At 72.4% G+C, this 56196-nt stretch carries 60 protein-coding genes and 1 pseudogene (1 of these 61 only partly in view); 17 read left to right on the forward strand and 44 right to left on the reverse strand.

From position 1 onward, the window contains the following. Positions 1-250: 250 nt before the first annotated feature. The 3 genes from WD794_03950 to WD794_03960 all read right to left on the reverse strand — a co-directional run bounded on the left by WD794_03950 (position 251) and on the right by WD794_03960 (position 3214). A complete protein-coding gene (locus WD794_03950; protein ID MEX2289465.1) occupies positions 251-1168 on the reverse strand; it encodes a hypothetical protein in 918 nt (305 codons plus the stop codon). Positions 1169-1389: 221 nt separating this feature from the next. Then, positions 1390-2754 carry a glycine--tRNA ligase gene (locus tag WD794_03955; protein MEX2289466.1) on the reverse strand — a complete coding sequence of 455 codons (1365 nt, stop codon included), beginning with the start codon at positions 2752-2754 and terminating at the stop codon, positions 1390-1392. A gap of 79 nt (positions 2755-2833) precedes the next feature. Then, positions 2834-3214 (reverse strand): antibiotic biosynthesis monooxygenase, encoded by a 381-nt coding sequence (locus WD794_03960; GenBank protein MEX2289467.1) that lies wholly within the window; start codon positions 3212-3214, stop codon positions 2834-2836. A gap of 50 nt (positions 3215-3264) precedes the next feature. Between WD794_03960 and WD794_03965 the strand changes: the two genes are divergently transcribed. Next, positions 3265-3630 (forward strand): DUF6703 family protein, encoded by a 366-nt coding sequence (locus tag WD794_03965; protein MEX2289468.1) that lies wholly within the window; start codon positions 3265-3267, stop codon positions 3628-3630. Here WD794_03965 and WD794_03970 read toward each other — a convergent pair. Continuing rightward, positions 3620-4342 carry a lytic transglycosylase domain-containing protein gene (locus WD794_03970; GenBank protein ID MEX2289469.1) on the reverse strand — a complete coding sequence of 241 codons (723 nt, stop codon included), beginning with the start codon at positions 4340-4342 and terminating at the stop codon, positions 3620-3622. The two genes, WD794_03965 and WD794_03970, sit on opposite strands and share 11 nt — an antisense overlap. 31 nt (positions 4343-4373) lie before the next feature. Between WD794_03970 and WD794_03975 the strand changes: the two genes are divergently transcribed. Further along, positions 4374-4586, forward strand: coding sequence for a hypothetical protein (locus WD794_03975; protein MEX2289470.1), 213 nt, complete (start codon positions 4374-4376; stop codon positions 4584-4586). Here WD794_03975 and WD794_03980 read toward each other — a convergent pair. Next, the gene (locus tag WD794_03980; protein MEX2289471.1) at positions 4579-5379 is read right to left on the reverse strand and encodes an isoprenyl transferase; all 801 of its coding nucleotides are present in this window, start codon (positions 5377-5379) and stop codon (positions 4579-4581) included. The two genes, WD794_03975 and WD794_03980, sit on opposite strands and share 8 nt — an antisense overlap. After that, positions 5379-6101, reverse strand: a complete 723-nt coding sequence (gene recO / locus WD794_03985) for a DNA repair protein RecO (protein MEX2289472.1) — start codon at positions 6099-6101, stop codon at positions 5379-5381. Before recO ends, WD794_03980 begins: the two co-directional genes overlap by 1 nt. Positions 6102-6169: 68 nt before the next feature. Between recO and WD794_03990 the strand changes: the two genes are divergently transcribed. Then, positions 6170-7771, forward strand: a complete 1602-nt coding sequence (locus WD794_03990; protein MEX2289473.1) for an EAL domain-containing protein — start codon at positions 6170-6172, stop codon at positions 7769-7771. 14 nt (positions 7772-7785) lie between these two features. Here the strand turns inward: WD794_03990 and era are convergent, their stop codons facing one another. The 3 genes from era to WD794_04005 are packed head-to-tail and all read right to left on the reverse strand — an operon-like array spanning position 7786 to position 10355. Then, entirely contained in the window at positions 7786-8697 is a 912-nt protein-coding gene (era, locus tag WD794_03995; GenBank protein ID MEX2289474.1) for a GTPase Era, read from the reverse strand. Positions 8698-8719: 22 nt separating this feature from the next. Further along, entirely contained in the window at positions 8720-9076 is a 357-nt protein-coding gene (locus WD794_04000) for a cytidine deaminase (protein ID MEX2289475.1), read from the reverse strand. Beyond that, a complete protein-coding gene (locus tag WD794_04005) occupies positions 9069-10355 on the reverse strand; it encodes a hemolysin family protein (GenBank protein MEX2289476.1) in 1287 nt (428 codons plus the stop codon). Before WD794_04005 ends, WD794_04000 begins: the two co-directional genes overlap by 8 nt. A gap of 138 nt (positions 10356-10493) precedes the next feature. On the opposite strand from WD794_04005, the gene WD794_04010 reads away from it, so the two are divergent. From WD794_04010 to WD794_04025, 4 genes are read left to right on the forward strand one after another with little or no spacing between them, the layout of a single operon-like run. Then, positions 10494-11456 carry a metal ABC transporter substrate-binding protein gene (locus WD794_04010; protein MEX2289477.1) on the forward strand — a complete coding sequence of 321 codons (963 nt, stop codon included), beginning with the start codon at positions 10494-10496 and terminating at the stop codon, positions 11454-11456. 13 nt (positions 11457-11469) lie between these two features. Then, complete coding sequence (locus tag WD794_04015; protein MEX2289478.1) at positions 11470-12237, forward strand: ATP-binding cassette domain-containing protein; 768 nt, start codon at positions 11470-11472, stop codon at positions 12235-12237. Continuing rightward, positions 12234-13103 (forward strand): metal ABC transporter permease, encoded by an 870-nt coding sequence (locus tag WD794_04020; GenBank protein MEX2289479.1) that lies wholly within the window; start codon positions 12234-12236, stop codon positions 13101-13103. Before WD794_04015 ends, WD794_04020 begins: the two co-directional genes overlap by 4 nt. After that, positions 13100-13510 (forward strand): Fur family transcriptional regulator, encoded by a 411-nt coding sequence (locus tag WD794_04025; GenBank protein MEX2289480.1) that lies wholly within the window; start codon positions 13100-13102, stop codon positions 13508-13510. The genes WD794_04020 and WD794_04025 overlap by 4 nt, the downstream gene beginning before the upstream one ends. 66 nt (positions 13511-13576) lie before the next feature. On the opposite strand, the gene ybeY is transcribed toward WD794_04025, so the two are convergent. The 7 genes from ybeY to hrcA all read right to left on the reverse strand — a co-directional run bounded on the left by ybeY (position 13577) and on the right by hrcA (position 18946). After that, entirely contained in the window at positions 13577-14077 is a 501-nt protein-coding gene (gene ybeY / locus WD794_04030; GenBank protein MEX2289481.1) for an rRNA maturation RNase YbeY, read from the reverse strand. Next, positions 14074-15135: a PhoH family protein gene (locus tag WD794_04035; protein ID MEX2289482.1), complete on the reverse strand. Its 1062-nt coding sequence runs from the start codon at positions 15133-15135 to the stop codon at positions 14074-14076. Before WD794_04035 ends, ybeY begins: the two co-directional genes overlap by 4 nt. Before the next feature lie 71 nt (positions 15136-15206). Next, entirely contained in the window at positions 15207-15545 is a 339-nt protein-coding gene (locus WD794_04040; protein MEX2289483.1) for a histidine triad nucleotide-binding protein, read from the reverse strand. Further along, positions 15542-16096 carry a hypothetical protein gene (locus WD794_04045; GenBank protein MEX2289484.1) on the reverse strand — a complete coding sequence of 185 codons (555 nt, stop codon included), beginning with the start codon at positions 16094-16096 and terminating at the stop codon, positions 15542-15544. The genes WD794_04040 and WD794_04045 overlap by 4 nt, the downstream gene beginning before the upstream one ends. Continuing rightward, positions 16087-16812, reverse strand: coding sequence for a 16S rRNA (uracil(1498)-N(3))-methyltransferase (locus WD794_04050; GenBank protein MEX2289485.1), 726 nt, complete (start codon positions 16810-16812; stop codon positions 16087-16089). The genes WD794_04045 and WD794_04050 overlap by 10 nt, the downstream gene beginning before the upstream one ends. Then, the gene (gene dnaJ, locus WD794_04055; protein MEX2289486.1) at positions 16809-17918 is read right to left on the reverse strand and encodes a molecular chaperone DnaJ; all 1110 of its coding nucleotides are present in this window, start codon (positions 17916-17918) and stop codon (positions 16809-16811) included. Before dnaJ ends, WD794_04050 begins: the two co-directional genes overlap by 4 nt. Continuing rightward, a complete protein-coding gene (gene hrcA, locus WD794_04060; GenBank protein MEX2289487.1) occupies positions 17918-18946 on the reverse strand; it encodes a heat-inducible transcriptional repressor HrcA in 1029 nt (342 codons plus the stop codon). Before hrcA ends, dnaJ begins: the two co-directional genes overlap by 1 nt. Before the next feature lie 673 nt (positions 18947-19619). Here hrcA and WD794_04065 point away from each other — a divergent pair. Continuing rightward, positions 19620-20432: a hypothetical protein gene (locus WD794_04065; protein MEX2289488.1), complete on the forward strand. Its 813-nt coding sequence runs from the start codon at positions 19620-19622 to the stop codon at positions 20430-20432. 106 nt (positions 20433-20538) lie between these two features. Here the strand turns inward: WD794_04065 and WD794_04070 are convergent, their stop codons facing one another. The 8 genes from WD794_04070 to WD794_04105 form a co-directional block, all read right to left on the reverse strand. Beyond that, entirely contained in the window at positions 20539-20676 is a 138-nt protein-coding gene (locus WD794_04070) for a hypothetical protein (protein MEX2289489.1), read from the reverse strand. 12 nt (positions 20677-20688) lie between these two features. Next, the gene (locus WD794_04075; protein ID MEX2289490.1) at positions 20689-22032 is read right to left on the reverse strand and encodes a DUF2399 domain-containing protein; all 1344 of its coding nucleotides are present in this window, start codon (positions 22030-22032) and stop codon (positions 20689-20691) included. Further along, a complete protein-coding gene (locus WD794_04080; protein ID MEX2289491.1) occupies positions 22029-26201 on the reverse strand; it encodes an SbcC/MukB-like Walker B domain-containing protein in 4173 nt (1390 codons plus the stop codon). Before WD794_04080 ends, WD794_04075 begins: the two co-directional genes overlap by 4 nt. Then, entirely contained in the window at positions 26198-27469 is a 1272-nt protein-coding gene (locus tag WD794_04085) for a DUF2398 family protein (protein MEX2289492.1), read from the reverse strand. The genes WD794_04080 and WD794_04085 overlap by 4 nt, the downstream gene beginning before the upstream one ends. Beyond that, positions 27466-29001 carry a DUF2397 domain-containing protein gene (locus tag WD794_04090; protein MEX2289493.1) on the reverse strand — a complete coding sequence of 512 codons (1536 nt, stop codon included), beginning with the start codon at positions 28999-29001 and terminating at the stop codon, positions 27466-27468. The genes WD794_04085 and WD794_04090 overlap by 4 nt, the downstream gene beginning before the upstream one ends. Before the next feature lie 175 nt (positions 29002-29176). Next, positions 29177-29395: a hypothetical protein gene (locus WD794_04095; protein ID MEX2289494.1), complete on the reverse strand. Its 219-nt coding sequence runs from the start codon at positions 29393-29395 to the stop codon at positions 29177-29179. A gap of 97 nt (positions 29396-29492) precedes the next feature. Continuing rightward, entirely contained in the window at positions 29493-29678 is a 186-nt protein-coding gene (locus WD794_04100; GenBank protein MEX2289495.1) for a hypothetical protein, read from the reverse strand. Next, positions 29654-29929, reverse strand: a complete 276-nt coding sequence (locus WD794_04105) for a hypothetical protein (GenBank protein MEX2289496.1) — start codon at positions 29927-29929, stop codon at positions 29654-29656. Before WD794_04105 ends, WD794_04100 begins: the two co-directional genes overlap by 25 nt. A 548-nt stretch (positions 29930-30477) precedes the next feature. Between WD794_04105 and WD794_04110 the strand changes: the two genes are divergently transcribed. Continuing rightward, positions 30478-30786: a hypothetical protein gene (locus WD794_04110; GenBank protein ID MEX2289497.1), complete on the forward strand. Its 309-nt coding sequence runs from the start codon at positions 30478-30480 to the stop codon at positions 30784-30786. 157 nt (positions 30787-30943) lie between these two features. Here the strand turns inward: WD794_04110 and WD794_04115 are convergent, their stop codons facing one another. The 6 genes and pseudogenes from WD794_04115 to WD794_04140 all read right to left on the reverse strand — a co-directional run bounded on the left by WD794_04115 (position 30944) and on the right by WD794_04140 (position 35205). After that, positions 30944-31522 (reverse strand): hypothetical protein, encoded by a 579-nt coding sequence (locus WD794_04115; protein ID MEX2289498.1) that lies wholly within the window; start codon positions 31520-31522, stop codon positions 30944-30946. After that, positions 31519-32334: an ImmA/IrrE family metallo-endopeptidase gene (locus WD794_04120; protein MEX2289499.1), complete on the reverse strand. Its 816-nt coding sequence runs from the start codon at positions 32332-32334 to the stop codon at positions 31519-31521. The genes WD794_04115 and WD794_04120 overlap by 4 nt, the downstream gene beginning before the upstream one ends. After that, a complete protein-coding gene (locus WD794_04125) occupies positions 32331-32675 on the reverse strand; it encodes a helix-turn-helix transcriptional regulator (protein MEX2289500.1) in 345 nt (114 codons plus the stop codon). Before WD794_04125 ends, WD794_04120 begins: the two co-directional genes overlap by 4 nt. Positions 32676-32751: 76 nt before the next feature. Further along, positions 32752-33258, reverse strand: a pseudogene (locus WD794_04130) (aminotransferase class I/II-fold pyridoxal phosphate-dependent enzyme). 511 nt (positions 33259-33769) lie between these two features. Beyond that, positions 33770-34615, reverse strand: coding sequence for an oxidoreductase (locus tag WD794_04135; GenBank protein MEX2289501.1), 846 nt, complete (start codon positions 34613-34615; stop codon positions 33770-33772). Between the two features lie 68 nt (positions 34616-34683). Continuing rightward, positions 34684-35205 carry a VOC family protein gene (locus WD794_04140; GenBank protein ID MEX2289502.1) on the reverse strand — a complete coding sequence of 174 codons (522 nt, stop codon included), beginning with the start codon at positions 35203-35205 and terminating at the stop codon, positions 34684-34686. Between the two features lie 137 nt (positions 35206-35342). On the opposite strand from WD794_04140, the gene WD794_04145 reads away from it, so the two are divergent. Next, positions 35343-36575, forward strand: coding sequence for an MFS transporter (locus WD794_04145; GenBank protein ID MEX2289503.1), 1233 nt, complete (start codon positions 35343-35345; stop codon positions 36573-36575). A 12-nt stretch (positions 36576-36587) separates the two neighbouring features. On the opposite strand, the gene WD794_04150 is transcribed toward WD794_04145, so the two are convergent. The 5 genes from WD794_04150 to hemW all read right to left on the reverse strand — a co-directional run bounded on the left by WD794_04150 (position 36588) and on the right by hemW (position 40516). Beyond that, entirely contained in the window at positions 36588-36866 is a 279-nt protein-coding gene (locus WD794_04150; GenBank protein MEX2289504.1) for a DUF5985 family protein, read from the reverse strand. Continuing rightward, positions 36863-37126, reverse strand: coding sequence for a DUF5985 family protein (locus tag WD794_04155; protein ID MEX2289505.1), 264 nt, complete (start codon positions 37124-37126; stop codon positions 36863-36865). The genes WD794_04150 and WD794_04155 overlap by 4 nt, the downstream gene beginning before the upstream one ends. After that, positions 37123-37560: a hypothetical protein gene (locus tag WD794_04160; protein MEX2289506.1), complete on the reverse strand. Its 438-nt coding sequence runs from the start codon at positions 37558-37560 to the stop codon at positions 37123-37125. The genes WD794_04155 and WD794_04160 overlap by 4 nt, the downstream gene beginning before the upstream one ends. A gap of 101 nt (positions 37561-37661) precedes the next feature. Continuing rightward, positions 37662-39119, reverse strand: a complete 1458-nt coding sequence (locus WD794_04165) for a DEAD/DEAH box helicase (protein ID MEX2289507.1) — start codon at positions 39117-39119, stop codon at positions 37662-37664. A gap of 227 nt (positions 39120-39346) precedes the next feature. Beyond that, on the reverse strand, positions 39347-40516 hold the full coding sequence (gene hemW / locus WD794_04170; protein MEX2289508.1) for a radical SAM family heme chaperone HemW: 1170 nt from the start codon (positions 40514-40516) through the stop codon (positions 39347-39349). An 84-nt stretch (positions 40517-40600) separates the two neighbouring features. On the opposite strand from hemW, the gene WD794_04175 reads away from it, so the two are divergent. Both WD794_04175 and WD794_04180 read left to right on the forward strand, forming a co-directional pair. After that, positions 40601-41209, forward strand: coding sequence for a histidine phosphatase family protein (locus WD794_04175; protein MEX2289509.1), 609 nt, complete (start codon positions 40601-40603; stop codon positions 41207-41209). A gap of 10 nt (positions 41210-41219) precedes the next feature. After that, positions 41220-41921: a PIG-L deacetylase family protein gene (locus tag WD794_04180; protein ID MEX2289510.1), complete on the forward strand. Its 702-nt coding sequence runs from the start codon at positions 41220-41222 to the stop codon at positions 41919-41921. Here WD794_04180 and WD794_04185 read toward each other — a convergent pair. The 4 genes from WD794_04185 to lepA form a co-directional block, all read right to left on the reverse strand. Beyond that, positions 41918-42544 carry a DJ-1/PfpI family protein gene (locus WD794_04185; GenBank protein MEX2289511.1) on the reverse strand — a complete coding sequence of 209 codons (627 nt, stop codon included), beginning with the start codon at positions 42542-42544 and terminating at the stop codon, positions 41918-41920. The genes WD794_04180 and WD794_04185 overlap by 4 nt on opposite strands. After that, the gene (locus tag WD794_04190) at positions 42541-44565 is read right to left on the reverse strand and encodes a prolyl oligopeptidase family serine peptidase (GenBank protein ID MEX2289512.1); all 2025 of its coding nucleotides are present in this window, start codon (positions 44563-44565) and stop codon (positions 42541-42543) included. Before WD794_04190 ends, WD794_04185 begins: the two co-directional genes overlap by 4 nt. A 61-nt stretch (positions 44566-44626) precedes the next feature. Next, the gene (locus WD794_04195) at positions 44627-45034 is read right to left on the reverse strand and encodes a hypothetical protein (protein MEX2289513.1); all 408 of its coding nucleotides are present in this window, start codon (positions 45032-45034) and stop codon (positions 44627-44629) included. Beyond that, complete coding sequence (gene lepA / locus WD794_04200) at positions 45031-46851, reverse strand: translation elongation factor 4 (protein MEX2289514.1); 1821 nt, start codon at positions 46849-46851, stop codon at positions 45031-45033. The genes WD794_04195 and lepA overlap by 4 nt, the downstream gene beginning before the upstream one ends. A gap of 150 nt (positions 46852-47001) precedes the next feature. On the opposite strand from lepA, the gene rpsT reads away from it, so the two are divergent. Then, complete coding sequence (gene rpsT, locus WD794_04205) at positions 47002-47277, forward strand: 30S ribosomal protein S20 (protein MEX2289515.1); 276 nt, start codon at positions 47002-47004, stop codon at positions 47275-47277. Here rpsT and WD794_04210 read toward each other — a convergent pair. The 5 genes from WD794_04210 to WD794_04230 form a co-directional block, all read right to left on the reverse strand. Continuing rightward, positions 47274-47867 carry a hypothetical protein gene (locus WD794_04210; protein ID MEX2289516.1) on the reverse strand — a complete coding sequence of 198 codons (594 nt, stop codon included), beginning with the start codon at positions 47865-47867 and terminating at the stop codon, positions 47274-47276. The genes rpsT and WD794_04210 overlap by 4 nt on opposite strands. Before the next feature lie 20 nt (positions 47868-47887). Continuing rightward, on the reverse strand, positions 47888-48856 hold the full coding sequence (gene holA / locus WD794_04215; GenBank protein ID MEX2289517.1) for a DNA polymerase III subunit delta: 969 nt from the start codon (positions 48854-48856) through the stop codon (positions 47888-47890). Between the two features lie 376 nt (positions 48857-49232). After that, positions 49233-49508 (reverse strand): hypothetical protein, encoded by a 276-nt coding sequence (locus WD794_04220; protein MEX2289518.1) that lies wholly within the window; start codon positions 49506-49508, stop codon positions 49233-49235. A gap of 13 nt (positions 49509-49521) precedes the next feature. After that, positions 49522-49680, reverse strand: coding sequence for a hypothetical protein (locus WD794_04225; GenBank protein ID MEX2289519.1), 159 nt, complete (start codon positions 49678-49680; stop codon positions 49522-49524). Positions 49681-49950: 270 nt separating this feature from the next. Then, positions 49951-52323, reverse strand: coding sequence for a ComEC/Rec2 family competence protein (locus WD794_04230; protein MEX2289520.1), 2373 nt, complete (start codon positions 52321-52323; stop codon positions 49951-49953). Between the two features lie 208 nt (positions 52324-52531). Here WD794_04230 and WD794_04235 point away from each other — a divergent pair, with 208 nt between their 5' ends. From WD794_04235 to WD794_04250, 4 genes are all read left to right on the forward strand, one after another. Then, the gene (locus tag WD794_04235) at positions 52532-52948 is read left to right on the forward strand and encodes a heme-binding protein (GenBank protein ID MEX2289521.1); all 417 of its coding nucleotides are present in this window, start codon (positions 52532-52534) and stop codon (positions 52946-52948) included. A gap of 34 nt (positions 52949-52982) precedes the next feature. Beyond that, positions 52983-54374, forward strand: a complete 1392-nt coding sequence (locus tag WD794_04240; protein ID MEX2289522.1) for an NAD-dependent malic enzyme — start codon at positions 52983-52985, stop codon at positions 54372-54374. 134 nt (positions 54375-54508) lie between these two features. After that, complete coding sequence (gene aceB / locus WD794_04245) at positions 54509-56116, forward strand: malate synthase A (GenBank protein MEX2289523.1); 1608 nt, start codon at positions 54509-54511, stop codon at positions 56114-56116. Between the two features lie 4 nt (positions 56117-56120). Beyond that, positions 56121-56196 carry the 5' end (the start) of an FAD-linked oxidase C-terminal domain-containing protein gene (locus WD794_04250; GenBank protein ID MEX2289524.1) on the forward strand. The gene runs 1409 nt beyond the window's last position, so only the first 76 of its 1485 coding nucleotides appear in the window; it begins with the start codon at positions 56121-56123; its stop codon lies beyond the right edge, outside the window.

Here is a 56196-nt window from a genome sequence, read left to right on the forward strand (position 1 = left end):
CCTACCCAGGCGGGACTCACACCCGCTGGCCTGATCCAGCTTGCAGGACGCAACACGGGATCCACCGTATTCGCCGCGATCCCCGTGGTGGTGCACTTCCCCTGCGCCAGAGCAGCCCGCGGAACGATCCGGGTGACGTCCCGCAGGGAAAGTGCGTGGGGAGCAGGCCACTTCCCCTGCGACAGAGCACGCGTAGGCGTCGGGAGGATGGCGTACGGCAGGGGAAGTGCGTGAGGCGGGCCACTGCAGGTCAGGCCGCGCGGCGGGCGTACCGCACGAATGCCTGGCGGATCCGCACCGCGACGAGCTCCGGGTGGCGCAGGGCCTCGTCCCACGTGTAGCGCACGACCTCGAAGCCGGCCTCGCGCAGCCGGTCCTCGCGCCGCTTCTCGGCGAACAGGTCCGCTGCGGTGACGTACTTCAGTGCACCGTCGGCCTCGGCGATCGTGCGGTGCGCCTCCCAGTAGTGGTCGACGCGGGCGATCGGCCCGTCCGTGTCGCCCAGCACGACCTGCAGGTCGCACGGCGGCAGCCCCTGCTCGTCGAACCGGACGCGGCCGAGCGACTCGAGCGCCGACTCCGCGCGGCCGTCCGCGAACCCGACCGCTCGGCGAGCTCGGTCGATGCCCGGCCAGCGTGCGCACGCCTCCAGCGCCTCGAGCAGCTCCTCAGGCGACGCGCCGCGTCGCAGCGCAGCGTCGGCAGCGGCGACGCCGGCCAGATGTCCACGCGCACGAGCCAGGTCGACGGCCGTACGGCTGAGCGACGTCGCCGGCACCGCGCGCACCTCGACGACCGCCTCCGGAGGGAGCGCGCGGCTGTTCCCGTGGTGCTTCGGCCGGTCGTGCTTGCGCTCGCCGAGCTGGAGCCGCGGCGGCGGCGGCCCGATCAAGGGCACCTCGTGCAGCTGCGCGGCCGTCGCGCGCACCGCGACCAGGTCGACCCCGCAGACCAGGCGCTCCGCGGCGACCTGAATGACCAGCCGGGCGACCGGATCCCCCTCGTCGTACCTGCTGGTCAAGGCGTACGCGTTCGGTCGGACCCGCGTGAGCAGGCGGTCGGACCCGGGCTTCCCGAGCTGCGTCAGGGGCACCCCGTGTGCCCGCGCCTGCGCGCGGGTCACGACGCCGGCCTGGCCGCGTACCTGCTCCTGCAGCTCCTCGTACATGCGGCGCAGTCTGCGCGCCGGATCGTCGTACTGCTGGCGCCGTCCACAGGCACTTCCCCTGCAGAACGGCACGCGCGCAGGCTCCTCGAATGCCGCGACGCAGGGAAAGTCGCCCCGCGCCGGGCACTTCCCCTGCGACAGTGCACTGCGCGCGGCATTCCGGGTGACGTCCCGCAGGGGAAGTGGCCCGGACCTGAGGCGCAGAAGGGCTGTACGCCGGGCTACAGCGGGCCGAGCTTGTCGTGGAGGTAGCGGAGCACCGCGTCCAGCGCCACCCGCTCCTGGGTCATCGCGTCGCGCTCCCGCACCGTCACGGCCTGGTCCTGCAGCGTGTCGAAGTCGACCGTGACGCAGTACGGCGTGCCGACCTCGTCCTGCCGGCGGTAGCGGCGGCCGATGGCCCCGGCATCGTCGAAGTCGACGTTCCAGTGCCTGCGCAAGTCAGCGGCCAGCGAGCGCGCCGCCGGCGAGAGGTCGGCGTTGCGCGACAGCGGGAGCACCGCGGCCTTGACCGGCGCGAGGCGCGGGTCGAGCCGCAGCACGACGCGCTTGTCGACGCCACCCTTGGCATTCGGGGCCTCGTCCTCCGTGTAGGCGTCGAGCAGGAAGGTCAGCGCGCAGCGGTCCACGCCGGCTGCCGGTTCGATGACGTACGGCGTCCAGCGCTCGCCGGACTCCTGGTCGAAGTAGTCGAGCGAGACGCCGGTGGCCTTGCTGTGCACCGTGAGGTCGTAGTCGGTGCGGTTGGCGATGCCCTCGAGCTCACCCCACTGCGAGCCCTGGAAGCCGAACTCGTACTCGATGTCGACGGTGCGCTTGGAGTAGTGCGACAGCTTCTCCGCCGGGTGCTCGAACTGCCGCAGTTTGGCCGGGTCGATACCGAGGTCGACGTACCAGGCGAAGCGCTCGTCGATCCATCGCTGGTGCCACTCCTCGTCCTCGCCGGGCTGGACGAAGAACTCCATCTCCATCTGCTCGAATTCGCGGGTGCGGAAGATGAAGTTTCCTGGCGTGATCTCGTTGCGGAACGACTTGCCGATCTGGCCGATGCCGAACGGCGGCTTCTTGCGGGAACTCTGCTGGACGTTGGCATAGTTGATGAAGATGCCCTGCGCCGTCTCGGGCCGCAGGTAGGCCAGGCCGCTGTCGTCCTCGACCACACCGAGGTGGGTCCTCAGCAGGCCGTTGAACATCTTCGGCTCGGTCCACACGTCGCGGTTGCCGCAGTTGGGGCAGGCGATCTCGGCGAGCGGCTTGCCGGAGCCCTCCTCGAGATGGTCGGCGCGGTAGCGCTTGTGGCACGACGTGCACTCGACCAGCGGATCGACGAACGCCTGCACGTGGCCGGAGGTCTCCCAGACCTCGCGGGCCAGGATCACGCAGCTGTCGAGGCCGACGACGTCGTCCCGGCCCTGCACGACGGCCTTCCACCACTGCCGCTTGACGTTGTTCTTCAGCTCCACCCCGAGCGGCCCGTAGTCCCAGGACGCACGTAGTCCGCCGTAGATCTCGGAGGAGGGGAAGACCAGGCCGCGCCGCTTGCAGAGGCTGACGATCGTGTCCATGCGGTCGTTCTTGTTCGCCATGTGCGCTCCTGGTCCGGCTGGCTGTCGGGCAAGCACGTCACGCTACCGGTGAGGGAATACTCAGGAGTTGAGCACGCCCTCACAGGTCGCTCGCGGCCGGTCCGGACGCCTCGCCGACGCCCACCCGGCCGGCATCGACCGCCCGCCGGCTCACGCCGGTCGTGAGGCCGTCCCCGTCGGAGGCGTGCAGCACCTCGAACGCGCTCGGCTCGTCGCGCCCGAGCGAGAGCAGCGGGGCGGCGTCGACCTTCACGTCGTACGACGACAGGCTGCGCCGGTAGGCGCCGACACCGGCCCACTCGGTCGTGAGCACCCACTGGGTGGGGTCGTCGGCGGCCCGCCCGATCCGCCCGCGCAGGTAGCCCGGCCGGGCGGCGAAGGCCGCGAGCGCCGCCTCGGCCCGCGGCAGGAACGACGCGGACTCCGCCCCGGGCACGTCGAACCTCGTCACGACCAGCACGGGTGACAGGCTAGGCGGGTCCCGCCGCTCCGCTCCTGGAGGATCCGTCCGTGCCGAAGTCGCGCTCCCGCCGCAAGCCGCCCCCGCGCCCCCGCGCGGCGCGGCCGCCGAAGGAGCCGCTGGTCAAGCAGCCCGCGCCCGGCGCGCGCGGCGAAGTGGAGCGGATCAGCGCGCCGATGCTGCTCTGGCTGTCCGCGCGGCCGAGGTTCTTCGTCCCGGTGCTGTCGGCGGTCCTGCTGATCGGCGGCCTGGCCGCTCCTCCCGGCTTCGGCGTGCCGCTGCTCCTGCTGCTGGTCGCGCTGGTGAGCTGGCTGTCCTACCTGTCATGGCCGGTCGTGGAGGGCGTCCAAAGGCTGCTGCGCCTCGGCACGATCGGGCTCGTCCTCGCCGCCATCGCGGGCAAGCTCAGCGGCTGAGCCGGCCGTCGTACCCGACCGGGAGCACCCGGTCCCCGTCGGTGGTCCGGTAGTAGACCTGCCAGTGGTAGTAGCCGCGGTAGGTACGCGGGTCCGCCCGCATCTGCGCGGCGTGCATCTCGATGCCGGCGACGTAGGCGTTGCTGCGGTTGTAGGCGAACAGCGCGCGCTCCATGCGCTGCGGCGCCCCGCTGGCCGCGAGGTAGCGCGCCGCTGCCCGGATCGCGTCCTGCGGGTCGTCGATGTCGCCCTCGCCGTAGATCTCCCAGGTGCCCGGCATGAACTGCATAGGCCCCTGGGCGCCGGCCGAGCTGGTGCCGCGGATCCGGCCCATCCGGGTCTCGACGAGGTGGATCGCCGCGAGGTACTCCCAGCCGACGCCGAACTCCTGCTCGGCCGCGCGGTAGTAGCCGAGCAGGACCTCGGGCGGCGGCGGCGCGACGATGCGCCAGGACGGCAGCCGCGGCTGCGCCCGGGTGAGCCGCCGCAGCGCCGCCTGCGCGTCGGTGTGGGCCACCACCACCGGGTCGAGGTCGTCCGGGACCGCGGCCAGCACGGCCGGCCGCAGCTCGCCGCGGGCGGCGAGGTGCCGGTACGCCGCCTGCTGCACCCGCCCGGCTTCCGCGACGGCCTCCTCACCGGCGTCGCGGCTGCGGATCGTCTGCTCGGCGTGGGTGATCTGCGCGGCGAGTGCGCCGGCGTCCTCGGCCATGGGCGGCGGTGGTCGGGCAGGGACCGGGCCGGTGGGCGAGGGGGACGGCGGCGACAGCGAAGGGGATGGCGACGGCGGGGGCGAGGGCGCCGGCGAGAGCAACGGCGGTGCCTGCGCGACCGGCGGCGGTGCGGGCTCGGAGCTGCACCCCGCCGCAGCGAAGGCCAGCACCAGCGCCAGCAGGGGCGACCTCATCGCGAGCTGCGGGCGAGCCACCGCCGCGACGGTGAACAGCCTCATGTGACCACGTCGTTCGGCAGCGCCCCGCCGTAGCGCCGGTCCCGGGCGGCGTAGAGCTCGACCGCCTGCCACAGGTGACGCCGGTCGACATCCGGCCACAGCGTGTCGAGGAAGACCAGCTCGGCGTAGGCGGACTGCCAGAGCAGGAAGTTCGAGGTGCGCTGCTCGCCCGAGGTGCGCAGGAACAGGTCGACGTCGGGCATGTCCGGCTCGTCGAGGTAGCGCGCCAGCACCTTCGCGTCCACCCGCGCGGGATCGAGCCGGCCCGCGGCGACGTCGAGCGCGAGCAGCCGCGCAGCGTCGGCGATCTCGGCCCGGCCGCCGTAGTTGACGCACATGGTCAGAGTGCAGACGTCGTTGTCGCGCGTCAGCTCCTCGGCCTGCTCGAGCTCCTTCACGACCGAGCGCCACAGCTTCGGGCGCCGGCCGGCCCAGCGGACCCGCACGCCGAGCTCGTGCATCTCGTCGCGGCGTCGGCGGATGACGTCGCGGTTGAAGCCCATGAGGAAGCGGACCTCGTCGGGCGAGCGCTTCCAGTTCTCGGTCGAGAAGGCGTAGGCGGACACCCACCGCACGCCGAGTTCGATGGCGCCCTCCACGACGTCGAACAGCGAGGACTCGCCGGCCTCGTGGCCGGCGTTCCGGGGCAGGCCGCGGTCCTTGGCCCAGCGCCCGTTGCCGTCCATGACGATCGCGACGTGCCGCGGCACCAGCTCGGCCGGCAGGTCAGGCGGGCGGGCCCCGGACGGGTGCGGGGTCGGCGCGCGGACGGTCCGGCGGGCAGCGGAACGACTCATCAGCGCTCCACCAGCGGCAGGCTGCGCAGTCCCCGCTCCAGGTGCCACTGCAGGTGGGCCGCCACCAGCCCGCTGGCCTCGCGCCGGGTCCGCGGCTCGGTCACCTCCGCGGCATCCCAGTCGCCCGTCAGCAGGTCGACCATCAGCGTCAGCGCATCGGGGGGGGGTGAGGCCGCCCCCGACGGTCGGCAGGCCGGGCAGACGCTGCCACCCGCAGGGACGGAGTAGGCGCGGTGCGGTCCGGGGGCCGCGCAGCGGGCGCACTCCGACAGCGCCGGCGCGTAGCCGGCGACCGACATGGCCCGGAGCAGGAAGGCGTCCAGCACCATCGAGGGATCCCGTTCGGACAGGGCCCGCAGCGCGCCGACCACCAGCAGGAAAAGCCGCAGCGAGGGCTCGCGTTCCTCCGCGGTCAGCCGCTCGGCCGTCTCCAGCACCGCGGTGCCTGCGGTGTACCGGCCGTAGTTCCCGACGAGCTTGTCGCCGTACGGCGTGAGGCTCTCGGCCTGCACGACGATGTCGAGGTTGCGCCCGGCGTAGAGCTGAAGGTCCACGTGGCTGAACGGCTCCACCGTCGCCCCGAACTTCGACCGGGTGCGCCGCACACCCTTGGCCACCGCGCGCACCCGGCCGTGCCGACGGGTCAGGAGGGTGATGATCCGGTCGGCCTCACCGAGCTTCTGGACGCGCAGGACCACGCCCTCGTCGCGGTAGAGGCTCACCTGCGTCACGCTAGTCCGGCGATTCGTTCCGGGGTGGCGCGCCGGGCCGTGACAGGCTGCCAGGCGTCGTGGACACTGCCTGGGCTGAGCAGCGGACCAGCTGGGCGCTTCCCCCGCAGCCCCCCGAGAAGTGGGTCGGCCGCCGCTGGGAGGGCGCCCTGTTCGGCGCGCTCGCCCTCGCGCTGGGCGTGCCTGTGCTCCGGCTGGTGACCGAGGCCAGCGGCGCGACCGGGGCACTGGTCGCCCTGCATGCCGCGGCCGGGTGCGCCGCCCTGGTCACGGCGTACGTGCTGCTGGTACAGGCCTCGGTCACCGGCGATCCGCGGCTGCGCTGGATGGCAGCCGGCTACGCCGCGGTGTGGCCGCTGGCCATGCTGCGGTCCGCCGAGGTGGAGGGCGCCGGCAGGCTGACCGTCGAGGTCGAGCGGGGGGCGCTGCTGGGAGTGCTCTGGGCAGTGACGGTTCCTGTCATGGCGCTGACCGCGCCGTACGCGGGGCGCGGCACCGGGACCACGCTCGCTGCGCTCCAGCTGCTCGCGGCAGCGGTCGGCGCCGTCCTCCTGCTGCCCTCGCTCCCCGTGCTCGTCACAGCCGGTCAGGAACGCACGCCCGCACTGCGGGCAGCCGCGCTCGCCCTCGCACTGCTGGCTGCTGCCGCCGCTGTCCGTTGGCTGCGCAGCACCCCCCGCGGCGCCGGCGGCACCTGGACCTGGGTCGGTGCCGGCCTCGGGCTGACCGCGGTGGCCGGCCTCGTCCTGGGGATCGCGGGGCGGCGGTACGACGAGCTCTGGTGGGCGGGCCAGATCCTGCAGGCGGCCGCCCTGGTCGTGCCCGCCGCGGGGCTGTCGCTGGTGAGCGCCGCGGGCTACCGCCGGCAGAGCCGCCGCTGGCGGCAGCTGGTCAGCGAGGTCGCCGGCCTGCGGGCGGCCTCGCCGCTGCTGCCGGGGCTGTCGGTGAGTCCTGAGGACGACGACGGACTGCCCTCCGAGCCGGAGGTCCGCGAGCTCATCTCGATCGACCGGGTGAAGATCGCCCTGCAGGCGGTGGTGCAGCTCGACACCGGCGCCGTGGTCGGGTTCGAGGCGCTGGCCCGCTTCGGCGGCCGGGTGCCGACCGACCGGTGGTTCCGGGCCGCCAGTTACTACGGCCTGGGTGGTGAGTTCGAGCGGCTCACGCTGCAGGCGGCCCTGTCGCTGCTGCCCAGCCTGCCGCCCGGGGCGTTTCTCGCCGTCAACGTCTCCCCGGCAGCACTCGAGGACCCGACCGTGCTCACGCTGCTGCACGACAGCGACCTGTCGCGGGTCCTGCTGGAGGTCACCGAGCACGAGGCCGTCGCCGACTACACCCTCACGCGCACGTTGCTCGACGAGCTACGACGCCGCGGTGCCCGGATCGCCGTCGACGACACCGGCGCCGGTTTCGCCAGCCTGCGCCACGTACTGATGCTCCAGCCGGCGGTGGTGAAGCTCGACACCAGCCTGTCCCGCCACGTCCACGAGAGCGAACGCCAGCGCAAGCTGGTCACCGCGCTGCTCACCTTCGCCGACGAGGTCGGGAGCCTGGTGCTGGCCGAGGGTATCGAGACCGAGGAGCAGCTCGTCGCGCTGCGGAAGCTCGGGGTGCCCTTGGGGCAGGGCTGGCACCTGGGGGTGCCCACCGTCGTCTCCTGAGGAGGCCGCCGGCCTCAGAAGCCGAGCTTTTTCAGCTGCTTGGGATCGCGCTGCCAGTCCTTGGTGACGGTGACGTGCAGGTTGAGGAACACCCGCATCCCGAGCAGCGCCTCGATCTGGTGGCGCGCGGTGGTGCCGACCCCCTTGAGTCGCGAGCCGCCGCTGCCCAGCACGATCGCCTTCTGACTGTCGCGCTCGACGTGGACGGTGGCGAAGATGTCCACCAGCGGGCGGTCGTCGGGTCGGTCCTCACGCAGGTTCATCTCCTGCACGGTCACGGCCAGCGAGTGCGGCAGTTCGTCACGCACCCCCTCGAGCGCGGCCTCGCGGATCAGTTCGGCGACGAGCACCTGCTCGGGCTCGTCGGTGAGCTCGCCGTCGGGATAGAGCGCAGGGCCCGCGGGCAGCCGGGTCACCAACAGGTCGACGAGCAGCCCCACCTGGAAGTCCGACACCGCGCTGGTGGGGACGATCTCGGCCCAGTCGGCCAGCTGCGAGACCGCGAGCAGCTGCTCGCCCACCTGCTGTCGGGAGACCTTGTCGGTCTTGGTGACCACAGCGACCACCGGCGTCGTGACCTGAGCCAGCTCGGCGGCGACAAAGCGGTCACCGGGGCCGATCTTGTCGTCCGCGGTGACGCAGAAGCAGATGATGTCCACGCTGGCGTAGGTCTCCCGCACGATGTCGTTGAGTCGCTGGCCGAGCAGCGTGCGGGGCTTGTGCAGGCCGGGGGTGTCGACGAGCACGAGCTGGGCGTCGGGGCGGTGCACGATCCCACGCACGGCGTGCCGCGTCGTCTGCGGCCGGCTGCTCGTGATGGCGACCTTCTGGCCGATGATCGCGTTGGTCAGCGTCGACTTGCCGGCGTTGGGCCGCCCGACGAAGCAGGCGAAGCCGGACCGGAAAGCCGGCGCACCGGTCGTCACGGACGGCTCTCGTCCCGGACGCTCACGTGGACAGCCGATGGTGCACAGCGCCGTCGTCGGCGGCCAACAGCAGGGGCACGCCGACGCCGAACTCACGCAGCACCTCGATGTCGGCCTGCGAGACGAGCGAGCCGCCGACGACGACCGCCGCCTCGAAACTGCGGGCACCGCTGGAGGCCGCCGCGGCGATGGCCGTGCGCAGCGCGGACGTGGTCAGGGCCGGGTCGGCGTTCTCGACGGTCGCGCCCGCATAGGTGCGGCCGTCGCTGTCACGTACCGCCGCTCCCTCGGCCACCCCGGTGTGCGGCACGTGGGCACGCTGCCGGGCGCTCCGGGCCAGGGTGATGAGCTTGCTGTCCTCGGCGTCGGGATCAGGCACGGAAAGGGTCCTCCTGGGTGGGGTGGTCGGCCGGTCGTACGAGCACAGTGCCGATACGGTTACGGCGCCCCTTGGCGCTCTCGGCGACGAGGACCAGGCCACCGATCTCCGCGGTTGCTCCGGGAATGGGGACGCGCCCGAGTGCGACGGCCAGCAGGCCCCCCACCGTCTCGACGTCGTCGTGCGGCAACTCGACACCGTACAGCTCCTCGAGATCCTCGACCGGCAGCCGTGCGGTGACCCGGCGGGTGCCGTCCTCGAGATCCTCGACCGGCGGTGCCTCCCGGTCGTACTCGTCGGTGATCTCGCCCACGATCTCCTCGAGCACGTCCTCGATGGTGACCAGTCCGGCCGTGCCGCCGTACTCGTCGACGACGACCGCGATGTGGCCCAGCTGTGCCTGCATCTCGCGCAGCAACTGATCGATCGGCTTGCTCTCCGGCACGAAGACCGGCTCGCGCATCGCGTCCTCGACCTTCAGCGACCCCCCGCCCTCGGCCCGCTCCTTGCGGACGAGGTCCTTGAGGTAGGCGACACCGAGCACGTCGTCGGCGTTGTCCCCCACGACCGGGATGCGACTGAAGCCGCTGCGCAGGGCGAGGTTCAGCGCCTGCCGCACCGTCTTGCCACGCTCGATGGTCACGATGTCGGTGCGCGGCACCATCACCTCGCGCACGATCGTGTCGCCCAGCTCGAACACCGAGTTGATCATGTCTCGCTCGGAGCGCTCGACGACTCCGCGCTCCTGTGCGAGCTCGACCAGGTCGCGCAGCTCCGCCTCGGAGGAGAACGGTCCCTCGCGAAAGCCCTTGCCGGGGGTGAAGGCGTTACCGATGGCGATCAGCAGCCGGGGGAGCGGCCCGAAGACACGGGTCAGCGCCAGCGCGACACCGGCGCCGAGCAGCGCGACCCGCTCGGCCTGCTGGCGGCCGATCGTCCGGGGGGCGACCCCGATGAAGACGTAGCTGACAACGGTCATGGCCAGCACCGCGAGGACCACCGCCTTCGAGCCGGCGACCCGGTCGACGAAGTACGACACGACGATCCCGACGGCGGCGAGCTCGAACAGCAGGCGCAGCAGAAGCAGCAGGTTCAGCGAGCGGGGCGGATCGGTCAGCACCCTCGCCAGCCGGCCGGCGCCGTGCCGCTCCTCCCGCACCAACTCCTCGACGCGGACCCGCGACACCCGCGCGAGCGCGGCCTCGAGAGAGGCGAGCAGGCCCGCCAGCACGACGAAGCCGACCGCACTGACGAGCGGGACCACCTCGGTGCTGGTCATGCGGACGGGTCCATGGGCGGTGGCTCGAAGCCGGAGCACCTGCTATCGAATCGGGACGAGGACGCGGACGATAGTACGTCGGCCAACCCACATCCCCCTTGTTGGCAATGGTTGCCATGAACTGTTAGCCTGCCGTCCATGCGCAGACCTGCTCCCTCCGTGTCCCCGATCCTGGCTGCATCGGCCCTGGCAATGTTGCTGCTCAGCGCCTGCGGCCCGAGCTCTGGGAGCGAGCCGACATCCAGCAGCAGTGCCGGAAAGGCGATCAGCGTCACCGCCGGCTTCTACCCCTACGAGTTCGTGGCCGCGCGCGTGGGTGGCGAGGACGTCCAGGTCACCAACCTCACCTCACCGGGCGGCGAGCCGCACGACCTCGAGCTCACGCCCCAGCAGGTCGCGGCCCTGAGCCGTACCGACCTGGTCGTCTACTCCCGCGGCTTCCAGCCTGCCGTCGACGAGGCCGTCGACCAGCAGGCCGCAGACCGTGCGCTGGACGTGCTGACGACGGTCGAGCTGCTCGAGGGCGACCACGACGCGCACGAGGGCGAGAGCAAGGGTGCGGACGAACCGGCGCACGAGGACGAGGGCGCCGGAGATCCGCACGTGTGGCTCGACCCGGTCCGCCTGGCCACCATCGCCGAGGCGGTCGCCGAGCAGCTTGCCGAGCGGGCGCCGGAGCGGGCCGACGGCTTCCGGCAGCGGGCCGCGGAGCTCGGCGCCGAGCTGAAGACGCTCGACGAGGAGCTGCGCAGCGGTCTGGCCGACTGCCCCCGGAAGGAGATCGTCACCAGCCACGACGCCTTCGGCTATCTGGCGGCGTCGTACGGCCTCGAGCAGGTCTCGATCGCCGGGCTGTCCCCCGAGGACGAGGCCTCCCCGAAGCGGCTGGCCGAGGTGGCGACCTTTGCGAAGCAGAACAACGTGACCACCATCTTCTTCGAGGAGCTTGCCAGCCCGAAGGTCGCGCAGTCCCTGGCCCGGGAGGTGGGCGCCGAGGCCCAGGTCCTGAGCCCGCTGGAGGGACCGCCGGACACCGGCGACTACCTGTCGGCGATGCGGACCAACCTCGACAGCCTGCGCGCGGCGCTCGGCTGCGCGTGATCCTGAGCCGGCGATGAGCCCGGTCGTCGTCGATCTCGAAGGTGGCCTGGTCAGCTACGACGGCCGGCCCGCACTGGACGCGGTCGATCTGCGCGTCCACGCCGGTGAGGTCCTGGCCATCCTCGGCGCGAACGGCTCCGGCAAGAGCACGCTGGTGCGCGCCCTGCTCGGGCTCGCCCCGCTGGCCGCCGGCCGACTCGAGCTGTTCGGCACTTCCTTGGAGCGGTTCTCCGCGTGGCCCCGGATCGGCTACGTCCCGCAGCGCGGTGGCGCGGCCACCGGTGTCCCGGCCACCGTCGCCGTGGTCGGGGCCTGGGGGGGGGGGGGGGCCCGGGGGCCCCGCCGCCGGGGGGCCGAGGACCGCGAGGCGGTCCGCCGGGCCATCCAGGCGGTCGGTCTGACCGACCGCAGGAACGACAGCGTCGGCACCCTGTCCGGTGGCCAGCAGCAGCGGGTGCTCATCGCGCGGGCGCTGACCTGCGACCCCGAGCTGTTCATCCTGGACGAGCCGACAGCAGGCGTGGACGCCGCCTCCCAGCAGGCGCTGACCCGCACGTTGCAGGTGCTGATCGACGGGGGGACCACCGTGCTCGTGGTGACGCACGAGGTCGCCTCGCTGCAGGGGCTGTTCACCCGGGCGCTGACCCTGGAGAACGGCCGGGTCCTGCACGACGGCGATCCGCCGGAGGCCGACCACCTGCACCTGCACGATCCCGAGCACGCCCACCCGGTGCACGAGGAGCTGCCCTACCCCCACCGGGCCGGGTTCGGGCTGCGATGAACCCGCTGACCTTCGACTTCATGCAGCGGGCGCTGGTCGCAGCCTTTCTCGTCGGGTTGGCCGCGCCGGCCGTCGGCGTCTTCCTGGTCCAGCGGCGGCTCGCGCTGATGGGCGACGGGATCGGCCACGTCGCGCTGACGGGGGTGGCGCTGGGCTTCCTGCTCGGAACGGCCCCGGTGCTCACCGCGATCGTCGTCGCCACGATCGGCGCCGTCGTCATCGAGCTGGTCCGCCAGCAGGGGCGCACCGGCGGCGACGTGGCGCTGGCGCTGCTCTTCTACGGCGGCATCGCCGGCGGCGTCCTGCTCATCGGCCTGTCCCCGGGGGGCAGCAACGCGAACCTGTTGTCGTACCTGTTCGGGTCGCTGACCTCCGTGGGGCCCTTCGACGTGGTCGTCATCGCCGTCCTGTCCGGCGTCCTGCTGCTCACCCTGGCGACCGTCGGCCCCCAGCTGTTCGCGGTCTGCCACGACGAGGAGTACGCGGCCGTGGCCGGTCTCCGGGTGCGCTTCCTCAACCTGCTGCTGGCCGTGATGGCAGCGGTCACCGTGACCGTGGCGATGCGCGTGGTCGGCCTGCTGCTCGTCAGCGCCCTGATGGTCGTGCCCGTGGCCACGGCACAGCAGCTGGTCCGGGGTTTTCGCGCGACGGTCGCGGTCTCCCTGCTCGTCGGCGTCCTCGCCTCGACCTCCGGCGTGCTCGGCTCCTTCTATGTCGACACGGCCCCGGGCGCTCTCATCGTGGTCCTGGCGCTGACCGGCTTCGCGCTGGCTACGCTGGCCGGGACAGTGGTGCGGCGGAGCCGTCGCACCTCCGGCGCGACCCCTGCGGGGGTGGCACTGCTCCCGCAGGAGGAACCCAGGTGACCGACGAGGTCGCGCCCCTGCCCGGTCTGCGTACCACCCGCCAGCGGACCGCTGTGGCCGATGTCCTGTCCCGGGTCGACGGCTTCCGCAGCGCCCAGGACCTGCACGACCTGCTGCGCCACGAGGGCGCCTCGATCGGGCTGACCACCGTCTACCGTCACCTGCAGGCGCTGTCCGAGGCCGGCCAGGTCGACGTGCTGCACACCGGTGACGGCGAGGCCGTCTACCGGCGCTGCCCGACGGAGTCCCACCACCACCACCTGGTCTGCCGCAGCTGCGGGCGCAGCATCGAGGTGGAGGGCCCCGAGGTGGAGGCGTGGGCCACGTCGATCGCCGCCGAGCACGGTTTCACCAAGGTCAGCCACACGGTCGAGGTCTTCGGCACCTGCGCCGCCTGTGCCCCCTGACGCCGACGTCCACGACGACAGAACGCTGCCTGCACCCCTGGCGCGAGGTCTCGTTGAGGAGCTGGATCAGGTCTGAGCGGCCTTCCAGGAGGCGAGCAGCTCGTCCTGCAGCCCGAACATCTCCGCATGCTCCCCGGGCTCGCCGTGGTCGTAGCCCAGCAGGTGCAGCACGCCATGGGTGCACAGCAGCTGCAACTCCGATTCGGTGCCGTGGCCGGCTTCGCGGCCCTGCCGCTCGGCGACCTCCGGACACAGGACCACATCGCCCAGCACCGTGGGGCTGCTCCCCTCGTCGTCCTCCACCGGGCCGCCGTGACCGGAGCCGTGGGCGACGCCGCGTGAGCCGCGCAGGTCCAGCTCGTCCATCGGGAAGGCGAGCACGTCCGTCGGTCCCGGCTCCCCCATCCAGCGGACATGCAGCTTGGCCATCTGCTCGACGTCGACGAGCAGCAGCGACAGCTCCGCGAGCGGGGAGACACCGAGCCGGTCGAGGACGTGTCGGGCGAGCCGCACGAGCGTCTGCTCGTCGACGGCGACACCGCTCTCGTTCGCCAGCTCGATGCTCACCGGCTCTTCCGTACATCGTCCCGGCGACCCGGCGCCCGTTGTCCCTGCGTACGCTGCGGCCCGCGGGCCCGGTCGTTCTCGGCGTCGAACTGCGCGTAGGCATCGACGATCCGGCCGACCAGTTTGTGCCGGACGACGTCGGCGGACGACAGCGTCGCGAAGTGCACGTCCTCGATACCGTCGAGGATGTCCCGCACGACGCGTAGCCCGCTCGTGGCGCCGCCCGGCAGGTCAACCTGGGTCACGTCGCCGGTGACCACGATCTTGCTCCCGAAACCGAGCCGGGTGAGGAACATCTTCATCTGCTCGGCGGTGCTGTTCTGCGCCTCGTCCAGGATGATGAACGCGTCGTTCAGGGTTCTTCCCCGCATATAGGCCAACGGCGCGACCTCGATGGTGCCCGCGGCCATCAGCTTGGGGATCGAATCGGGGTCGAGCATGTCGTGCAGCGCGTCGTACAGCGGGCGCAGATAGGGATCGATCTTCTCGAAGAGCGTGCCCGGCAGGAAGCCCAGCCGCTCCCCCGCCTCGACCGCCGGGCGGGTCAGGATGATCCGGTTGACCTGCTTGGCCTGCAGCGCCTGCACGGCCTTGGCCATCGCGAGGTAGGTCTTGCCGGTGCCGGCGGGCCCGATGCCGAAGACGATGGTGTGCGCGTCGATCGCCTCGACATAGCGCTTCTGGTTGACCGTCTTGGGCCGGATCGTGCGGCCGCGGTTGGAAAGGATGTTGAGGGTGAGGACCTCGGCCGGCTTGTCCTCGGCCTGCTTCAGCATGCCCAGGCTGCGCTCCACCGCGTCGCTGGTCAGGGTCTGGCCCTTGCCGAGCAGTGCCAGCAGCTGCTCGAACAGCAGCACCCCCAGGGCGTTGTCCTTGGCGGACCCGGTGAGGGTGATCTCGTTGCCGCGGACGTGCACGTCGCTGGTGAGGACGCGCTCGACTGTCCGGAGCACCTCGTCGCGGCTGCCCAGCAACGCCACCATGTCCTGCTCGCCAGGAACGACGATCTTGCTGACGACACGCTCGACCCCGGGGGTCGACGGGGAAGGATCGGCCATGGGGTCGGCGGCTGCCGTTCGCCTGCTCTCGGGTGGGGGTCGTGGGACCTCCCAAGGCTACCCGCGCAGGCTCAGCCCAGCGCCCCGAGCGGACGACCACCCAGCACGTGGACATGCAGGTGGTGCACCGTCTGGCCCGCATCGTCGCCGGTGTTGGTGAGCAGCCGGTAGCCGCCGTCCAGGCCCTCGCTCTGCGCGACGGCGACCGCCGCCGCCATCACCTCGCCGAGCAGCACCGGATCAGCCTGCGCGCACGCCGCCACGTCGCTGTGGTGGTCCCGGGGCACGACGAGGACGTGCGTCGGCGCCTGCGGCGCGACGTCACGGAACGCCAGCGTCCGCCCGGTGTCCCCGACCACCTCGGCAGGGATCTCCCCCGCGACGATCCGGCAGAACAGGCAGTCGCTCACGTGCTCTCCCTCGTCCAGTACAGGCCGGCGCCTCCGGCCAGTCCGAGCAGTACCGCGAGCCCGAGCATCCACCGTACGAGGCGTTCGGGCGTGTCGGCCGGCGGGTCCGGCGGAACGCCGGCGACGGGCTCCTCGTCGGCGCCGTCGTCCGCCGGCACCGTCGGGAGAACGTCCGGCTCACGGCTGGGCGTTGCCGACGGCGACCGGCGGGCAGGTGTCGGCGAAGTGGTGGGAGGCCCGGGCCGGCTGGTGGCCGGACGAGGGGATCGGTTGCGCGCGACCGTGGGCGCGGCCGTGGCCGAGGGCGGCGGCTCGGGAGACGGCGACACCGCCTCCGGCGTCGGCTGCTGCGACGGGGCGGGCAACGGAATCAGCGGCTGGCCGGTGGCCTGCGGCGACGCCGTGGGCTGCGCCTGCGCCAGCGCCGATCCGGCAGGCACGGTGGGCACGGCGAGCAGCGCAGTGAGCGCCGCGGCCAGCCCGACGGCACCGGCCCGGCGGGTCCCACGCCGCCCCCGCGGCGGGCGGCTGCGGGAGGCGGTCAGGCCCACCTGGACGTCCGCGCGCTGATGACCGCGACCGCCGCGGCGCCGGCCGTGGAGGTACGCAGGACACTGCTGCCGAGCCGGACGGCCCCGGCCCCGGCCCCGGTCAGTGCGGCCACCTCGCGAACGGTCAGGCCTCCCTCCGGGCCGACGACGAGCAGGAGGTCACCGCTCGCGGGCAGGGCGACGGAGGCGAGCGGGGTCGACGTGCTCTCGTGCAGGAGCAGCGTCGGTGTGGTCGCGACCCGCGCGAGCAGCTCCTCGGTCGAGGCCCAGTGGGTGACGACGGGGTGCCGGGCCCGCCGCGACTGCTTGCCGGCCTCACGCGCGGTGGAGCGCCACCGGTTCAGCGCCCGCTCACCGCGCGGGCCGTCCCATCGAACGATGCAGCGCTCGGCCGACCACGGCACCACCTCGTCCACGCCGACCTCGGTCGCCAGCTCGACCGCGAGCTCACCCCGGTCACCTTTGGCCAAGGCCTGCACGAGCACCAGCCGCAGGGCGGGCACCGGCTCGACGGCGCGCGCGTCCACGTGCAGGCGGACCACGTCGTGCCCGAGACCGGTGACGGTGCAGTGCGCGCGGGTCCCGCGACCGTCGGCCACGTCGACGGCCTCGCCGATCCTGACCCGCCGGACGGTGGCGGCGTGCCGTCCCTCCGACCCGACCAGCTCGAGGTCGTCGCCGGACAGGTCGTCGCAGAGGAACAGCGGGGCCGTCACCTCCGGCGGCGGCCGAACAGTCCGTTCCCCTTGCCGGACACCGCCGGATGCTCCTCGCCCCGCAACCGGGCCAGATCACGCAGCAGATCCTCCTGCTTGCCGTCGAGCCGGGTCGGCACCTCGATCCGCAGGTGGACGTGCAGGTCACCGCGACCGGTCGCCCGCAGGTGCGGCACACCGCGGGCCCGCAGGGTGAGCACCTCGTCGGGCTGGGTGCCGGGGACGATGTCGAGCGACTCGTCACCGTCCAGTGTCGTCAGCGGCACGGTGGTGCCCAGGGCGGCGGCGGTCATCGGCAGCGTGACCGTGCAGTGCAGATCGTCCCCCTCACGGGTGAAGACCGAATGCGGTCGCTCGATCACCTCGACGTAGAGGTCGCCCGCCGGACCGCCGCCCGGGCCGACCTCACCCTCACCGGACAGCCGGATGCGCATGCCGGTCTCGATCCCGGCCGGCACCTTGACGGTGAGAGTGCGCCGGGCCCGCACCCGGCCGTCGCCGCCGCACTCCCCGCACGGGTGCTCGATGACCGAGCCGAGCCCGCCGCACCGGGGACAGGCGCGGGTCGTCAGGACCTGGCCGAGGAAGGACCGCTGGACCTGCTGCACCTCGCCGCGCCCCTGGCAGGTGTCGCAGACGCTGGGATGGGTGCCGGAGGCGGTGCCCTGCCCGGTGCAGGTGGAGCAGACGACGGCTGTCTCGACCGTGAGCTCCCGCTCGGTCCCGAACACCGTCTCGGCCAGGTCGCACTCGATCCGCAGCAGCGCGTCCGAACCCTGCCGCACCCGGCTGCGCGGTCCGCGGGCGCCGGCACCACCGAAGAAGGCATCCATGATGTCGCCGAGCCCGCCGAAGCCCTGGGAGAACGGGTCGCCGGCGCTGCCGGGCCCGCTGGACAGCGGGTCCCCGCCCAGGTCGACGACCTGGCGCTTCTGCGGGTCGGAGAGCACCTCGTACGCCGCGGTGACCGCCTTGAAGCGCTCCTGCGCCGCGGGGTCGGGGTTGACGTCGGGATGCAGCTGGCGGGCGAGCTTGCGGTAGGCCCGCTTGATGTCGTCGTCCGTGGCGTCCGGGGCGACGCCGAGTGCGCCGTAGTAGTCAGCCACTACGCACCCGCCAGCAGCTCGCCGACGTAGCGCGCGACCGCGCGCACCTGGCCCATGTTGCCGGCGTAGTCCATCCGGGTCGGGCCGACAACCCCCAGTCCGCCGTACGCGCCGGCGTCGGGGCCGTAGCCCACGGTCACCACAGAGGTGGACCGCAGTCCCTCCACGTTGTTCTCCTCGCCGATCCTGACGTGCACGGTCGTGGGGTCGTTGACCTCGCCCAGCAGCTTGAGCAGGACGACCTGCTCCTCCAGGGCCTCGAGGACCGGCCGGAGCGTGCGGGGGAAGTCGAGGGTGTGCCGGGTGAGGTTCGCGGTGCCGGCCAGCGCGATGCGCTCCTCCGGCTGATCGACCAGCGTCTCGAGCACCACGGACATGATGCTGGTCAGCACCGGCCGGATGGCCTCGGGCGCGGCATCCGGGAGGTCGGACAGCGCAGCCGGCACGTCGACCAGCCGGGCGCCGTGCAACCGGCTGCCGAACACCGAGCGCAGCAGCGACACGTCCTGCTCGGACAGCGACCCCGGCAGTTCGACGACCCGCTGTTCGACCCGGCCGGTGTCGGTGATGAGCACCAGCAGCAGGCGGTTCGGTGCGAGGTGGACGATCTCTAGGTGCCGTACCGCGCTGCGCGACAGCGAGGGGTACTGCACGACCGCGACCTGCCGGGTCAGCTGGGCCAGCAGGCGCACGGAACGGCGTACGACGTCGTCCAGGTCGACCGCGCCCTGCAGGAAGGTCTCGATGGCGCGCCGCTCCGGGGCCGACAGCGGCTTGACCGCGGACAGCTGGTCCACGAACAGCCGGTAGCCCTTGTCGGTCGGGATACGACCCGCGCTGGTGTGCGGGTGGGTGATGTAGCCCTCGTCCTCGAGCGCCGCCATGTCGTTGCGCACGGTGGCGGGGCTGACGCCGAGGCCGTGCCGCTCGGCCAGGGACTTCGAGCCCACCGGCTCGGTGGTCGAGACGAAGTCCTCGACGATGGCACGCAGGACCTCGAGCTTGCGGTCGTCCAGCACGCTGCGCACCTCCTCTGGCACTCCTGCAACGGGAGTGCCAAGTGTACGGGGGTGTCCGGGGCGAGGCGGATGTCAGATCCGATGTAGGTATCGCCAGGCCATCCAGCAGTCGTGACAGACCCTCCGGTCCACGACAAGCCCATCTGGCCGGCGTCAAGCCGTCCAGCGGCCGACAAACTCCTGGTTCGGCCGTCGGCGCTCCGCCGGTGAGCCTCGCGCGGCCCCCGGTCCGCGGCTCCATGTGCTCAACGGCAGACCTGACACAACCCTGAATGGTCAAGGGGTGTGCAGACTCAGGTAAGCAGGCGGACCACATCGGCCCTGTGAGCAGTTGGTGCCGGCCCGGCACTCGTGCGCACCCTCGCCAGCGGCGACCTTGATGATTGCGGTCGATCGGGCGGCCGGCGGCCTGGTCTCGTTCCCAGAGCGCGACAGCGACGGTGGCCCACTCGCTGCGGCGGGCTGCATCGGCGGGTCGGGCCAGTCGGCCCAGCAGGCGGGCGCTGCTGCGTCGAGGACCGTGTCTCGGAGTTGGCTGAGCACGTCGTGCCTGGTGGCCCAGGTGGTGCCGCCGCTGCGTGCTTCGCGGTGTGCCGCCTCCGGGTAGCGCTGCCAGCTGGGGAGCTCGAAGGTGGTACCCAGGACGAGCGTGTCGGCGGTTCGGTGAACGGTGTAGCGATGCTTGCTCCTGGGCGCCGACGCCGGCTTCGCAGTGCTTGAGGAACTCGGTTCTAAAGTCGTCGATGAGCTTGCTGTCGGGCTTGGCCGTTCCGGGCCCGATGTTGAGCAGCTTGAGGTACTCGGCGGCGACGGCCTGAGCCGGTTCTCCGGCGCTGACTCGGTCGTACAGCGCCGCCGTCTGCCAGCACTGCTCGGCGTACTCGACGTGCTGCTGGACGCGCCAGGTGAGCAGTTGATCGTCGAGCAGGTCCCAGACCAGGGTCTCGTTGGGGTGCAGCGTCATGATGACGTCTCGGTGGGCCGCACGGATCCTGTCGAACGCAGTCGGCTCGCGCTCCTCGCTGGGGTCAGCGCCCGCCTTCCGCTGCAGGTCGGAGTCGTGCCACGCGCGCATGATCAGCTGTCCTTGCCGCCGGATGATGTGCAGCAGCAGTGCCTCTGCGCGCTTCGAAGCTCGGCGGGCTGTCTCGATCTGCTCGGCGGGCGCCTCCGACCAGCGGGGCGGCTGGGGCAGCTGGGCGAGCAGCCCGATCAGGCACTCGAGTGTGACTGGGACCTGCAGCAGGGTCTTCTCGGGCAGCGCCGGGGTGTCGAGGCGGGCGACGGTCCACTGCGCCTCGCGCCCGGTGCGTCGCTCGATCTCGGCGAGGACGAGGGTGGCGGCGTCGTGGTCGGCGACGACGCAGAGCCGGGTGAGCTCTGCGTCTTCAACGCCGCCGAGGAGGTCCAGCTTGTCGTTGTCGCTGAGGCCCGGCCCGCTGAGCAGCGGTGGCTCGTTCGGCGGGTCCGGTTGCGACGTGCCACTGCCGCTTGAGCAGGCGCTGCCGATCGGCCGGCTGCAGCTTCTCGCGGCGCAGCAGAGCCTGGACGGCGTGGACGTCTCCGCGCTCGCTGACCGCGTCGATCAGCTCGGCGGTGAGCTAAATGCCGGGCTCATCGGCGAGGATGGCGAGCGTGGTGCTGGGGACGCGGTCGAGGGTGGCCTGCAGCGCCTGGATGATCGCGGGGCGGGCTGCGCTGCCGTCGCGGAGCAGCTGGTTGAGCAGCCGTTCGGACACCGGCCAGGGAAGTCATGGCGTCAATGGTGCTGCCGGGTCAGGGCTGAGCAGTCGTCGCCCGTCGGCGCTGCCCGTTTCGTAGGGGGCTTGGCCGTTGTGGCCGAGGTCGGCCAGGAGGTCGGTGAGCATCGACTCTTCGAACACGGCGACGCCATGCTGGTGCATGACGTCTTGAAGTCGGGCGTCCCAGGGCGTCGCGGCTACCTGCCCCAGCAGGCTGATGGTGGCTCGGCCCTCTCGCGCGTGCCGCGCGTACTCGGCCGCGCTCATGCGCCACGGCTCGGCGCCGGGGATGCCGACGAGCAGCGCGCGGACGTGGTCGACGCCGGCGACGTCGAAGTCCGCCCGGACTTTCACCGCCCAGCCTGCGCCGCCTAGGCGGCTGAGTGCGTCGATCTCGCTGGCGGCGGGGGTGCCTGATGTGCAGACGACGAACACCGGCTCGGTGTGGACGTGGTCGGCGGCGGCCGCGATGACCGATGGGTTCTCGGTGATGAACACGGTGCCGCCCGATGGCGGAGCAGCCGCCCACTGGACGTCGCGGAGCGCTCTGGGTGGCAGGGTGATGATCGCGTCGTGCGGCAGCACCCACCCTGCCGGCCGGAGACCGAGCGTGAGCAGCCCGCCGGTGAGATCGTCGAGGTCCACCGCGACTGCTGCCCAGGCGGGTCGCGTACGACTGCCTGCCGGGATGACGCCGGCGCTTATGAGCGTGGCGAGGACCAGGCCGGCGAGGCCTGTTGCCTCGTCGAGCGCGTGTGGGTTGCCGGTGGCTGTCTCCGCGAGCCGGCGCCGGTCGACCCGGCCACCGTCGGTGGGCAGTGCGGCCAATACCCGATCTGCCGTCTCGACGAGTGCGCTGGCGTCGGGGTGCGCGTGGAGGCGGGCGAGCCAGCCGGTGCGGCGCAGCCCCTCCCAGAGCTGATCGGGCGTCACCTGCTCGTTCAGCACCGCGTGCCGGGTGAGCGCGTGGATGAGCGGGCGCAGCGTTGACTCTCGCTGCTGCTTCTCAGCGAGCGCCTTGCTGCGCTGTGCCAGCGGGCCGCCGCGGGCGTGGGCGGCGACCGCGCCGGGCGTCAGCGCCGGTCCGCGGTGGCGCAGCTGCGCGGTGAGGGCCTTGAGGTCGACGCGCTTGCGCCGACTTGTCAGGGGACGGTCTGCGATGAGCCCGAGGGCCGCTGCTCGGGCGGCCGCATCCCCTGGCGGGGTGACGTCGAGGGTGCCGGTGCTCATGTGCGGGTCGCCCCGGCGGTCTGCGGCGTCGGCGATCTGCGCCCACAGCCAGCTGATGTCGGCCTGCAGCAGCGGGCGCAGGTCGGCATCGGCACACGCGTCGTCGCAGAGCGTGCAGCTCACGCATGCCCCGTGCTGTCGGGAGCGCCCGGGTCGCCAGGCAGGAGCTCGTCGCCGCGGATGAGCATAGGAAACGCGACGACGGTGCCGTCGGGCGCGGCTTCGAGGTCGTGGGCGTCGATGCCGTCCCAGGCGCCGGGTGCGCCGTCCCAGAGGTAGCTGGTGCAGATGAGGTCGAGGTCGAGGGCGGCGAGGTAGCGGGCGAGGCTCTCGCGTCCCTGCTCATCGACCTCGGCGGGGACCTCGTCGAGCGCTGCGAGCCGTGCGGACGTCGCCGGGCTGCGGTCGTACGCGGCGGCGACGGCGGCGAGCATGGGTGCGAGGACGACGAGCCGTCGCTCTCCGCCGGAGAGGCCGGTGCGCTGGCCCCAGCGTTCGACCTTCTCGGAGCCGGGGCGAGTGATCTCGTAGTGCACGTCGACCCACTCGCGGACATCAACACCGGCGGCGATCCGCTCGGTCATCGTCTCGCCGTCGGCGGCGTCGATGAGCGACTGCAGGGCGCGGCCGAGTTCGGCGTTCTCCTCGTCGGTGCGCAGCGCGAGGCTGGTCTTGCACGCGAGCTCGTACACGCGCCGGGCGCTGGGTGACATGTGGTCGCTGGGGTGAACGCGGACCTGGACGCCGACTCCGGAGCTCGCGGTGGCGGATCGCATCTTCTTGTTGACCTCCTTGACCCAGTCGTGAAGTTGGGTCCAGGCGGTGCTGATGGCGTTGGGGAGCCGGCCGATGATGAACTCGCTCAGCGCCTCCTCCTCGGCTGCTGCGAGGGCTTGTTCGGCCTGCTCGGCGAGGTGCTCCGCTCGCTGCGCTGCCTGCGGTGCGGTGTACACAGTGTCGCGGCGGGTGAGCGTGTAGCTGAGCAGGTCGCCGAGCGGTTCGGCGTTGTCCAGCGCCCAGGTGCCGGCGAGTTTGGCGCGGGCGTCGTCGTACCCGATGAGCAGGGTGCGGCGCACGGTGGTCTTGCGCCCGATGATCGCGGTGCGGATCTGCTCGAGGAGGTCGTCCTCGACCAGAGGGTGCGTGCCGAGGACGACCTCGCCGACGCCCGGTGCTGCGAGATGCCGTCGCAGTGCGTGCAGCGCCGCTTCGGCGGCGGGCTGCGCCTCACGCAGGCTCGCCTCGACCGCGGCGACGTTGGTCTCGTGCTTGGCATGATCGGCGATCGCGGCCTGCAGGAGCCCGTTGATCTCGCTGAGCCGCCTGCCGATCTCGCCGTGCCGGCTGTTGGCCGTGTGCAGTTCCTCCAGCGTCTCGGTGACGCTGCTGCCGCTCTCGGCCTCCAGCGTCGCAAGCTTGCTGGCCGTCCTGGTCGCCAGCGCGTGGACGTCACGGACGTGAGCGTGCTGCCCAGGCAGCTGTGCCCGGCGTTCGTCGACGCTGGAGACACCGGCGAGCAGACGCTCAAGGGTGGCCACATGCCGGCCTGCGACGGCCGCTGCCGCGTCACGCAGCTGCTTGGCGCTGTGCTGGCCGCTCTCGGCGAGACGGGCGAGCGTGTCGAGCTCGGGTGTGAGTCCGAGGGCGACGACGTTGTCGACCCACTGGCTGCGCAGTCGCTGATGTTCGGCGTGCTCAGCGAGCGCCTTGCCAGCGAGCTCGTCGGCTGCTGACCGGTCATCTCGGGCTGTGCGTGCGGCCGCTGCCCTGCTGCCCTCGGCGGTCCGCAGTGCCTGCCGGCCCGGGAAAGTGCTGCCGGCGCTGAGCACGACGGTGCGGGTGGACAGCGTCGCCTGTGCCTGCTCGTCGAGGACGTTCGCCTGGCGGTCGAGCTCGCCGGCCTGCCGCTCCAGCTCGTCGGCCTGGGCGAGCGCGGCGGCGCGACGCTGAGCCGCCCCGATGTACTGCGCCTTCGGAGCGACCTCGCCGGCAGCGGCCCCGTCAGGGGTGCCGATGGCGGCGCCGGTCCGGAACGTGCCGTCGCGTCCGATGACCAGCTCAGAGTCGCCGCTGAGGGCGGTGGCGGTGTCGACGAGCGCGATGCGGCGCAGTACGAGCTCTGCGACTGCAGCGTGAGGGTGCCGGTAGTCGATGCGCAGAACAGCCGCGAGGCTGTCCTGCTGCTCAGCGGCGTCGGAGTGCACCCGCCATCGGCTGGCGTTTGCTCCGTCGCTGCTCAGCCCGGCGGCCAGTACCCCGGATGCTGCCAGTGCTGCCTCGAGCCGGTCCCGCTCGGCCTGTGGCACTGCCGGCTGCCACTCGATCGCGTTGCCGAGCGCATCGCTGTCGTCGCCGACGTCGAGCCACGCCGGCCGCGGCAGCGGCAGGAGGCGTCCGCTGCGCAGCGCCTCGGCTTCCGCACGAAGGACGCCTGCCTGCCCGCGGTGCTGCTGAGCAGCTGCCTGGGCGATGCTGGCCTGCTGGCGGAGCTCCGCTGCTGCGGCGCTGACTTCTGTCTGCACCCGTGCGGCCCATTCCTCGGCGGCCTCCAGAACGGCGGCTGACTCCGCGCCGCGCTGCTCGTCGATTTCGTCCTGCTCGACGAGCCCGGCCGCAACCTCGTCAGCCGCGTCCGGGTCCTGCTCGGCCGTGATGTGGGTGCGCAGCTGCCGAACGCTGTCGGAGCTACACCAGGCGGCAGCCGCGTCCAGGAGGCCGGCTGCGGCTGCCTTGGCCGCAGCAGTGGCGTCGACGGCGTGGACGGCGGAGCGCTCTGCGACGCCAACGGCGTGCTCCGCGGCCTTGTCGGCCTCCTCAGCGCGCTTGCGAGCCTGCTCGACCGGCTTGTGCTGGACGACGAGCATCTGGGCCCGCTCGGCTTGCTGCCGCACGCTCTCCGCGGTCGCCTGCCACTCCTCCGCTACGGCGCGTAGCGCGGTGGGGTCTGCGCGGACGAGCAGAACCGGCCCGGGGTCGGCGACGTCCTCACCGACGGTCAGGACCTCGGCCGGGCGGGTCTCGACCTCGACGAGCGCCGCTGCGGAGGCGCGGGTCGGGTCGCTCTCGAGAGCGCTGGCGTCGGCGGCCTCCAGGCTCTCGGACAGCGTCGTCAGGTTGCTGCGCAGGCCCTGGGTCTCCTGGGCGATCCCTCTAGCTGCCTGCTGCAGTGCGCGGATCTCGGCCCCGGCAGCCGCCTCCTGGGCGGTCAGCGTCTCCCGTAGCTGTGTGAGAACGCCGGCCTGCTTGTACGGCTCGCTGTTCTGCAGGGCCTCGATGTGCCCGGCGAGTTCCTGCTGTTCCTCGCCGAGCGCCGTCTGCTCAACGGTCAGGGAGGTCTTGGTGTCTCGGCTGCTGGTCAGGAGCTTCTCGTGGTGGCGCAGTTCGCCGCGCAGCTGCGTCTCTCGCCCAGCCGCGACTTCGGCGGCGCTGTGGACGGCGTTGGTCACCTCGACGACATGGCCGGCCCAGAGCTCAGCGAACTCGCGCAGCGCTGCGGCGTCGGCGCGGTCACGGGCGAACGCCTCCCGGGTCGCAGCGGAGCCCTCGAGGGCGTCGGCGGTGGCGGTGATGACGTCGTCGGCGACGCCGGGCAGCGACGCTCGCAGCGCGTCGGCGGCGCCGCGCGGCGAGACCTCGCCGAGCAGGGTCGGGTTGCGGACCTCGCGCAGGCGTGCGGCGAGCAGGTTCATCTCACCCGGGGTGCTGTGCCACAGGCGGGCCGCCATGTCGGTCACATACGCGCTGCTGTCGTCGAAGACCTGTCCGCCGAGCGCGTCGACGGACTCGGTGAACTGCTCGACGGTGAGCGCTGCGCGCCCGGGGCCGTGGAGGCTGAGCCCGTGCAGAGGGCGACCGGGCACGGTGAACGGGATCGCCCGCACCGCCGGCGAGGCGCCCTCGGAGTACTGCAGGCGCACGCCGTAGCTCTGGAGCTCGTTGGTGTCGGGCGCGGCGAACGTGATCCAGGTGTAGCCGTAGCGGCGCTTGCCGACGGCACCTTCGCTCATGAGCAGCTTGAGGGTGGTGTGCCGGGCCTTGCCGGCGGCGAGCTTGCCGGCGTTGAGGTCGAGCAGGTACGGCCACAGCGCTTCCAGCGCGGTGGTCTTCCCGGTGCCGTTGGGCCCGCGGATGAGCAGTCGCCCGGACTCGGCGGGCAGTTCCAGGTCGCCGTAGCGCCAGATGTTGCTGAGTCCGGCGCCGACGAGGCGCCAGCGCCCTCCGAATCGGCCGGTGTTGTCGACTGCGGGCTGCAGCGCGTTCTCGGCGAACAGCGCGGTCGCGTCGATGGTCATGAGGTTGACTCCAGACTCAGCTGCTGCTGCGGACCGTCGCTGTCCGTGCCGGACGCCGAGTCATCCCTGCCGGTGATTGAGCGCGCGGGTGTGCTGGCGGGTGCGGGCCAGCGGCCGGTCGCGGGTGAGAACCACCAGGTGCGCAGGGCGTCTTCGCGGCGGCCGAGGACGCCGAGCGCCTCGAGCAGTGCCGCGACGTGCTCGGCCAGCGTCGCCGGCTCAGCCGCGAGGTCGACGCTCCACCCGCCCTTGCCCGCGGCGTATCGGTCGATGAGGACGCTGAGGTGTGCCAGGACGTCGTGCTCTGTCAGACCGCGCCACCCGGGGCCGGGCGCACCGCTCTGGGTGCCGACCTCGCCGGCGTAGTCGCACAGCAGCAGCGCTGCGTGGCCGACCGTGCCGGGGACGGGGAAAGGGTGGTCGCCGAGTTCGCGGGCGTGCCGGAACCCCTGCTCGGGGACGATGAACGCGGCGCCTTCTGCGCGTCGTTCCAGGTGCAGGCCGAACCCGGCGGCGATCTGCGCGCCGTCGTCGGCGCGGACGCGGCGGCTGAGCCAGTCGGCTTCGGACTCGTCCAGGTCGGTCACGTGCACGAGGGTGTCGTCGACGAGCTTGCGGCGCATTCGTCGCGCCGGGTCGCTCTCACACTCCAGCGCCGTGAGCCACGATCCGGTGTCGTCGCGGGGGTCGCCGGGTCCGAAGTTGGCGATGACGTGCACGAGCCGGGTGTGGTGAACGGCCAGCAGCACGGGGGCGTCCTCGTCTCGGATGAACCCGTCCACGTCGCCGTCCTCGGGGGTGACCACGCCGCGTTCGTCCAGCATCTTCAGGGCCTGGACGATCGCGCGTCGCTCGGCGATGTCTCCGGTCGTGGCGATGTCGGCGTCGGCCGCGGCGGCGCGCGCTGCGGTGACCAGGTGCGCGATGGAGCACTTGGGCGGCAGGCTCTCGGCCGCGGCGACCAGCAGGAAGAACCACGAGCAGGTGAGCGGTGCGGGCCCGTCAGTGGCCCAGGCGGCGCGGCGCACGGGTGGGCTCTTGCGCAGCCGAACCAGGTCGCGCTCGACGACCAGCACCCAGCCGAGGCGGCTGAGGATGTCGCGGATGCCGGTGGCGTTGCGGCGGACTGCGGCGATGTGCTCGTCGTCGCGGCCGCCGATTAGCCACGGCTGCACGCACAGACGGCGCAGGACGGCCGCGGCTTCCTCACCAGCGTCGGGGTTCCAGACCTTGCGTGCACGACTGGTCGCGCCTGCTGCGGTGGTCATGCGACTCCTCCGATGAGGCGGACGGGGCCGCCCGGGTCGGCCGTGGCGGTCCCGGAGCTCGGCGGCATTGCGACGCTGCCGCGGCGGTGGAACGCGATCTGCCGGTCGGGCAGCAGGATCTGCCAGGTACGCGCGCGCAGGACTCCGGTGACACCTGGCGTGTGCCACAGCGTGCAGGCCAGCCCGTCGCACTCTCCGGTGCGTGAGCTGGCCCGGGTGCGGCGGCGGGCGGCGGCGAGCACGGAGGCGTACGCGACGCGGGCTGCGCCGTCGCTGAGCTGGTCGCCTGGCTGTGCGGCGAGGACTTCGGCGACGGCGTCGCGGTGTGTGGCGAGACGCTCGGCGCGCCGCGCGGCGACGATCGCGGTCGCCTCGGTGTTGTCACGGGCTGCCGGGGCGCGGCCGCGGGCGCCGGTGCGTCCGGTGGCGCGGAGCAGCTCAGGGATCTCGACGCTGGGTCCGTCGCGCCACGCGGGGTTGCGGGTGAGGTCGGTGTCGTCGGCGGCGCCGTACAGCTTGCGCCAGCGGTGATCGCCGAGCACGGCGAGGGTGACGGCCGTGCCGAGGTCCCGGTCGCGGACGGCCTTGGCGAGGGCGAGTGCTCGTGCCCGGGACGTCGCGGTGCCCGAGGATGTGTGCAGGCGGCGGAGGTTGGCGTGCATGCCGGGCAGCGCGCGGACCAGGCGCAGCGCGAACCGGGCGGCGCGGCCTGTGTCGGGGCTGAACCAGGCGGCCAGGCCCGCCCAGTCCTCGGTCCGTCCGCCGCGGGACGCGGTGAGTGCGCCGCTCTGGATGAGCGCTCGTGCCTCGGAGGTGGTGACGGCGGCGTCGACGAGGGCGCCGGCGTGGGGCTGGAGGATGTCCAGCGCTGCGGCGGCGCGGGCGGCGCCGCGCTCGAGTTCCGTCGCGACGCGGGTCGCGTAGTTGACGAGCATCTCCTTGAGCTCGCCTGTGGCTTCGTTGTCGAGGTCGAAGCGGTCCGCGAGGCCGGTGAGGGCGTCTTCGGCGCCGACGAGGGCTCCGTCGAGGTCGTCGTGGGAGGTGAACAGCTGCCCGATGTGCTCGGCGACCTCCTCCAGTGGCGCGTCGGGATTGCCGGCGAGCCGCTCGAGGCTGCGGACGACGCGCTCCAGGCTGGACAGCGGGATCTCGCGCAGCGACGGCGTGCCGGCCAGGACGTTGCGGTAGAAGCGCTGAACCTGCCGGCCGACGGGGGTGGCGGTGTAGCGCCAGTTGCGGGCTAGGAGGTCTGCGTGCCGGAGGATCTGCGAGGTGTCGGTGCGCGCCGACGCGGCGATCCAGCGGCGCAGCGACTCAAGTCGGGCCTCGACGGTCTTGACGTCGATCGGCGTGCCGGCGGCGGTCAGCGCTGCGGCGACCTCGCCCGGGGTGAGGTCGTTGACGGAGGTCTCGAGGACGTCCATGACGGCGATGTACTCGTCGGACTCACGGGCGAGCAGGTACGCGGTGGCGAGGCGGGCGTCGTCGACGCCGACGGACAGCTCTTCGCCGCCCGCCTTGTCTTCGCTCATCGCCACGCTCACCGTCCCCGTCCGGCTCGTGGGCGCACGGTAGAGCGGAGCTGTGACACTTCTGGGCGCTTTGCCGAGGTCCGCGGCGGCGGCGCCCGCCCGCACCCCGGGGACCTGCCGAGCGCCTGGTGGAGCTCGTGGCGAACATGATGGGCCGTATGGCTGCTGCGTTCGCTCACTCGGGTCCGTGGAACATCCACCAGTGGCTCGGGTGGGACCGCTGCGCCAACGCCCGTTGCCAGACCGAGCTCGGCGTGGACCACGTCACGCTGACCACACGGCGCATGTCCGCCGCTTCTGCTGTGTCGAGCACATCGCCGAAGGACAGGCGGCGTGGAACGACGTGCTCCACCAGGCCCAGGTCGACGGCAGCGGCGAGCAGGCAGCGCTGCACGCGCTGTTCGGCCCGCCGATCAAGGACCGAACAGGCCCACGCGCTCAGTAGCTCGCACCGGCACCCTGGCGGTCGAGCTGCCATAGTGCCAGATAACCTACGTCAGGTAGCCCTCCGTGTGCAGGGCGATGATCTCGTTGCCGGCTTGCCAGCGGAGCTCCTCGATGAGGGCGTCCTGCTCTGCGTCGACCGCGGTCAGTCGGCTCCGCAGCTCCAGTTCCAGTCGGCGGCTCTCACCCAGGGCTCGGTTGATGCTGGTCAGGTGAAGGGCTCGTCGCCCCACATCGCCGAGCCAGCTCGGTCCGCCGACGCTGAGCCGGCGCTCGCGCTGGTGGCAAACGGCGAGCCGACGCTCGCGCTGTCGGTGCTGCGGTACACGGCGCGGTCGCCCACGATGGTGGCGGCGTACCGCCCGTTGGGCGCGTAGATCTTGTTGCCGCGGCGACGCCCGACGTGACGGCCGTTGCGGTCGAAGACGTTGTCTCCGCTGAGCTTCAGCGGTGCTCCGTTCTTGATGTACAGGCGCTCGCTCATCTACTCCTCCAACGAGGTGATCGACGTGTCGAGCCGACCGTAGCCGCGGCCCCCGACACTTCCACGACCTTCGCCTGTACCTGTACATGGTCATGTACAGCGCACGTGGCAGACCCCGGAAGAGCGGTGGCGTGGCGTGACGTGCTCAGCGCTTGCGCTCAGCCCACGTTCCCCGGCATTCCGGGCAGCTCCAGGCGAAGGTGCCCGGCTCGCTGGACCAGACGATGAGGCGGCGCGTCACATGTCCCGCGCCCCCGTCGTCGCAACCGCACCTCGGGCACGGGTCGGAGACGTGCGGGCCGGATAAGTTCCGGGTGCGAACGCGCCGTGCCCGCTCTGCCCGAGCTGCAGTCATCACGTCGTGTCGCTGCCCTCTCACCCGCAGGGACAACCCCGGAGCAGGGGCTTCACGTTCACGCCTGGGTCGGCCACCCGACCGTTGAGCTCGCCCGGCCTGTTGTGGCGCGGCCCCGGTGGCGCCGCAGACGGTGCTGAGCGATCGGTGCGCCTGCGCTTGTACATGAACATGTACAGACGAGGCTGCTCGAATGCCGCCCGCCCGACGTCGACGCCGTATCGGGAAGACACCCGACGCCGCTGTCACGGCGGCCGTAACGGCAGCGCTGGAGCACATCCAAGCTCTGCCCACCGCGGCTGAGCGGGCACGGGCAGCGACCGACTTCATCGCCAGGTTCGACGAGGCCCGCAGGCAAATTGCCCTGGCCAGGGTGGCCGATGTCCGAGCAATGCTCGCCGAGAACACGCTGCGCGCCACGGCGTTGGCGCTGGACCTGAGTGTCAACGTGATCGTGCAGATCCGCGACGAAGACGACGTCCCACCCGCCACCCGGCGGTAGCCAGCTCCGCCAGGTGTCTGGTGCGCCAAGACGTCGTGGCCACATCAGGTGCCCCTAAAAAGTCGGACAGTACGGCGACCTCCCGTGCCCTGTACATGAGCATCTACGGGCGAGCTGACGGTTGCGCTGCTGCCTCGCGCCGCCCCGCCGAGCGCGGTCACAGCGGCGGGAGTCCTGCGTCGAAGGGACGCATCTGGACGTACACCTGCTGCCAGGTGAAGCCACCGGCGATCCACCCTGGCTGCGCCTGCTTGAGCACCTGCTTGGTGCTCCACAGGGCCAGCTGCCCCGGAGCAGCGCTGCGTCGCAACCACCCCTGCTCGCGGGCAGCCCGGTCGCGGCCGTCCTGCTCGTCGATGAGGACGATGACGTTGGTCCCGGCCTGTGCGAGCGCGGACGCGTGCGCGAGCACCATGATCTCGCCGAGGCTCTTGCGCGACCGGACCCGGGTCGCAGCGGGGACGCCGCTGATGCGGGTCACTGCCGCGGTGAACACCGAGGGGGTGAGCTCGTCGGACAGGATGCTGATGCGGCCGGACGCGGTGAGCTTGCGCCAGGTCGCGGCGACCGCGGTCGAGGAGAACAGCGGGTCCTTGGCCATGCCCTGCACCTCGGTGTCGATGCGCGCCGGCGCACACATCTGCAAGCCCACATGATCGGCGGCCTTGGCCAGCACGTTCTGCTGGCCGACGGCGAGGAAGTTCAAGACCGGCCCAGCGTCGAGCAGAACACTCACGAGGAGGGCGACGGCGGCGCGAAGCCCGGCGGCAACAGCGGAGCGTCCTCGTCCCAGTCGTGACCGACCGTGGAGCCGGCATCGTCTGTCGCCGCTGAGAGCTCCAGCTCGGCGTCGAGGATCTCGGCCGGGACGCCGTACCAGGCTGAGAGCTCCGCGATGCCAAGCACACCGATGCGGTACCCCTCCGCTGCCCGGCGCATCAGGCTCTGGGGCGCGCGGGGCTGCGAAGACGCAGCCGACATCGCCTGGTACTGGCTGAGCCAGCCGTAGCGGGCCGCGACCGTCCCGGCGCGGAACCGGGACCACTGCTGGGAGGTGTCGTCGTCGATGAGCCTGGCGTCCTTGAGCTGGATTGCCGCGATGTGCGGCGAGACGCAGAACTCCTGCACCAGATGCGACAGCCACGCCTCGTCTACCGCGACGTCAGCCCCGTGCGGCGACACTGCAGCCAGCGGAAGGAGCAGGTGCCGGGCGAACGCGTCGGCCTGGATCTCCTCGTCGCTGCGCACACCGGGCGGATGGTCCAGTTCGCGGTCCACGTCACCGGCCAGGATGTGCCCGAGCTCGTGCGCGATCGACGACCGCTGCCTCATGGGGTGCTCGGTGATGGCTACGGCGATCACGGCCCGCCCGCTGAGCGGGTCCGCCATGGACAGGCCGTGCTCGGCGCCGTCGGCCGACATCGCCAGAACGTCACAGCCGACCGTGTCGTGGACGAGCTCGAAGAGGTCGCCCAGCGGACGAGTGCCAATCTCGAAGCGCTCGCGGAACGCCTCCGCGCGGCGGCGTGCCTCCTGTTCGTTGGTCACGCCATCGCGACGCCCTGCTCGGTCAGGTACTCGTCCAGCTCCAGGTAGGCGTACAGCCGCTCCCGCATCGCGGCCATCGGAGATGCTGTGCCGTCGGTTCGGGCTGCGATCCGGGCCCGGCGTCGGATTTGCGCGCCGGCGGTGATCGCCGCGGCGCGAACGCCGAGGAGGTCGGCAAGTACGACGATCTCGTCGCCCTTGAGCGGGCGCTGGCCCTGCTCGATGCGGGAGTACGTCGGCTGAGACACCTCGATCGCGTCGGCGGCATCGTGCTGAGACACGCGCGCTGCCTCTCGAACCTCGCGTAGCCGACGGCCGAGCGCCACATGATCAAGCTCCATGACACTCACTGAATACTTCCTCCTTGGCTATTCACAGTGTCACAGCCCTACGACAGAAGCAACAGGCTCCGCTTAGACGGGCCCCCGTCATTGTGAACGCCCGCTCGACATCGTCGGGATCGGGGCCGTGCGCCCCGGTCGGCACTGGCACCAGGGTTACGCCGGCCTGCTCGGCGGCCAGCAGCGCGCCCCAGTACGTGGGCGACTCGATCAGCAGCGGCCGGCCTGGGCCGACCAGCGCCCGGAAGATTGAGCTCAGCCCGCTTTGACTCCCCGCGACGACTAGCACGTCGCGGGCGGAAGGCGGCGTGACGCCGATCGGGGCACCGGCGGCGACCTGACCGGCGAACCACGTCTGCAGCTCCGGCAGCCCTGCAGCCGGGCACGACAGCGCCGCCTCGGACCTCGAGGCCTTGGCCAGTGCCGCCCTGACGAGACGCTCCGGGAGCAGCTCGCGACCGGGGTAGCCGGAGTGCAGCGCGATGGCGTCCGGCGCCCCGGCCCGCTGGGTGGACGACAGAGCCGACAGCCGGGCGTGCGGCGCCCCAAGGGCAGCGGTCTGCCAGGAAAAATCAGCCGGGCGGGGCTGGCGCACCACGCGTCCGAGCCCTCGCGCACGACGGCGCACGCCTGCAGACCGGTACGGGCGCCCTCGTCGCGCCCCAGGAGATGCGGCCCGTCCTGCTTCGCCAGCGTCCGCTGACCCTTATCAGTGGCGGCACCCATGACAGTGCCCTGCTGACGATCTGGGGGCAGGACGCGCGGATCTGGGGGACTCGCCCCAGGCGCACACCTCAGCGAGGTGCGTGAGCAGGAGCCGGCCTGACGGCCGGCAATGGCTGAGGCGTGAGTCGCAGCGGATCCGCGCTACGGGCGGCCACTGTTCTGGGGGCATCAGAGGTCGCCGACGACGTCAGGCCGCCGCTGCCCACGCGGCGCCCGGCTCAACGGTCGAGGGTTGCTTCGACGCTGCCGGACAAGATGACGTCATCCGGACGACTTCGTCGTCACCGGATCACCCTGACGCTCCGCGGACGAGAATGACGTCGCGGGGATGGCTCGGGTCAATGTCCCGGACCTGACACCGGACCGCTTCAGTCGTCGAAGTCGGCGTCCCGGGCGACGTGGTCCCACGCGGCCCACTCCGCGAGACGCTGCTGGTAGGTCGCCGGAGCGACGTCGGCAGCAAGCTTGCCGAGCAGCAGACGGCGTGGCGGCTGCGGGTCGTCCAGCACGGTCAGCAGCGCCTGCGCCGCCTTGTGCGGGTCACCGGGCTGGGTCCGCGCCAGCGAGCCCGACATCGCCGAACGGCGCGCGGCGAGCAGCTCGTCGTACTCCGGCATCGGGTTCGCCCGCACCATGCTGTCGCCGTTCCAGTCGGTGCGGAACGGGCCGGGCTCGACGATGGTCACCCCGATCCCGAAGCCGGCGACCTCCTGGGCCAGCGACTCCGAGAACCCCTCCAGTGCCCACTTGCTCGCGTGGTAGATGCCGGTGTTGAGGAAGCCGGCCACGCCCCCGATGCTGGAGATCTGGAACAGGTGACCGGCGCCTTGCGCGCGCATCACGGGCAGCACGGCCTGCGTGCACCACAGGGCACCGAAGACGTTGACCTCGAACTGGTCGCGGACCTCCTGCTCGCCCGCCTCCTCCACCGCCCCGGCGAGGCCGTACCCGGCGTTGTTGACCAGCACATCGAGCCGGCCGGTGAACGAGGTCGCCTCCGCGACGACCCGCTCGACCGCGGTTCTGTCCGTGACGTCCAGTGCCAGCGCGAGGGCGGTGTCGGGATGGGCAGCGACGAGGTCGTCGAGCTGGGCCGGCTTCCGGGCTGTCGCGACGACGCGGTCGCCGGCCTGCAGGGCGACGTCGGCGAACGCGCGTCCGAGGCCGCGGGACGCGCCGGTGACCAGCCAGGTGCGCGGGGGAGGAAGTGGCATGTCCCGGAGCAACCGGACCGGCGGGCCGGCTGTTCCGCCGTCAGGCCCCGGCTGTTCCGCCGTCAGGCCTACGCCGGCGCGTCGACCGGACCGGGGAGCAGCCGGCCGGCAGTGCCGAGACCGCTCCACCGACGCACCTCGCCGGCCAGGTCCAGCCGGTCCACCGGGGCGCTGTCCTCGTAGCTGCCCCAGTCCTCCCGCGGCAGCATCCACATCACCTCGAACTCGTTGCCGTCCGGGTCGGCACCGTAGATGCTCTTGGTCGCGCCGTGGCTGGACTCGCCGGTGTAGGCGCCGGCGTCGACCAGCGTCGCGCGGGCCTGTTCGAGTTCGTCGATGGTGTCCACCTGCCAGGCCAGGTGGTAGAGCCCGATCGCGCCGTCCGGCCTGGGGGCGGCAGCCGATCCGAGGCCGAACAGACCCAGGTCGTGGTGGTTGCCCGAGCGGGGCAGGCGCAGGAACACGGCGTTCGCCCGCGGCTCACGCACCACGACCTGCATCCCGAACACCTCCGTCCAGAACCGGAGCGAGCGCTCCAGGTCGCTGACGAACAGCACGGCGTGGTTGAGACGGACTGCGGCGACGGCCATACCGACCATCATGGCGCTTCCCGTGGCCGATGACCCGCCAGGGCCGCATGATCTGGTCGACTTCGGGGTCCGCATGCCGGCCCCCGACCGGGGCACGGTCGGGGTCACGGGTACGGGCGAGGGAGGCGGGACCAGACGTGGGAGGCGATCAGCACCGGCCCGGCTTCCGGACCGTGCTGGCGCAGCCGCAGTTCCGCCGCCTGTGGACGGCGCGGACGGTGAGCCAGTCGGGCGACGTGTTCAGCTTTGTCGCGCTCGCGATCCTCATCTACCGGCTGACCGGCTCAGGCCTGGGCGTGGCCGGCGTCGTCGTGGCCGAGATCCTGCCGGTGCTGCTCCTGGCACCGGTCGCCGGCGTGGTCGTGGACCGGCTCCCCCGCATCCGCGTCATGGTGGCCGCCGATCTGGTGCGGGCCGCGTTCGCGATCGTGCTCGCCGCGTGGCACGACGAGCCGCTGGTGGTGTACGCGGTGGCGTTCGGTCTGTCGGCGGGCGCCGTCTTCTTCAATCCCGCGGCCCATTCGGTGCTGCCGTCGATCGTGCGCGAGCACGAGATCGTCGCGGCCAACAGTGCGACCTGGACGGCTGCGGTGCTGTCGCAGGTCGTGCTCGCGCCCGTGTCCGGTGGGCTGGTGGCCCTGGTCGGGCCGGCTTGGGCGTTCGCGCTCAACGCCGCGAGCTTCCTCGTCTCGGCGCTGGTCCTGCGCGGCCTGCGGCTGATCGAGCCGCCCGGCGACGTCGGCCGGCGGCGGTTGCTCGCCGAGGCGAAGGAGGGCGTTCTCCTGGTAGCCGGGGACCGCCTGCTGCGGGCGCTGGCGATCGGGCAGCTGCTCGCCGCGCTGTCGGCCGGAGCGACCAGCGCGCTGCTCGTCGTGCTGGCCGCCGAGCAGTTGCGTGCTCCGGCGGATGCCTACGGGCTGCTCGTCGGAGCCATCGGTCTGGGCGCCGCACTCGGGCCGGCGTTGCTGCTGCGCCTGATTCCCGACCCCCGCCGACCGCTGTTCGTCTTCGGTCCGTACGTGGTCAGAGGCGCGGTCGACCTCGTGCTGGCCTCCGTGCGCAATCTCCCGGCCGCGGCCGGCGCACTCGCGGTCTACGGCGTCGCGACCTCGACCGGCGGGGTGACGTTCAACAGCCTGCTGCAGTCCCACGTCACCGACCGCACCCGCGGGCGGGTGTTCTCGCTGATGGACCTGCTGTGGCAGACCGGGCGGCTGGCCAGCCTCGGCATCGGTGGCCTGCTCGCCGATACCGTCGGCATCCGCGCCGTCTACTACCTCGGCGGCGTCCTGCTGCTCGTCGCGGCCGCCGTCGGCTTCGCCGCCACCCGCCGGCCGGGCTCCCGCAACGCCGTGCCGCGGCAAGCATGACGGCCGATCCCGCTACCGCCCGGCGGTGTTGCGCGGCTGCGGGCCGTAGTTCTTGTCCAGGACCGCGACCGCGATGAGGACGAACGTCACGGCGCGCACCAGGTACACCCACGTCCGCGCCTCGGACTCCGGGTCGAGCACGGACAGCAACACCCGGTTCAGGGCGAACACCGCGAAGGCGAGCGAGAAGGCCATGAACAACCGGTCCCGCGTCGTGCGCCAGTACTTCCAGAAGAAGACCGCGACGCCCAGCGAGGCCAGCATCGTGGCGCCCTGGATGAAGTCGTTCACCGGGACTCCCAGATCAGGCCGAACAGCAGGATGGAGACGCCCACCAGGCCGGAGGCGTCCCGGAGCAGGGACAGGTCCAAATCCTGCAGGACCTGGCGGTCCACGAGCAGGAGCACGTTGTTCACCGCCAGGGCGCTGAAGCACAGGCCGGCCCACAGCAGCAACCGGACCCGCCCTGCCAGGTAGCTCCGCACGAGGAGAACGGCGCACAGCAGGCTGGTGGCCGCACACAGCGTGTAGGCGACGACGGCGCCGCTCATGAATCCCTGTCCTTCCGGAAGCGGAACGCGTCGGCGAACCGCGCCACCGGGTCCTCCTTCGAGGAGTACACGTGCCGGGTGACCGACACGCGGCGGCGCGCATAGCACTCGGCCACCGCCGCAAGGGACTGCCGCAGCCTCTCATCGAGCGGTGCGAACCGGTAGCCGTTCTCGGCCGCCTGCAGGATGCCGCGGCCGACCAGCGCATCGAGCCACGGCGTGATCGACGGCTCGGGAAGGTAGGACTCCCGGGCGAGATCGGCAGCCGTGCGGACCACACCGCCCGCTTCGTGCACGAGCAGCAGGACCTCCAGCTGGGCCACCGTGAAGATGTACTCGTCGAGGAACGCCACGACGTCGGGCGGCAGGGGTGCCGGCGAGGTCAACGGCCCGCCCCCGCCACCCGCACGCACCGGCAGGGCAGCGGGCGACACGCTCCCTCGGCGAGGGACGATGAACACATGCAGCGCATCATGCCGCCTCGCTCCGGCCGGCGCCCCCCGCCCCCTCTGGGGACGGGGACGGTAGGCAGGGGTTACGCGGTGCGGGCGGCACGCGGACGGCCGGCGCCGCCGCCGCTCGGCGCACCGGAGCGGCCGGTGTAGCGCCGGCGGTCGCCCTGCGGGCGCGGGACGTACGGCGCGCGCGGCGTGACCTCGATCGGCTCCCCGGACTCGGCCAGCTCGCGCACGGCCGGGTGGCCGGCCACGACGGTGACGGCGCTTGCCTGGACCCCCGCGCGCTCGCGCATGCGCTGGTGGTCACGCACCTGGTCGCTGGTCACCATCGACAGCACCGTGCCGCTGGCGCCGGCACGGGCGGTGCGGCCGGAGCGGTGCAGGTAGTCCTTGTGGTCCGCCGGCGGGTCGTAGTGCACGACCAGGTCGACGGCGTCGACGTGGATCCCCCGGGCGGCGACGTCGGTCGCCACCAGCACCCGGGCGTGGCCGCTGGTGAAGTTCTCCAGCGCCCGCTTGCGGGCCTGCTGGGTGAGGTTGCCGTGGATCGCCGCGGCCTGGACGCCGACCTTGCGCATCTGCAGGGCCAGCCGGTCCGCGCCGTGCTTGGTGCGTACGAAGAACAGCGTGCGGCCGGGGCGGGCGGCGATCTCGGCGGCGATGTCGACCTTCGCGTCGCCCTGCACGGCGTAGACGCGGTGATCCATCGTGGTCACGGTGCTGTCGGCGGAGGCGACGGCATGGACGGCCGGATCGACGAGGTACTGCCGCACCAGCTTGTCGACGCCACGGTCCAGCGTTGCGGAGAACAGCAGCCGCTGTGTGCCGTCCGCCGTCATGTCGAGCAGCTTGGTGACCGCAGGCATGAAGCCGAGGTCCGCCATGTGATCTGCCTCGTCGAGGACGGTGACCTGCAGCCTCTCGAGCGTGCACTCACGCTGCTCGATGAGGTCCTGCAGCCGGCCCGGGGTGGCGACGACGACGTCGACGCCGCGGCGCAGCTGGTCGATCTGCCGGCCCATCGAGGCGCCGCCGTAGACCGTCGTCATCTTGAGGTCGAGCGCCTGCGCCAGCGGGGCCAGGGCGTCGTGCACCTGCTGGGCGAGCTCGCGGGTCGGTACGAGGACCAGGCCGCGGGGGGTGCCGCGCAGCCGCTCGCCGCCGACGAGGCGGGCCAGCAGCGGGAGGCCGAACGCCAGCGTCTTGCCGGAGCCGGTGGCGCCGCGGCCGAGCACGTCGCGGCCCGCGAGCGCGTCGGGAATGGCGCGGGTCTGGATGGCGAAGGGCGCCTCCATCCCGCGACGGGCCAGCGCGATGACGAGCCGCTCGGGCAGGCCGAGCGCAGCAAAGGTGGTGGGCAGATCGGGGGTGGCGGCCGCGGCGTCGGCAGCGGCGTCGAGCGCGAGCTCCAGGTCGGACCTGACGGGAGCCGGCGCCGGGCGGCTGGAGCCGGAGCGGCGGGGGCCGCGGCTGTTGCGGCCGGCGGAGGCGCCGCGGCTGGAGGAGGAACGGGACGGGGTGGGACGGCCTGACATGAAGGAGGAACTCCGTTGCTGTGTGTCGAGGGCCGCGACGGTTGAGGCGCGCGGCGACAGGCCCGACGAGCGGGACGGAGCAAGGCGACCAAGCGATGCGACCAGCGGGCGAGTGCACCCGCGCAGGTGACGGTCGGACCGGTTGGTCGAACGTCTGTAGTGGTCACAACCTACCGGCTGCACCGCACATTCCCCCGCGGCCGCTCCGGTGACCTCCGCCACCCGCGTCAGTCGACGAGGTCGCGCACGACAGCGTCAGCCAGCAGCCGCCCCCGCAGCGTCAGCACCGCGCGGTCACCCTGCAGCTCGAGCAGGCCGCCCTCCGCATGCCGCTGTGCCGCCTCGCGCCCGGCCGGGTGCAGGAGTGCCAGCGGCAGTCCCTCCCGCAGCCGCAGCTCCAGCAGGATCCGCTCCACCCGCACATCCTGCCCGGTCAGCACCTCGCGACCCGCGCCCGGGGACGCACCCGCCTCCAGCCGCTGCGCGTACGCCGCCGGGTGCTTGACGTTCCACCACCGCACCCCGCCGACGTGGCTGTGCGCGCCGGGGCCGATCCCCCACCAGTCGCCGCCCCGCCAGTAGCCGAGGTTGTGCCGGCACGGATCCCCCCAGTTGCTGACCTCGTACCAGCCCAACGGTGCCAGCACCTGCTCGGCGATCAGGTAGCGGTCGGCCAGGACGTCGTCCTCGGGTGCCGGCAGCAGCCCCCTCGCCACCTGCCGGCCGAGCCGGGTGCCGTCCTCGACGATGAGCGCGTACGCCGAGACGTGCGTGGGTGCGGCAGCCGACACGGCGTCCAGCGAGGCGCGCCAGTCGTCGTCGCTCTCCCCCGGTGTGCCGTAGATCAGGTCGAGGCTGACCTGCTCGAAGCCGGCCGAGAACGCCTCCTTCGCGGCCGCCTGCGCCCGACCCGAGGTGTGCGTGCGGTCCAGGACCCGCAGCACCGAGGACACCGCCGACTGCATGCCGAGGCTCACCCGCGTGAAGCCGCCCGCCCGCAGCGCGGCGAGGTAGCGCTCGTCGACCGAGTCGGGATTGGCCTCGGTCGTGACCTCGGCGCCCGGCGCAAGACCGAAGATGTCCCGGACCGCGCGCAGCAGCCGCACCAGATCCTCCGCCGGCAGGAGCGTCGGCGTGCCGCCACCGACGAAGACGGTGTCGACCACGGGCACGGCGTCACCGAGCACGGAGCGGGCGAGGCGCAGCTCGGCGATCGCCGCGTCGGCGTAACCGTCCTGCAGCCCGCCACCACCGAGCTCGGACCCGACGTAGGTGTTGAAATCGCAGTAGCCGCAGCGGGACGCACAGAACGGCACGTGCAGGTAGAGACCGAACGGCCGGGTGCCGAGACCGGCAAGTGCCGGCCCGGGCAGCGCGCCCGAGGTGGGAACGGGCATCCCGGTGGGCAGGGCGCTGGGCACCCAACCAGTCTGCGGCACCGGCCGACGGTCGCCAGCCGCGTGCGGTTAGCGTCCGGCCACATGGAGATCGTGCTCGTCCGCCATGCCCTGCCGGTCCGCGTCGACGCGACGGACGACGGCGGCCCAGCCGATCCGGAGCTGTCCGCCCGCGGCCACGAGCAGGCGGTACGGGTCGTGCAGGCGCTGGCCGGTGACGACGTCACCGCGCTCTACACCTCGCCGTCCCGGCGCGCGCGGGAGACGGCGGCACCGCTCGAGCAGGCGCTGCGGTTGACCGCGACCGTGGAGGAGGGGCTGGCCGAGTTCGACGCCAAGGACAGCTCCTACGTCCCCGTCGAGGAGCTCAAGGCCGCGGGTGACCCCCGTTGGGAGGCGCTGGTGCACGGCGACCTCTACAGCCACGACGTCGACCCCGTCGCGTTCCGCGCCCATGTCGTCGGCGCTGTCGAGCGCATCGTCGCGAGGCACCCCGGTGGGCGGGCGGTGCTGTTCAGCCACGCGGGCGCCATCAACGCCGCGGCCGGGCAGGTGCTGGGGCAGGAGCGGACGATCTGGTTCCCGCCGGCGTACTGCTCGATCACCCGGATCGGTGCCGCCCGCGACGGCCGGCGGGGCATCATCAGCCTGAACGAGACCGGCCACGTGCGGGACCTGCTGGCAACGGGGTAGGTGCGGTGCCATGGACATCCCGAGCCGCGCCGTCGTGGTCGGCGCTCATCCGGACGACGCCGACTTCGGTGCCGGCGGGCTCCTCGCGCTCTGGGCCGGCCAGGGCTGTGACATCACGGTGGTCTGCGTCACGGACGGCGACGGCGGCGGCTTCGACGCCACCGTCCCGCGCGAGCAGGTGCCGCGAATCCGGCGGGCGGAGCAGCAGGCCGCCGCGGACATCCTCGGTGCGACGCGGTGCGTCTTCCTCGGCCGGCCGGACGGCTTCGTGGCGGCCGACCGCGACCTGCGACGCGAGCTGACCAGGGTGCTGCGCACGGTGCGCCCGGAGGCGGTCGTCACGCACGCGCCCGAGCGCAACTACCGCTTCGTGTTCATGTACCACCCGGACCATCTCGCCACCGGTGCAGCGACGCTGGCCGCCGTCTATCCGGACGCACGCAACGCCTTCGCCTTCCCCGAGCTGGATCTGCCGCCCTGGGAGGTCGCTCGGGTGTGGCTCTTCGGCGGCCCGGAGGACGACACGGCGGTCGACGTCACCGACGTGTTCGAGAGCAAGGTCAAGGCCTGCAGCGCGCACGACAGCCAGACCCCGATGCTCGATCGCCCGGTCGAGGCCGAGCTGCGTGACCAGCTGCTGCGGACGGCGGGTGAACACGGGCTGCCGGACGGCCGGCTGGCGGAGGCCTACCGCGTCGTCGACACCGCCTAATCCTTCGGCGGGACGAGCGAGCGCACCAGGTCCACGACCTGCTGCGGCGCCGTGTCCGGGCTCCCGGCGGCGTACGGCGGTGCCGGGTCGTACTCGAGGATCAGCTGCACCGCCTGGGCGATCACATCGCCGCGGAGCCGGCCCGCCAGCGCCAGCGCCATGTCGAGGCCGGCACTGACGCCGGCGCACGTGACGTACCGGCCGTCCACGACCACACGCTCCCGCACGGCGACGGCCCCGAGGCGCGCGAGTTCGTCGAGCTCCAGCCAGTGGGTGGTCGCCCGCCTGCCGTCGAGCAGGCCGGCGCCGGCCAGGAGCAGGCTGCCGGTGCACACCGACGTCGTCCAGCTGCTGGTCCGGTCCGCCGTGCGCAGCCAGTCGCGCAGCACGTCGTCGTGCATCGCCTCGTCGACCCGTCCTCCCGGCACGAGGACGACCTCCGGCGAGGCGATGTCGTCCAGCGCGACGTCGGCGCACAGCCCGAGCCCCTGGTCGGTGCGCTTGAGACCGGGCACGCTGGCGGCGAAGACGACGGACGTGTCCGGCAGGCGGCACAGCACCTCGTACGGCCCGATCGCGTCCAGCGCGGTGATGCCGTCGAAGAGCACGATCGCGACCTTCACGTCAGCAACTCCGGGGTCGACCACTTCTCGCCGAGCACGTGCACGGCGAGAAAGGCGTGCACCGTCTGGTACCAGAGCTTGGCGTGCTGCGGCGTGAGCACCCAGTGGTTCTCGTTCGGGAAGTAGAGGAACCGGTGCAGCATCTTGTCCGGATCCTCCGCCCGCGCGCACAGGTCCCACCACAGCCGGAGCCCCTCGCCGATCGGCACGCGGTAGTCCTTGTCGCCGTGGATGACCAGCATCGGCGAGCTGATCGCGTCCACGTACCGGCTCGGGCTGTGCTCGCGGGACATCTCGGGGGTCATCTCGCGGGTCCAGTAGTAGGCCGCATCGGTGGTCGGCCCGAACTGCTCGAGGTCCCAGAGGCTGGCGTGCGTGACGACGGCGCGGAACCGGTCGGTGTGCCCGGCGATCCAGTTGGCCATGTAGCCGCCGAAGCTGCCACCCATCGCCGCGCTCCGCTCCGCATCGACTGCCGGGTGCTCGAGCGCCGCGTCGGTCAGCGCCATCAGGTCGGTGTACGGCGCGTCGCCCCAGCGACCCCAGCCCCGCCGGACGAACTCCCGCCCGTAGCCGGTCGACAGCGCCGGGTCGGGCAGCAGCACGGCGTAGCCGCGGACCGCCATCAGCCACGGGTTCCAGCGCCACGACCAGCCGTTCCACGAGCCGAGCGGGCCGCCGTGCACCCACAGCAGCAGCGGGTGCGGACCGTCGCCCTCGGGCAGCACCAGCCAGGAGCGCAGGCTGGTGCCGTCCGCGGAGGTGGTCACCACCTCCTCCAGCGAACCGGCCGGGGCCGGGGCCGTCCGCGGGCCCTGCAGCAGCACGGGCAGCTGCTCGACGTCCCGGGCATCCAGCCGTACGGGAGCCGGTGCGGCGTCGACGGCGTCGCGCAGGGCGTAGACGTGCGCCCCGTCGGGCGAGACCGCCAGATCGGTGTAGTGGCCGCGGTCGCCGGTGAGCCGGGTGACCTCGCCGGTGCCCAGCTCGACCCGGAAGACGGGGCGGCCGCCGTGCTCGTCCGCAGTGACGAACAGCGCTGCGCCGTCCGGGGACCAGCGGTACTCCGCGGCCCAACGATCCCAGTCGGGCGCCACGTCCCGCGGCGCCGCGGAGCCGTCGAGTGACAGCACGAACAACCGCTCGTCGACCGGCTCGTCGGGCGTGCTGCGACGCTCGACGAGAGCCGCGACCCACCGCCCGTCGGGCGAGACACGAGGATTGCCCCAGTCACTGGTGCCGTCGTCGACCAGCACCCGGTGATCCCCGGTGGTCGTGTCCAGCGTGACGAGCGCGCTGCGCCGGCTGCCGTACGGCTCCGCGATGCCCCAGCTCGTGACCACAGTCCGGCCGTCCGGGGCCAGGTCGGCCTGCCCGCCGTGCAGGGCGCGCCCCGGCGCCGGCGTCAGGTCACGCCACGCGAGGCCTGCGTCCCCGGCCGGCAGCTCGGCGGCCAGCAGCCGGGTCTGGCCGACGCCGAGGTCGCGATCCCAGAAGCGGACGGGGTAGCCGGCATGCAGGACCGCATCGACCTTGTTGTCCTTGCGCGTCTTGCGGCGCTCCTCGTCGCTGGCCGTGTCCGTCGACGACGGCAGCGTGTCGGACAGGACCACGACGGTGCCGGCCTCCCGGGCCACCACCACACCGCCGATGCCACCGGGCCGGCTACCGACCACGCGGGCCTCGCCCCGATGCGGCAGCAGCCACAGCTGGGTGGGCGTCTCGTCGTCCTCGCTGCCCTCGGGATCGGGACGGGCAGAGGTGAACAGCAGCTCTCCGTCGGGGGTGAAGACCGCCCCGCCCTCACCCTTCGCGCTGCGGGTCAGGCGCCGGGCCGGCCGGTCGCCGGTGGCGTCCACCTCCCACAGCGCGCCGGCGTAGCGGCTCCCGTCGGCCTCCAGCGTCGTCACCGTGGTGACCAGGCGCGTGCCGTCGGGGCTCAGCACCAGGCCGGACAGGCGGGGCAGCGCGAGGTAGGTGTCGAGGTGGGCTTCGAGGTGGGTGTTGTCGTCGTGGCTCACCCTGCGTGCCTACCGCATCCCGGCCGAAGACCTGGCGCATTCAGCTGGAACCCTGGCGGATTCAGGCGAAGACCTGGCGCTCCCCCGGCATGGCGAACGGCTCGTCCAGGACCGCGTCGGCGTACGGCACCAGTACGACGAGCGGGTCGGCCTCCGGCGCCTCCAGCTCGATGCGCACAGCGTCGCGCCGCTCACCGGTCTGCATGTCGATCTTGACGTCGCTGCAGATGGACGCGGCGGCAAGGGTGTCCCGGGTCGCCCGCAGTGCGGTCAGCAACAGCGCGGCCACGTGCTCCGCGCTCGGGTGCTCGCTGCCGGCGTCGACCGTCGGCCGGACGATCTCACCCGCGGTCGTGACGGCGAGCGCGAAGGGATAGAACTCGCCGTCGTCGGACAGCATCTTGACGGCGGCCTGGACGGAGGCACCGAGCAGCGCGTCCAGGGGCGAGAGCGCCGGCTGGTCGCTCATGTCCTGGCCGTCTCCTGGCCGGTGGACAGTGCGGCGATGAACGCCTCCTGCGGGACCTCGACCCGACCGACCATTTTCATCCGCTTCTTGCCCTCCTTCTGCTTCTCCAGCAGCTTGCGCTTACGGGTGATGTCGCCGCCGTAGCACTTGGCCAGCACGTCTTTACGGATCGCGCGGATGTTCTCACGCGCGATGACGCGCGCGCCGATGGCTGCCTGGATCGGCACCTCGAAGTTCTGCCGCGGGATCAGTTCGCGCAGCTTGCTCGTCATGTTGGTGCCGTAGGCGTACGCCTTGTCCTTGTGCACGATCGCGCTGAAAGCATCCACCGGCTCGCCCTGCAACAGGATGTCGACCTTCACCAGGTCGGCCGCCTGCTCGCCCGCCAGCTCGTAGTCCAGCGACGCGTACCCCTTGGTGCGCGACTTCAGCTGGTCGAAGAAGTCGAAGATGATCTCGCCCATCGGCAGCGTGTAGCGCAGCTCGACGCGGTCCTCGGACAGGTAGTCCATCCCCTGCAGGACCCCGCGCCGGTTCTGGCACAGCTCCATGACCGCGCCGACGTAGTCGCTGGGCAGCAGCACCATCGCCTTGGCCACCGGCTCGCGCACCTCCGCGATCTTCCCGCCCGGCCAGTCACTCGGATTGGTGACGACCACCTCCTCGCCACTCTCGAGTCCGACCGTGTAGACGACGTTCGGTGCGGTCGAGATGAGTGCCAGGCCCGCCTCGCGTTCGAGCCGCTCCCGGACGATCTCGAGGTGCAGGAGGCCGAGGAAACCGACCCGGAAGCCGAAGCCGAGCGCCAGCGAGGTCTCCGGCTCGTAGACCAACGCCGCGTCGTTGAGCCGCAGCTTGTCCAGGGCCTCGCGCAGCGCGGGGTACTCGCTGCCGTCGAGCGGATAGAGCCCGCTGAACACCATCGGCTTGGCGTTCTGATAGCCGCCGAGCGACTCGGCGGCCGGGTTCTTCATTGTCGTGAGAGTGTCGCCCACGCGGGCCTGGCGGACGTTCTTCACGCCGGGGATGACGTAGCCGACCTCACCGGCCGACAGGAACTCCGTCGGTTTCATCTCGGGGCTGACGACGCCTACCTCGAGGATCTCGTGGGCGTTCTGCGTCGACATCATCAGGCCGCGGTCCTTGGTGGACAGCTGACCGTCGAAGACGCGCACGTAGGTGATGACACCGCGGTAGCTGTCGTAGACCGAGTCGAAGATCATCGCTCGGGCGGGGGCGTCGACGTCACCGACCGGCGCGGGGACGCCCCGCACGATGGCGTTGAGCACGTCCTCGACACCCTGGCCGGTCTTGGCGCTGATCCGCAGCACGTCCTCGGGCTCACAGCCGATGATCTTCGCGACCTCCTCGGCGTACTTCTCCGGCTGCGCCGCGGGCAAGTCGATCTTGTTGAGCACCGGGATGATGTGCAGGTCGTTCTCGAGGGCCAGGTAGAGGTTCGCGAGCGTCTGCGCCTCGATGCCCTGCGCCGCGTCGACGAGCAGCAGGGTGCCCTCGCAGGCGGCCAGCGAGCGGCTGACCTCGTAGGTGAAGTCGACGTGGCCCGGCGTGTCGATCATGTGCAGGACGTAGTCCCGGCCGTCGTCCGCCGTCCACGGCAGCCGGACGTTCTGCGCCTTGATGGTGATCCCGCGCTCACGCTCGATGTCCATCTTGTCGAGGTACTGCGCCCGCATCTGTCGCGCGTCGACCACCCCGGTCAGCTGCAGCATCCGGTCGGCCAGCGTCGACTTGCCGTGGTCGATGTGGGCGATGATGCAGAAGTTGCGGATCACCGCAGGGTCGGTCGTGGGCACGTCCCATTGTCACCTACCGGACGCGCGTCGCCCCGGCGGTGACGCTGAGGCCGGCTGCTATCGTGGTGGGCGAACGCGTGCGACCACCGCTGGGCGCATGCCTGCGAGACAGCACTCCCCCACCCCCGATCGAACCGAGGACGACGCAGCGTGGCGAACATCAAGTCGCAGATCAAGCGCATCAAGACCAACGAGAAGGCGCGGCTGCGCAACAAGTCGGTCAAGTCCTCGCTCAAGACGGCGATCCGCAAGTACCGGGAGGCGGCCGCGGCCGGCGACACCGCCGCCGCGACAACCCTGATGCGCGACGCCAGCAAGGCCCTCGACAAGGCCGCCAGCAAGGGCGTCATCCACGCCAACCAGGCTGCCAACCGCAAGTCCGCGATGGCCAAGCACACCGCGAAGCTGACCGGCGCCGCTTCCTAGCTACTCGCCCGCCGCCGACGGCGCCGGCCCCATCGGGGCTCCGGCGCCGTCGGTGTTTCCGGCGCCGTCGGTGTTTCCGGCGCCGTCGCTTCCGGTGCCGTCGGTTCCGGTGCCGCCGTCGTTGCGGGGGCCGCGGGCGTTGCGCGCCCTCCCGCCGGCCTTGCGCGACTCGCCAGCTTTGCCGCCCGCCGCTTCCGGCGCAGGTCGGCCCTGCGCCGCCGATCCGGCCGGCCCGGCTCGACGCGGCCCTGTTCGAGCAGGCCCTGCAGGGCGTCGTGTGCCTTGACGACAACGGCCACCGCGAGCGGCAGCACCAGGATGCTCCAGGCGCTGGCCAGATCCGCCAGGGACAGCAGCACACCCGCGGCGATGGCGCCTTCACCGAGCGCAGCGCGCTGCCAGCCGTTGGGCGAGATGTACCGGAGCCTCAGCAGCCGCGGGTAGAGCGGCTGCTTGACCTTGGCCGGCCGATCAGCCTTGGCCGGCCGGTCAGCCTTGGCCGTCCGACCGACCTTGGCCGGCCGGTCAGCCTTGGCCGGCCGGTCAGCCTTACCGGGCCGACCGGCGGACGCGTCCGTGCGGGGGGTCACGTCCTTCGGGCGGCGCCCCCTCACCGACCGGCTCCGCGAGCCGCGACGACGGCCAGCAGCAACCGCTCCACGGCGTACTCCTGGTCGGCCGCCGCGCCCTTGACGTCGGCATCGGCTCCCGCGACGGCCGACAGCGCGGCGGACAGCCCCTCGGGGCGCCAGCCTCGCGCCTGGCGCTGGGTCTTCTCGACCTTCCACGGCGGCATGCCGAGCTGGCCGGCAAGTTGGTGCGCCGGCACCCGTCCGGCCGAGGCGACCACGGCCATCGACCGCAGTGTGCTGGCGAGCGCGCTGGTGACCAGCACGGGCGCCAGCCCAGTGCTCTGGCCCCAACGGGCCAGCTCGAGCGCCCCGCCGAGATCCCCGTCGACGGCGCGATCCGCGACGGTGAAGCCGGAGGACTCGGCCCGGCCGCGGTGGTAGCGCGCGACCGCCTCGACGGTGATCGGTCCGTTGGTGTCGGCGAGCAGTTGGCCGGCCGCCGAGGCTAGCTCGCGCAAGTCGTTGCCGACGGCCTCGAGCAGGGCGGCAACGGCCTCCTCCTCGACGCTGCGGCCGGCGGCCCGCAACTCGCGCCGCACGAAGTCCCGCCGCTCACCGAACTTGGTGATCCGCGGCGCCTCGACCCGGCGGGGCTTCAGGGCGTTCAGCGCCGTCAGCAGCGCCTTGCCCTTGGCGCCCCCGGCGTGCACCAGGACCACGTGCACGTCCTCGAGCGGGTCGGCCAGGTAGCGCTGCAGCTCGGTGGCGACCTCCTTGCCCAAGTCCTGCGCGGCGCGTACGACCAGCACCCGCCGCTCCCCGAACAGCGACGGGCTGAGCAGGTCGTCGAGGTCGCCGCGCTGCACCTCGCCCCCGACGATGTCGCGGACGTCGGCGTCCGGATCGGCCTCCCGGGCGGCGCGGACGACGTCCGAGACGGCGCGCGCGACGAGTAGCTCCTCGTCACCCACCACGAGGGTCAGGGGTATGAGAACGTCGGCGGGCACGCGCCATCGTTCCACGTCGGCCGGTCGCGGGGCGGTCGAACGCGGGTGCGGCAGCTCAGCCGGGAGCTCAGCGGGAGCTGCCGCAGGGTGGGCGACGCAAGCCCCGCGGGTCGCGACGATGGGCCGGCCCGTCCGGTCGCCCGGGGCGACGCCACCGGAGGAGCTCGACGAAACCGGGCGGGTCGACGCCGTCGTCGGTCACCGGCGGGTACGGTCGGGATCGGTGGTATTGGCCGTCAACCCGGCCCGATTCCTCTGGCCGCAGCCGTGTCGATCTACCGCCTCGATGCGCCATGAGGTGATCGCCACTGCGCTCCAGGACCGGGATGTTTCCGGCAGCCGTCGCTGAGCGGACGGGGCGGCGCACATTGAGCCGTCAAGCGTTGGCCTTGTCGGCGAAGCGCTGCCGGGCGGCCTGGCGGGAGACTCCGAGAGCGACAGAGATCTGGTTCCACGACCTGCCGCGCGCCCGCGCGGACTGCACGGCTTCGCGCAGCCGCACCTCGTCGGCGCGGACGGCGTCCGAGGCGACGGCGACGTGGTGGAGGTCGTCGATGTTGTGCGCCTCGACATCGGCCGGGTCGAGGTCGTCGGCAAGCTGCTCGAACCGCTTGGCGGCACGCTCGACCTCTTCGTCTGAGTGGCGAGCCATAGTGTTCATCCCTTCATCCGAGAAACCGCCGGAACTTCGGTCGCAGTGACATCGCGTGTATGACGACCGGGTCGTCGCCGTCCAGGTCCAGAACCCCGACCTCCAGGAGGCGGCCATCCACCGCCGGTCCGATCAGCATCGTGAGGTCTTCCTCCATGACGATTCGGCGCATGGCGTTGCGCACCGCATGCAGCGCGTCCGCTTCCGTAACGTCGTGCCGGGGCGCCGGCTCCCCGATCCGCGCCTAGACACGGTGCCTTGTTCACCCGTAGTCCGTCAAGAAGGCTTGTCTGTCCGCTCTCGGCCGCCCCGGTCACCTTCCGCGGCTTCCGCGACGTCCCGCAGGAACGCGGTGAGGACGTCGCGGCGGAGGCGCTCGTGGGTCGAGGCGGTCGAGGGGCGGCTCGCCGCGTGCGGCGGTCCTGACGCCACCGCCGGGCGCTCAGCCGCCGCGTGGCACGACCACGAGCCGGCCGTCCCGGTGGGCCAGTGCGATGTCGCCGTCGAGGTCGGTACGGAAGGAGCGGGCGCCGCGCTCGACCAGCCGGTCCAGCACGTCTGCGGACGGGTGCCCGTAGGTGTTGTCGGCGCCGACGGAGGTGAGGACCACCGCGGCGCCGACCGCGTCCAGGAAGGCCTGCTCCTGATGCCTGCTGCCGTGGTGCGGGACCTTCAACACGGTCGCCCGCAGGTCCAGGTTGCGACGCAGGAGGTCGCGCTGGGCCTCGGGCTCGACGTCGCCGGTGAGCAGGACGCTGCTGGGGCCCACCTCGACCCGCAGGACCAGCGAGCTGTTGTTGGGGTCGCTGTTCGTGCCGCGAAAGGCGCGGCCGGGTGCCAGCACCGTCCACCGCAGATCGGCCAGCCGGCGCTGCTCGCCCAGCGCCGGGACCTGGAGCGGCACGTCCGCCCGCGCCGCCCAGGCGACCACCTCCGCCGCCTGCTCCTCCGGCTCCTCCAGCGGACCCAGCTGCACGACACCCACCCGGCGGCCCCGCACGATCCCCGGCAGCCCGTCGACGTGGTCGGCGTGCAGATGGGTGATCAGGACCAACGGCACCCGGCGCACGCCGAGCCGGTCGAGGCAACCGTCGACCAGCGCCGGATCGGGCCCGGCGTCGACCACGACGGCGCTGCCACCGGAGGCGTTGAGCACGACGGCGTCGCCCTGGCCGACGTCGCAGGCGACGAGGAACCAGCCCGGCGGTGGCCACGCCGGCCGAACCGCAGCCAGTCCCGCCGTCGCGACGGCGGCGCCCAGAAATGCGGCCGTCAACGCGCGGCGCAGCCGGCGTCGGGCAAGCGCCGGTAGCACCACGGCCGTCAGCGCGGCGAGCAGCAGTGCGCCGCGACCACCGTCCGGCCAAGGCACGGCCGCACCGGGGACGGACGCCCCGAGCCTGGCGACCAGGGTCAGCCAGGCGGTCGGCAGCCAGCCGACCCACGCGACGGCCTGCGCCGCCGGCAACCACACCGGCGCGAGCAGTGCGGCGGTCACCCCCGTCACGGTGGCCGGTGCCACTGCCGGGATCGCCAGCAGGTTCGCCGGCACGGACAGCAGTCCGAGCTGGGCGCTGAACGCGACCACGACCGGGCCGCAGGCCACCTGCGCGGCCGCCGGCACCGCGATGGCGTCCGCCAGCCAGCCCGGCATCCACCGGCGCAGTTGCTCGCGCCAGCGGGGCGCCAGGACCAGCAGACCGGCCGTCGCCAGCACCGACAGCGCGAAGCCGGGCGCGGCCGCCAGTGGCGGGCTGACCAGCACCAGCAGGATCACGGCAGCGGCCAGCGCCGGCATCGCCGTCCGGCGGGTCCCGGTGACCAGCGCCAGCAGCCCGATCACACCCATGACGGAGGCCCGCAGCACGCTCGGATCCGGGCGGGCCAGCACGACGAAGCCCGCCAGGCCCAGCAGCGCCAGCACGCCACGCAGCACCAGACCCACCCCCAGGCCCCGGGCCAGCAACAACACCGCCCCCGTCACGATCGCGACGTTGCTGCCGGACACCGCCGTCAGGTGCGTCAGCCCGACCGTCCGGAAGTCCTCGCGCACCTGCGCGTCGAGCCGGCTGACGTCACCGACGACGAGTCCGGGCAGCAGGCCGCGCTCGCGGGCCGGCAGCGGGTCGACCGCCCGGCGCAGCCCGGCCCGCAGGTGCCCGGCGACCCGATGCACCCGGGACGGCGCCGACAGCACGACCGGCGGACCGCGGCCGGACAGCACCGCCGCGACGTCTTCGCCCCGCTCGGCCGGCCTCAATCGGCCCTCGACCCGGACCCGCTGGCTGGGGAGCAGCGGTAGCCACGCCGGGTCCGAACTCAGCACGACCACCGGCGTCCGCAGCCGGTGCGTGCGACCGGCTGCGGTGACCAGCTCGACCCGGAGCCGCGTGACCACCAGGTCCCGGCCGCCGGCGCCCGATGTCAGCGCACGCCGTGGGTCGGCGATGAGCACCGCCTCCATCCGCACCGCCGCCTCCCGCTCACCGAGCGCGTGCAGCGGACCACCCGTCCGCGCGCCCGTGTGCAGCCCGGTGACCACGGCCGAGGCGGCGGTGCAGCCGCAGACGGCGGCGGCGACGAGCACCCGACCACCGCGCCGGCTGAGCAGGAGCGCCCCGGCGACCGCAGCGAGCGCCGCCCCGAGCGTGAGCAGCCAGGTGTCCGGTACCAGCCGGCCCTGCCAGGCGACGAGCCAGACCCCCAGCGCCGACGGGACCAACCGGAGGTCGAGGGGCCCGCCCGAGCCGGGAGGCATCGTCGCGAGAGCTCCGCCGCCGGGGGCATCGCGCTGCGCACCAGCGGCGGGTCTCATCCGCCGGACGCTAGGTAGCCGTCCGGGGAACCTCGGTGCGCCGGCAGGTGGCTGTGGATGCAGGTCCGGCGTGTGGACCCCGGCCCGGCGTGTGGACCCCGGCCCGGCGTGCGGCTCCAGGTCCGGCGTGCGGCTCCGGCGTGCGGCTCCGGCTCGCGGCCGGTGGACCCGGCTTGCGGCCGGGCCGCCCCGGCTGCTGTCATGGCCCGTGCTCACCCTCGACGACGCGCTGCGTCTCTGTGCCGCTGCCCGCTCCGCCGCCACCGACCTCGGGGTGCCGATGTCGTTGGCGGTGATGGATCCCGGCGGGCACCTGCTCGCCCTCACCCGGATGGACGGCGCACCGTGGGTCAGTGCCGACGTCGCGCAGGGCAAGGCCTGGACCTCGGCGGCGTACGGCGTCCCGAGTGCCGCGCAGAAGGAGAAGATGGCGCCGATGCCGGTCTTCGCCACGGCCGTGACGACGATGACGCACGGCCGCTTCACGCCGCAGACCGGGGCGGTGCCGATCTACCGCGACGGCACGCTGCTCGGCGCGCTCGGCGCCAGCGGCGGGACCGGGGAGCAGGACGAGGCCGTGTGCAGCAGCGCCGTCGCCGCGGCGGGCTTCTCGACCACCCGCTGACGAGCCGGCGTCGCCGACCGGCAACCATGAGGCCATGGCCATCCCGAGCGCCTCGTCCTCGATCACCGTCCGTCTGGAGGTCCCGGCCGACCCGACCTCCGTCGGCCGTCTCACCACCGCGGTCGGCAGCGCGGGCGGGATCGTCACCGCGCTCGACGTCACCGAGTCCCACCCCGACCGGATCGTCGTGGACGTCACCTGCTCCGCATCGGACCCGGCGCACGCCGAGCGGCTGACCGACGCCCTGCGCTCGGTCGAGGGCGTCACGGTCCACAAGGTCAGCGACCGCACCTTTCTGCTGCACCTCGGCGGCAAGATCGAGGTGCGGTCCAAGGTGCCGCTGCGCACCCGGGACGACCTGTCGATGGCCTACACACCCGGGGTCGCCCGGGTGTGTCTGGCCATCGCCGAGCATCCCGAGGACGTGCGGCGGCTCACCGTGAAACGCAACTCCGTCGCGGTGGTGACGGACGGCTCGGCCGTGCTCGGCCTCGGCAACCTCGGACCGGCGGCAGCCCTGCCGGTGATGGAGGGCAAGGCCGCGCTGTTCAAACGCTTCGCCGACATCGATGCCTGGCCGCTGTGCCTGGACACCCAGGACGTCGACGAGATCGTGCGTACGGTGCAGCTGGTCGCTCCGGTCTTCGGCGGCATCAACCTGGAGGACATCGCGGCGCCGCGCTGCTTCGAGGTCGAACGCCGCCTGCGCGAGCTGCTCGACATCCCGGTCTTCCACGACGACCAGCACGGCACGGCGATCGTCGTGCTCGCGGCGCTGACCAACGCGCTCCGCGTGGTGGACAAGGAGCTGGCGGAGGTCCGCATCGTGCTGGCCGGAGCGGGCGCCGCCGGCTCGGCGATCGCCCGCCTGCTGCTCACCGCCGGCGCGCGCGACCTCGTCGTCACCGACATCGACGGCGTCGTGCACCCCGGCCGCGAGAACCTCGACCCGAACCTCGTCGCGCTCGCCGGGGAGACCAACCCGCGGGCAGTGACCGGGACGCTGCGCGACGCACTGGTCGGCGCCGACGTCTTCATCGGGGTGAGCGCGCCGGGGATCCTCACCGGCGCCGACATCGCGACGATGGCCGACCGCGCCGTCGTCTTCGCACTGGCCAACCCGGATCCGGAGGTCGACCCGGTCGAGGCCCGGCGTACCGCCGCCGTCGTCGCGACCGGCCGCAGCGACGAGCCCAACCAGATCAACAACGTGCTGGCGTTCCCCGGCGTCTTCCGCGGGCTGCTCGATGCCGGCGCCCGCGCCGTGGATCTCAAGATGGAGGCGGCGGCCGCCGCGGCGCTGGCCGCCGTGGTCACCGCCGAGCAGCTGAACGCCGCGTTCATCGTGCCGAGCGTCTTCGACCCCGCGGTCACCAAGGCGGTGGCGCAGGCCGTACGGGAGTCGGTGCAGGCGCGCCGGCCGTAGCTGCCGCGTGGAAGGGCGGCGGTGCCGCGGTGCCAGACTGCACCGGTGCCCGACGTCGTGCGTGGTGCAGCCGACCGCACCTGGGTAGGCCGCCGTAGGCACGTCCGTCGTCTCGCGTCCCCGAAGGAGAACCAGTGAGCACTCCACCGCAGGTCCCCGGCGTCGAGGTGCGGGGCGAGTGGCGCGAGGGGTACGAACAGGTGCTCAACGAGGAGTCACTGAGTCTGCTCGCCCGGCTGCAGCGTGAGTTCGGGCCCCGCCGGCGTGAGCTGCTCGAGGCCCGCAAGCGCCGCGACGCAGAGCTGGCCGCCGGGTCGCTGCCGGACTTCCTGCCCGAGACAGCCGAGGTCCGGGGCGGCGACTGGAAGGTCGCTCCGCCGGCCCCCGGGCTGGTCGACCGCCGGGTCGAGATCACCGGCCCGACGGACCGCAAGATGGTCATCAACGCGCTGAACTGCGGCGCCAAGGTCTTCATGGCCGACTTCGAGGACAGCAACACCCCGACCTTCGACAACCTCGTGCAGGGCCAGCTCAACCTGCGCAACGCCTGGCTCCGGGAGATCGATTTCACCAGCCCCGAGGGCAAGTCCTACGCGCTGAAGGACGCCGTCGCGACGCTCGTCGTCCGCAACCGCGGCTGGCACCTGCCGGAGCGCCACGTGCTCGTCGACGGCGAACCGGTCTCGGGCAGCCTGTTCGACTTCTGCATGTACATGACCACGAGCGCCCGCATCGCCATCGACAAGGGCTTCGGGCCGTACTTCTACCTCCCGAAGATGGAGAGCCACCTCGAGGCCCGGTTGTGGAACGACGTCTTCCTGGCCGGACAGGAGGCGCTGGGCATCCCGCGCGGCACGATCCGGGCGACCTGCCTGATCGAGACGATCCTGGCGGCCTTCGAGATGGAGGAGATCCTCCATGAGCTGCGCGAGCACTCCGCCGGCCTGAATGCCGGTCGCTGGGACTACATCTTCTCGATGATCAAGAAGTTCCGGACACGGGGTGCGGAGTTCCAGCTGCCGAACCGCTCCGCGGTCACGATGACGGTGCCGTTCATGCGCGCCTACACCGAGTTGCTCGTCAAGAGCTGCCACTCCCACGGAGCCCATGCCATCGGCGGCATGGCGGCGTTCATCCCCAGCCGCAAGGACGCCGCGGTCAACGACGCGGCCCTGAAGGCTGTGCGGGCCGACAAGACCCGTGAGGCCGAGGACGGCTTCGACGGTTCCTGGGTGGCACACCCGGACCTGGTGCCGATCGCCCTCGAGGTGTTCGATGCCAGGCTCGGTGCCCGGCCGAACCAGCTCGAGCGCACCCGGGAGGACGTACAGGTGACGGCCGCGCAACTGCTCGACGCGAAGGCCACACCCGGCGAGGTGACCGAGGCGGGGGTGCGCAACAACGTCAGCGTCGGCATCCAGTACCTCGAGTCCTGGCTGCGCGGCGGCGGCGCGGTCGCCATCTTCAACCTGATGGAGGACGCCGCGACGGCCGAGATCAGCCGGTCGCAGATCTGGCAGTGGGTGCACAACCAGGTGCACACCTCCGACGGCACCGCCATCACGCGGGAGTGGGTCCGGGAGGTGGAGGACGAGGAGCTCGAGAAGATTCGGGCGTCCGTCGGCGACGAGCGCTTCGCGGCCGGCAGGTACGCCGAGGCGCGGGAGCTGTTCGAGCAGGTCGCGCTCGCCGACGACTTCGAGGAATTCCTGACGCTGCCGGCGTACGAGCGGGTCAGGTGATCCGGTGACCGCCGTCGCCGAGCCTGCCGTCTCCGCAGGCACCACCCGGCTGGCCGAGCAGCTCCGCTCGACGGTCGGTG

Source organism: Mycobacteriales bacterium (genome assembly GCA_040902655.1).
Lineage (GTDB): Bacteria > Actinomycetota > Actinomycetes > Mycobacteriales > SCTD01 > SCTD01.

What these genes read in the sequence shown, in the direction of transcription:
- WD794_04015 (MEX2289478.1), top strand. Translation starts at nt 11,470, where the DNA reads ATGAGCCCGGTCGTCGTCGATCTCGAAGGTGGCCTGGTCAGCTACGAC.
- WD794_04110 (MEX2289497.1), top strand. Translation starts at nt 30,478, where the DNA reads ATGCCGCCCGCCCGACGTCGACGCCGTATCGGGAAGACACCCGACGCC.
- WD794_04230 (MEX2289520.1), bottom strand. Translation starts at nt 52,323, where the DNA reads ATGAGACCCGCCGCTGGTGCGCAGCGCGATGCCCCCGGCGGCGGAGCT.
- WD794_04005 (MEX2289476.1), bottom strand. Translation starts at nt 10,355, where the DNA reads ATGACCAGCACCGAGGTGGTCCCGCTCGTCAGTGCGGTCGGCTTCGTC.
- WD794_03955 (MEX2289466.1), bottom strand. Translation starts at nt 2,754, where the DNA reads ATGGCGAACAAGAACGACCGCATGGACACGATCGTCAGCCTCTGCAAG.
- WD794_04180 (MEX2289510.1), top strand. Translation starts at nt 41,220, where the DNA reads ATGGACATCCCGAGCCGCGCCGTCGTGGTCGGCGCTCATCCGGACGAC.
- WD794_04105 (MEX2289496.1), bottom strand. Translation starts at nt 29,929, where the DNA reads ATGAGCGAGCGCCTGTACATCAAGAACGGAGCACCGCTGAAGCTCAGC.
- WD794_03980 (MEX2289471.1), bottom strand. Translation starts at nt 5,379, where the DNA reads ATGAGTCGTTCCGCTGCCCGCCGGACCGTCCGCGCGCCGACCCCGCAC.
- WD794_04155 (MEX2289505.1), bottom strand. Translation starts at nt 37,126, where the DNA reads ATGAGCGGCGCCGTCGTCGCCTACACGCTGTGTGCGGCCACCAGCCTG.
- WD794_04085 (MEX2289492.1), bottom strand. Translation starts at nt 27,469, where the DNA reads ATGACCACCGCAGCAGGCGCGACCAGTCGTGCACGCAAGGTCTGGAAC.
- WD794_04195 (MEX2289513.1), bottom strand. Translation starts at nt 45,034, where the DNA reads ATGAGCGACCAGCCGGCGCTCTCGCCCCTGGACGCGCTGCTCGGTGCC.
- WD794_04220 (MEX2289518.1), bottom strand. Translation starts at nt 49,508, where the DNA reads ATGGCTCGCCACTCAGACGAAGAGGTCGAGCGTGCCGCCAAGCGGTTC.
- WD794_04125 (MEX2289500.1), bottom strand. Translation starts at nt 32,675, where the DNA reads ATGGAGCTTGATCATGTGGCGCTCGGCCGTCGGCTACGCGAGGTTCGA.
- WD794_04010 (MEX2289477.1), top strand. Translation starts at nt 10,494, where the DNA reads ATGCGCAGACCTGCTCCCTCCGTGTCCCCGATCCTGGCTGCATCGGCC.
- WD794_04020 (MEX2289479.1), top strand. Translation starts at nt 12,234, where the DNA reads ATGAACCCGCTGACCTTCGACTTCATGCAGCGGGCGCTGGTCGCAGCC.
- WD794_04165 (MEX2289507.1), bottom strand. Translation starts at nt 39,119, where the DNA reads ATGTCAGGCCGTCCCACCCCGTCCCGTTCCTCCTCCAGCCGCGGCGCC.
- WD794_04080 (MEX2289491.1), bottom strand. Translation starts at nt 26,201, where the DNA reads ATGACCATCGACGCGACCGCGCTGTTCGCCGAGAACGCGCTGCAGCCC.
- WD794_04140 (MEX2289502.1), bottom strand. Translation starts at nt 35,205, where the DNA reads ATGGCCGTCGCCGCAGTCCGTCTCAACCACGCCGTGCTGTTCGTCAGC.
- WD794_04035 (MEX2289482.1), bottom strand. Translation starts at nt 15,135, where the DNA reads ATGGCCGATCCTTCCCCGTCGACCCCCGGGGTCGAGCGTGTCGTCAGC.
- WD794_04225 (MEX2289519.1), bottom strand. Translation starts at nt 49,680, where the DNA reads ATGCGCCGAATCGTCATGGAGGAAGACCTCACGATGCTGATCGGACCG.
- WD794_04090 (MEX2289493.1), bottom strand. Translation starts at nt 29,001, where the DNA reads ATGAGCGAAGACAAGGCGGGCGGCGAAGAGCTGTCCGTCGGCGTCGAC.
- WD794_03950 (MEX2289465.1), bottom strand. Translation starts at nt 1,168, where the DNA reads ATGTACGAGGAGCTGCAGGAGCAGGTACGCGGCCAGGCCGGCGTCGTG.
- hemW (MEX2289508.1), bottom strand. Translation starts at nt 40,516, where the DNA reads ATGCCCGTTCCCACCTCGGGCGCGCTGCCCGGGCCGGCACTTGCCGGT.
- WD794_04175 (MEX2289509.1), top strand. Translation starts at nt 40,601, where the DNA reads ATGGAGATCGTGCTCGTCCGCCATGCCCTGCCGGTCCGCGTCGACGCG.
- WD794_04240 (MEX2289522.1), top strand. Translation starts at nt 52,983, where the DNA reads ATGGCCATCCCGAGCGCCTCGTCCTCGATCACCGTCCGTCTGGAGGTC.
- WD794_04135 (MEX2289501.1), bottom strand. Translation starts at nt 34,615, where the DNA reads ATGCCACTTCCTCCCCCGCGCACCTGGCTGGTCACCGGCGCGTCCCGC.
- WD794_03970 (MEX2289469.1), bottom strand. Translation starts at nt 4,342, where the DNA reads ATGGCCGAGGACGCCGGCGCACTCGCCGCGCAGATCACCCACGCCGAG.